Origin of the sequence: Arhodomonas sp. AD133, from assembly GCF_051195215.1 — a bacterium.
GTDB lineage: Bacteria > Pseudomonadota > Gammaproteobacteria > Nitrococcales > Nitrococcaceae > Arhodomonas.
On the sequence record NZ_JBNAZM010000031.1, the window covers coordinates 1 to 55,534 of the forward strand.

Annotated in this window: 50 protein-coding genes and 1 tRNA gene; 34 read left to right on the forward strand and 17 right to left on the reverse strand. The window is 66.2% G+C overall.

The genetic code is table 11. From position 1 onward, the window contains the following. Positions 1–59 precede the first annotated feature (59 nt). Entirely contained in the window at positions 60–1,277 is a 1,218-nt protein-coding gene (tyrS, locus tag ACPEES_RS15610) for a tyrosine--tRNA ligase (RefSeq protein WP_435104469.1), read from the reverse strand. Positions 1,278–1,494: 217 nt separating this feature from the next. On the opposite strand from tyrS, the gene ACPEES_RS15615 reads away from it, so the two are divergent. Then, entirely contained in the window at positions 1,495–3,081 is a 1,587-nt protein-coding gene (locus ACPEES_RS15615; protein WP_435104470.1) for an OapA family protein, read from the forward strand. Positions 3,082–3,084: 3 nt separating this feature from the next. After that, positions 3,085–4,188, forward strand: a complete 1,104-nt coding sequence (locus ACPEES_RS15620) for an anhydro-N-acetylmuramic acid kinase (RefSeq protein ID WP_435104471.1) — start codon at positions 3,085–3,087, stop codon at positions 4,186–4,188. 16 nt (positions 4,189–4,204) lie between these two features. Here the strand turns inward: ACPEES_RS15620 and erpA are convergent, their stop codons facing one another. Then, positions 4,205–4,555 carry an iron-sulfur cluster insertion protein ErpA gene (gene erpA, locus ACPEES_RS15625; protein ID WP_435104472.1) on the reverse strand — a complete coding sequence of 117 codons (351 nt, stop codon included), beginning with the start codon at positions 4,553–4,555 and terminating at the stop codon, positions 4,205–4,207. A 70-nt stretch (positions 4,556–4,625) separates the two neighbouring features. Then, positions 4,626–5,657, reverse strand: coding sequence for an N-acetyl-gamma-glutamyl-phosphate reductase (gene argC / locus ACPEES_RS15630; RefSeq protein WP_435104473.1), 1,032 nt, complete (start codon positions 5,655–5,657; stop codon positions 4,626–4,628). 171 nt (positions 5,658–5,828) lie between these two features. On the opposite strand from argC, the gene ACPEES_RS15635 reads away from it, so the two are divergent. After that, positions 5,829–7,625: a chloride channel protein gene (locus ACPEES_RS15635; protein ID WP_435104474.1), complete on the forward strand. Its 1,797-nt coding sequence runs from the start codon at positions 5,829–5,831 to the stop codon at positions 7,623–7,625. Between the two features lie 61 nt (positions 7,626–7,686). After that, the gene (hemJ, locus tag ACPEES_RS15640) at positions 7,687–8,109 is read left to right on the forward strand and encodes a protoporphyrinogen oxidase HemJ (protein ID WP_435104475.1); all 423 of its coding nucleotides are present in this window, start codon (positions 7,687–7,689) and stop codon (positions 8,107–8,109) included. A gap of 67 nt (positions 8,110–8,176) precedes the next feature. Here hemJ and bfr read toward each other — a convergent pair whose 3' ends face one another. The 4 genes from bfr to ACPEES_RS15660 form a co-directional block, all read right to left on the reverse strand. Further along, positions 8,177–8,647 (reverse strand): bacterioferritin, encoded by a 471-nt coding sequence (gene bfr / locus ACPEES_RS15645; RefSeq protein ID WP_435104476.1) that lies wholly within the window; start codon positions 8,645–8,647, stop codon positions 8,177–8,179. Between the two features lie 92 nt (positions 8,648–8,739). Then, on the reverse strand, positions 8,740–8,958 hold the full coding sequence (locus ACPEES_RS15650; RefSeq protein WP_435104477.1) for a bacterioferritin-associated ferredoxin: 219 nt from the start codon (positions 8,956–8,958) through the stop codon (positions 8,740–8,742). 103 nt (positions 8,959–9,061) lie between these two features. Continuing rightward, a complete protein-coding gene (gene ptsP, locus ACPEES_RS15655; RefSeq protein WP_435104478.1) occupies positions 9,062–11,329 on the reverse strand; it encodes a phosphoenolpyruvate--protein phosphotransferase in 2,268 nt (755 codons plus the stop codon). Continuing rightward, a complete protein-coding gene (locus tag ACPEES_RS15660) occupies positions 11,329–11,850 on the reverse strand; it encodes an RNA pyrophosphohydrolase (RefSeq protein ID WP_435104479.1) in 522 nt (173 codons plus the stop codon). The genes ptsP and ACPEES_RS15660 overlap by 1 nt, the downstream gene beginning before the upstream one ends. Positions 11,851–12,019: 169 nt before the next feature. Here ACPEES_RS15660 and ACPEES_RS15665 point away from each other — a divergent pair, with 169 nt between their 5' ends. After that, positions 12,020–12,700 (forward strand): HAD family hydrolase, encoded by a 681-nt coding sequence (locus ACPEES_RS15665; RefSeq protein WP_435104480.1) that lies wholly within the window; start codon positions 12,020–12,022, stop codon positions 12,698–12,700. 50 nt (positions 12,701–12,750) lie between these two features. Here ACPEES_RS15665 and ACPEES_RS15670 read toward each other — a convergent pair whose 3' ends face one another. Beyond that, a complete protein-coding gene (locus tag ACPEES_RS15670; RefSeq protein WP_435104481.1) occupies positions 12,751–13,590 on the reverse strand; it encodes a universal stress protein in 840 nt (279 codons plus the stop codon). Between the two features lie 139 nt (positions 13,591–13,729). Here ACPEES_RS15670 and ACPEES_RS15675 point away from each other — a divergent pair, with 139 nt between their 5' ends. From ACPEES_RS15675 to ACPEES_RS15720, 10 genes are all read left to right on the forward strand, one after another. Beyond that, entirely contained in the window at positions 13,730–14,179 is a 450-nt protein-coding gene (locus ACPEES_RS15675; RefSeq protein ID WP_435104482.1) for a MerR family transcriptional regulator, read from the forward strand. An 84-nt stretch (positions 14,180–14,263) separates the two neighbouring features. Then, on the forward strand, positions 14,264–15,427 hold the full coding sequence (locus tag ACPEES_RS15680; protein WP_435104484.1) for an isovaleryl-CoA dehydrogenase: 1,164 nt from the start codon (positions 14,264–14,266) through the stop codon (positions 15,425–15,427). Between the two features lie 114 nt (positions 15,428–15,541). After that, on the forward strand, positions 15,542–16,729 hold the full coding sequence (locus ACPEES_RS15685; protein ID WP_435104485.1) for an acetyl-CoA C-acyltransferase: 1,188 nt from the start codon (positions 15,542–15,544) through the stop codon (positions 16,727–16,729). A gap of 12 nt (positions 16,730–16,741) precedes the next feature. Beyond that, positions 16,742–18,349, forward strand: a complete 1,608-nt coding sequence (locus ACPEES_RS15690; RefSeq protein WP_435104486.1) for a carboxyl transferase domain-containing protein — start codon at positions 16,742–16,744, stop codon at positions 18,347–18,349. Between the two features lie 147 nt (positions 18,350–18,496). Further along, a complete protein-coding gene (locus ACPEES_RS15695) occupies positions 18,497–19,285 on the forward strand; it encodes an enoyl-CoA hydratase/isomerase family protein (protein ID WP_435104488.1) in 789 nt (262 codons plus the stop codon). Between the two features lie 46 nt (positions 19,286–19,331). Further along, a complete protein-coding gene (locus tag ACPEES_RS15700) occupies positions 19,332–21,332 on the forward strand; it encodes an acetyl-CoA carboxylase biotin carboxylase subunit (protein WP_435104489.1) in 2,001 nt (666 codons plus the stop codon). 166 nt (positions 21,333–21,498) lie between these two features. Beyond that, positions 21,499–22,407, forward strand: coding sequence for a hydroxymethylglutaryl-CoA lyase (locus tag ACPEES_RS15705; protein WP_435104490.1), 909 nt, complete (start codon positions 21,499–21,501; stop codon positions 22,405–22,407). A gap of 253 nt (positions 22,408–22,660) precedes the next feature. Beyond that, positions 22,661–24,295 carry an electron transfer flavoprotein-ubiquinone oxidoreductase gene (locus ACPEES_RS15710; RefSeq protein ID WP_435104491.1) on the forward strand — a complete coding sequence of 545 codons (1,635 nt, stop codon included), beginning with the start codon at positions 22,661–22,663 and terminating at the stop codon, positions 24,293–24,295. A 398-nt stretch (positions 24,296–24,693) separates the two neighbouring features. Beyond that, positions 24,694–25,800, forward strand: a complete 1,107-nt coding sequence (locus ACPEES_RS15715) for an efflux RND transporter periplasmic adaptor subunit (protein ID WP_435104492.1) — start codon at positions 24,694–24,696, stop codon at positions 25,798–25,800. Then, entirely contained in the window at positions 25,797–28,883 is a 3,087-nt protein-coding gene (locus tag ACPEES_RS15720) for an efflux RND transporter permease subunit (protein WP_435104493.1), read from the forward strand. Before ACPEES_RS15715 ends, ACPEES_RS15720 begins: the two co-directional genes overlap by 4 nt. A 209-nt stretch (positions 28,884–29,092) precedes the next feature. Here the strand turns inward: ACPEES_RS15720 and ACPEES_RS15725 are convergent, their stop codons facing one another. Then, positions 29,093–30,175, reverse strand: coding sequence for an AI-2E family transporter (locus ACPEES_RS15725; protein WP_435104494.1), 1,083 nt, complete (start codon positions 30,173–30,175; stop codon positions 29,093–29,095). A 249-nt stretch (positions 30,176–30,424) separates the two neighbouring features. Between ACPEES_RS15725 and ACPEES_RS15730 the strand changes: the two genes are divergently transcribed. From ACPEES_RS15730 to ACPEES_RS15740, 3 genes are read left to right on the forward strand one after another with little or no spacing between them, the layout of a single operon-like run. Next, complete coding sequence (locus ACPEES_RS15730) at positions 30,425–31,879, forward strand: M48 family metalloprotease (RefSeq protein ID WP_435104495.1); 1,455 nt, start codon at positions 30,425–30,427, stop codon at positions 31,877–31,879. Positions 31,880–31,939: 60 nt separating this feature from the next. Then, positions 31,940–32,668, forward strand: a complete 729-nt coding sequence (locus ACPEES_RS15735) for a poly(R)-hydroxyalkanoic acid synthase subunit PhaE (protein WP_435104496.1) — start codon at positions 31,940–31,942, stop codon at positions 32,666–32,668. A 2-nt stretch (positions 32,669–32,670) separates the two neighbouring features. Beyond that, positions 32,671–33,666, forward strand: coding sequence for an alpha/beta fold hydrolase (locus ACPEES_RS15740; protein ID WP_435104497.1), 996 nt, complete (start codon positions 32,671–32,673; stop codon positions 33,664–33,666). Between the two features lie 311 nt (positions 33,667–33,977). Here ACPEES_RS15740 and ACPEES_RS15745 read toward each other — a convergent pair whose 3' ends face one another. The 5 genes from ACPEES_RS15745 to pabB all read right to left on the reverse strand — a co-directional run bounded on the left by ACPEES_RS15745 (position 33,978) and on the right by pabB (position 38,894). Next, on the reverse strand, positions 33,978–34,367 hold the full coding sequence (locus ACPEES_RS15745; protein WP_435104498.1) for a hypothetical protein: 390 nt from the start codon (positions 34,365–34,367) through the stop codon (positions 33,978–33,980). A gap of 236 nt (positions 34,368–34,603) precedes the next feature. After that, positions 34,604–35,350 (reverse strand): acetoacetyl-CoA reductase, encoded by a 747-nt coding sequence (phbB, locus tag ACPEES_RS15750; protein WP_435104499.1) that lies wholly within the window; start codon positions 35,348–35,350, stop codon positions 34,604–34,606. Between the two features lie 140 nt (positions 35,351–35,490). Further along, positions 35,491–35,991 (reverse strand): polyhydroxyalkanoate synthesis repressor PhaR, encoded by a 501-nt coding sequence (phaR, locus tag ACPEES_RS15755; RefSeq protein WP_435104500.1) that lies wholly within the window; start codon positions 35,989–35,991, stop codon positions 35,491–35,493. Between the two features lie 65 nt (positions 35,992–36,056). Further along, positions 36,057–37,238, reverse strand: a complete 1,182-nt coding sequence (locus tag ACPEES_RS15760) for an acetyl-CoA C-acetyltransferase (protein WP_435104501.1) — start codon at positions 37,236–37,238, stop codon at positions 36,057–36,059. A gap of 339 nt (positions 37,239–37,577) precedes the next feature. Beyond that, positions 37,578–38,894, reverse strand: a complete 1,317-nt coding sequence (gene pabB, locus ACPEES_RS15765) for an aminodeoxychorismate synthase component I (RefSeq protein WP_435104502.1) — start codon at positions 38,892–38,894, stop codon at positions 37,578–37,580. A 192-nt stretch (positions 38,895–39,086) separates the two neighbouring features. Between pabB and ACPEES_RS15770 the strand changes: the two genes are divergently transcribed. Continuing rightward, positions 39,087–40,808 (forward strand): AMP-binding protein, encoded by a 1,722-nt coding sequence (locus tag ACPEES_RS15770; protein WP_435104504.1) that lies wholly within the window; start codon positions 39,087–39,089, stop codon positions 40,806–40,808. A 9-nt stretch (positions 40,809–40,817) separates the two neighbouring features. Here ACPEES_RS15770 and ACPEES_RS15775 read toward each other — a convergent pair whose 3' ends face one another. Next, a complete protein-coding gene (locus ACPEES_RS15775; RefSeq protein ID WP_435104505.1) occupies positions 40,818–42,062 on the reverse strand; it encodes an HDOD domain-containing protein in 1,245 nt (414 codons plus the stop codon). A 176-nt stretch (positions 42,063–42,238) separates the two neighbouring features. Here ACPEES_RS15775 and ACPEES_RS15780 point away from each other — a divergent pair, with 176 nt between their 5' ends. The 15 genes from ACPEES_RS15780 (at position 42,239) to ACPEES_RS15850 (ending at position 54,884) form a co-directional block, all read left to right on the forward strand. After that, entirely contained in the window at positions 42,239–42,982 is a 744-nt protein-coding gene (locus ACPEES_RS15780) for a YebC/PmpR family DNA-binding transcriptional regulator (RefSeq protein ID WP_435104506.1), read from the forward strand. 154 nt (positions 42,983–43,136) lie between these two features. Continuing rightward, the gene (gene ruvC / locus ACPEES_RS15785; RefSeq protein ID WP_435104507.1) at positions 43,137–43,658 is read left to right on the forward strand and encodes a crossover junction endodeoxyribonuclease RuvC; all 522 of its coding nucleotides are present in this window, start codon (positions 43,137–43,139) and stop codon (positions 43,656–43,658) included. Between the two features lie 7 nt (positions 43,659–43,665). Continuing rightward, complete coding sequence (ruvA, locus tag ACPEES_RS15790; RefSeq protein WP_435104508.1) at positions 43,666–44,277, forward strand: Holliday junction branch migration protein RuvA; 612 nt, start codon at positions 43,666–43,668, stop codon at positions 44,275–44,277. A gap of 27 nt (positions 44,278–44,304) precedes the next feature. Then, positions 44,305–45,345: a Holliday junction branch migration DNA helicase RuvB gene (gene ruvB / locus ACPEES_RS15795; RefSeq protein ID WP_435104509.1), complete on the forward strand. Its 1,041-nt coding sequence runs from the start codon at positions 44,305–44,307 to the stop codon at positions 45,343–45,345. Between the two features lie 9 nt (positions 45,346–45,354). Continuing rightward, on the forward strand, positions 45,355–46,845 hold the full coding sequence (locus ACPEES_RS15800; RefSeq protein ID WP_435104510.1) for an ATP-binding protein: 1,491 nt from the start codon (positions 45,355–45,357) through the stop codon (positions 46,843–46,845). 25 nt (positions 46,846–46,870) lie between these two features. Next, a complete protein-coding gene (locus ACPEES_RS15805; RefSeq protein WP_435104511.1) occupies positions 46,871–47,437 on the forward strand; it encodes a hypothetical protein in 567 nt (188 codons plus the stop codon). 1 nt (position 47,438) lies between these two features. After that, on the forward strand, positions 47,439–48,800 hold the full coding sequence (locus ACPEES_RS15810; protein ID WP_435104512.1) for a sigma 54-interacting transcriptional regulator: 1,362 nt from the start codon (positions 47,439–47,441) through the stop codon (positions 48,798–48,800). A gap of 480 nt (positions 48,801–49,280) precedes the next feature. Beyond that, a complete protein-coding gene (gene ybgC, locus ACPEES_RS15815) occupies positions 49,281–49,709 on the forward strand; it encodes a tol-pal system-associated acyl-CoA thioesterase (RefSeq protein ID WP_435104513.1) in 429 nt (142 codons plus the stop codon). Next, complete coding sequence (gene tolQ, locus ACPEES_RS15820; protein WP_435104514.1) at positions 49,699–50,406, forward strand: protein TolQ; 708 nt, start codon at positions 49,699–49,701, stop codon at positions 50,404–50,406. The genes ybgC and tolQ overlap by 11 nt, the downstream gene beginning before the upstream one ends. Positions 50,407–50,470: 64 nt before the next feature. Further along, positions 50,471–50,872, forward strand: a complete 402-nt coding sequence (gene tolR / locus ACPEES_RS15825; protein WP_435104522.1) for a protein TolR — start codon at positions 50,471–50,473, stop codon at positions 50,870–50,872. Continuing rightward, positions 50,872–51,888, forward strand: a complete 1,017-nt coding sequence (gene tolA, locus ACPEES_RS15830) for a cell envelope integrity protein TolA (protein ID WP_435104515.1) — start codon at positions 50,872–50,874, stop codon at positions 51,886–51,888. The genes tolR and tolA overlap by 1 nt, the downstream gene beginning before the upstream one ends. A gap of 11 nt (positions 51,889–51,899) precedes the next feature. Then, a complete protein-coding gene (gene tolB, locus ACPEES_RS15835) occupies positions 51,900–53,177 on the forward strand; it encodes a Tol-Pal system beta propeller repeat protein TolB (RefSeq protein ID WP_435104516.1) in 1,278 nt (425 codons plus the stop codon). 36 nt (positions 53,178–53,213) lie between these two features. Continuing rightward, positions 53,214–53,789, forward strand: coding sequence for a peptidoglycan-associated lipoprotein Pal (gene pal, locus ACPEES_RS15840; protein WP_435104517.1), 576 nt, complete (start codon positions 53,214–53,216; stop codon positions 53,787–53,789). Positions 53,790–53,795: 6 nt separating this feature from the next. Beyond that, positions 53,796–54,746 (forward strand): tol-pal system protein YbgF, encoded by a 951-nt coding sequence (gene ybgF / locus ACPEES_RS15845; RefSeq protein ID WP_435104519.1) that lies wholly within the window; start codon positions 53,796–53,798, stop codon positions 54,744–54,746. A 62-nt stretch (positions 54,747–54,808) separates the two neighbouring features. Continuing rightward, positions 54,809–54,884, forward strand: a tRNA-Lys gene (locus ACPEES_RS15850). Between the two features lie 161 nt (positions 54,885–55,045). Here the strand turns inward: ACPEES_RS15850 and ACPEES_RS15855 are convergent. Then, positions 55,046–55,276: a hypothetical protein gene (locus ACPEES_RS15855; RefSeq protein WP_435104520.1), complete on the reverse strand. Its 231-nt coding sequence runs from the start codon at positions 55,274–55,276 to the stop codon at positions 55,046–55,048. Further along, positions 55,273–55,534 (reverse strand): hypothetical protein (locus ACPEES_RS15860; protein ID WP_435104521.1); only part of this gene is annotated, 262 nt, incomplete at its 5' end. The genes ACPEES_RS15855 and ACPEES_RS15860, both read right to left, overlap by 4 nt.

The window sequence follows — 55,534 nt, forward strand, 5'->3', positions numbered from 1 at the left end:
GAGGCCCCTCGCGTCCGGCTGCGCCGTCACAAGAGAGCGCGCATTATAGGCACCTCAGACTACACGTCAACACCCCCCTTCAACGTCACTCGCGCAAAACGGCGCTTGCCCACCTGCAGCACGAGGACATCGCCCGCCGGCAGCGTGAGACCCCGGTCCTCGACGCGCTCGCCGTCGATGCGCACAGCGCCCTGCTTGATCATACGCATGGCCTCCGAGGTGCTCGGGGTGAGCCCTGCCTGCTTGAGGGCACTGGTCAACGGCAGCCCGTCTTCACCGTGGACCTCCAGTGTGAGCTCCGGCATGTCCTCGGGCATCGCACCCTTTTGGAACTGCGCGACGAATGCCTCGCGCGCGGCGCGCGCGCTCGCCTCGTCATGGAAACGCGCGACGAGCTCCTCGGCGAGCTCGAACTTCACGTCCCGGGGGTTACGCCCTTCATCGACCTCCCGGCGCATTTGCTCGATCTCGCCAAGGGGGCGGAAGCTCAACAGCTCGAAGTACCGCCACATCAGCTCGTCAGAGACCGACATGATCTTGCCGAACATCTCGCGCGCGGGCTCGCGGATGCCCACGTAGTTGTCCAGGGACTTGGACATCTTCTGGACACCGTCGAGGCCCTCGAGAATCGGCGTCGTAAGGATGATCTGGGCAGACTGCCCGTACTCCCGCTGAATCTCGCGCCCGACCAGCAGGTTGAACTTCTGGTCGGTCCCCCCGAGTTCCACGTCCGCCTCCAGGGCCACGGAATCGTAGGCCTGGACGAGTGGATAGAGGAATTCGTGGACGGCGATGGAGCGATTCTCCGTGTAGCGCTTGTGGAAGTCGTCGCGCTCGAGCATGCGGGCGACTGTATAGCGGGAGGCGAGCCGGATCATGTCCGCAGCCTTCATCGGCCCCATCCAGCGGGAGTTGAACTCCACACGGGTAAGCTCCGGGTCCAGAATCTTGAAGATCTGCTCCTCGTACGTGCGCGCGTTCTCACTGATCTCTTCAGGTGTCAGCGGGGGACGGGTGGCATTCTTACCGGAAGGATCACCGATCATCCCGGTGAAGTCCCCGATGAGGAATATGACCTCATGGCCGAGATCCTGGAACTGCCGCAGCTTGTTGATGAGCACGGTGTGCCCCAGGTGCAGATCCGGTGCCGTTGGGTCGAAACCCGCCTTGATCCGCAGGCGTCGCCCTTCGCGCAGGCGCTCGCGCAGATCCTCCTCCGGCAGGATTTCGTCCACGCCGCGACGCAGGATTTCCAGAGCTTCCTCGGTCGTGCTCATGCTCCTCTCCGAATGGTCAAGGTTTCGTGCGCCACAGATCGCAGCCCGGACTGGCGATGACAGCCCGTCCCGAGCAACAATGGCGGGTGGCCGCCCATATTAAGGAGCCGCCGAGCGATTCGCCACCGCCGCGCCGACCGCACCAACACGCCGCGCTGCGTTGACCGCCCCGGGCCTTCCCGCTAAGGTTCCGAGCCAATAAGCAGAGGTCGTGCCCATGAAAGGACACTCCCGCCGCAACAGCATCGACGGCCCGCCACGACGCAAACGCCTCGGCCGTACCCATCATGTGCTCGCGCTGACCGTCGCTGCCGCTACGGGTGCGTTCATGCTGTTCGGCACCAATGACGACGGTGCGAACGCCACGCTGTCCACGACGGACGCGGACGGTGAGAGCGTCAAGCGCCTAACGCTGCCCGATGCCAGCGGCGGCGCCACGCGCCCGCTCGGCCGCGAGCCGATTGCCGCGCTAAGCGCCGAGCAGGCGCCCGAGCTCGTCACGCCCGGAGAATCGCCGGGTGACGGGCCATCGCCCCCCAAGCGGAAAACGGCGGCCACCGATATCCCGTCACCGGTAATGCCACCAGTGGCGGTGGACATACCACCGGTACCGAAGAGCAAGGTTGCAGCGCAAACCAACGCCGAGACGCCAGCCGACAACGCCCAGCCTGCGCCTTGGCAGACGTTCGAGGTGCGCGACGGGGATTCCCTGGCTACCGTGTTCGCGCGTGCGGAGCTAACACCGCGTGACGTCTACGATGTGGTCAACGCGGGCGACCCGGCAAACGCTCTGACGCGGATTTTCCCGGGGGATGAGCTGGCCCTTCGCATGAGCAGCGACGGCGAGCTCCAGGCGGTTCGCTATGCGATTTCCGAGACGAAGACGCTGTTCGTACGCCGCGGGGAGGAAGGCTACGAGCCCGAGGTCATCACCAACCCGCTGGATACCCGGCGTGCGAGCACGCAAGGCACCATCACCAGCTCGCTTTACGGGGCGGCGCTCGGTGCCGGCCTCGACGACCGCCAGATCATGCAGCTCGCTCACATATTCGGCTGGGACATCGACTTTGCCCTCGACCTCCGCAAGGGTGACCAGTTCCGCGTGGTGTACGAAGAGCTTTACCGTAACGGCGAGAAAGTGCGCAATGGCGACATTCTTGCCGCAGAGTTCGTCAACCGGGGCGAACGCTTCCGCGCCGTGCGCTTCACGTTCCCGGACGGGGATGCCGAATATTTCACGCCCGAAGGCAAGAGCATGCGCAAGGCGTTCCTGCGTACGCCCGTGAACTTCACCCGGGTGAGCTCTGAATTCAATCCCGAGCGCCTCCACCCGGTGCTTGGATACAAGCGCCCGCACATGGGCACGGACTACGCGGCGCCACCAGGTACGCCGATCAAGGCGGCCGGGGACGGCAAAGTCATTCATGCCGGACGCAAGGGTGGTTACGGCAACGTCGTGATCATCCGGCACGGCAGCCGGTACTCGACCCTTTACGGGCACATGAAGGGCTTCCGCAGGGGAATATCCACCGGTGACCGCGTCAAGCAGGGCGAGGTCATCGGCTACGTGGGTAGCTCCGGACTCGCGACGGGGCCGCACCTGCACTACGAATTTCGCATCGACGGCAAGCATCGCAACCCGCGTACGGTCGAGCTGCCCGAGGCGGAGCCGATTCCGGCGGAGTACCGCCAGGCGTTCAGCCAACGGACATCGCCGTTGCTGGCGGCACTGGATGAATCGTCGGGTACGCAACTCGCGCGTAGCGACACCGCCAGCGACGATACCTCCGAAGCGGAGCGGTAGCCGGTGGCGCGGTATTTCGTCGGCCTGATGGCCGGCACGAGCCTGGATGCCGTGGACGCCGCGCTGGTAGCGCTTGCCGATGACGGCACAGTGGCTGTGGCACACATCTGCTCCCGCCCGATACCGCAAGCACTGCGCTCGGAGCTGGCGGATATCGGGCCTCGCACACACCTCGAAACGGTGGTCGAAGCAGACGAACGGGTCGCCGACCTGTTCGCCACGACGGTCGACGATCTGCTCGCGCGAGCCGACATGACGGCGGATTGCATCACGGCGATCGGCAGCCACGGTCAGACAGTGTGGCACCGGCCGGGCGCCCCCGCCGCCGCCACCGTCCAGATCGGCAACCCCAATCGCATCGCTGAAATCACCGGAATCCGGGTGATTGCCGACTTCCGCCGCCGGGACATTGCCGCCGGCGGTGAAGGTGCACCGCTCGCCCCGGCGTTTCACCTGGCACTGCTTCGCCAGCATGGCCAGACCGGGGCTGCCCTCAATCTCGGCGGCATCGCGAATCTCACCATCGCGACCGGGGCGTCGCCCCTCGGGTTCGACTGCGGCCCCGCCAATACACTGTTGGACGGCTGGGCCGCCAGACATCTCGGCGTGGCATACGACGACCGCGGCCAATGGGCTGCAACGGGACATGCCGATGACGCGTTGCTGACGGAGCTGCTTGCCGACGAATTCTTCGGCGCGCCGCCTCCGAAGAGTACAGGGCCGGAGCACTTCAACCTCGCCTGGCTCGAGGCTCGTCTGGCGCGCCACCGCACGCTTTCGCCGGAGGACGTGCAGGCCACGCTGACCGAACTGACCGCCCGCAGCGTCGCGGATGCGCTCAAGCGCACCAGCCCGGCGCCGAGCCGGCTCCTCGTATGCGGCGGCGGCGTGCACAACGATTACCTGATGGCGCGACTGGCCACCGTCCTGCCCGACTGGCGCGTAGAGACGACGGCCGCGCTGGGCGTCGATCCGGATTACGTGGAAGCCGCGGCCTTCGGTTGGCTGGCGGCACGCACACTCGATGGTCTGGCGGGCAACGTACCGTCGGTGACGGGCGCCGCCCAGCCCGTCGTGCTGGGCGGCGTGTATGCGGGTTCGTTATAGACGCTCGCGCACGCCGTTAAACGCCGAACGAGGAACCGCAGCCACAGGTGGTGGTCGCGTTGGGGTTACGGATCACGAACTGGGCACCTTCAATGCCTTCCACGTAATCGATCTCGGCCCCCTCGAGGTAGGCACCGCTCATCGGATCCACGAGCAGCGTAACGCCGTTTTTCTCGATCACCGTATCCCCGGCCTCTTCGTTCTCGTCGAACATGAAGCCGTACTGGAACCCGGAGCAGCCCCCCCCGCTGATGTACACGCGCAGCTTCAGCCCGGTGTTCTCCTCCTCGTCGAGAAGCTCCCGTACCTTGGCGGCCGCGCTGTCGGTGAAGTGGAGCAACGCCTCCTCTTCAACAATCTCGGTCATTGTCTGCAAGCCTCCATCGGCCTGATCCCACGGATACTGTGATGGTGGGGGCCCGCCCCCGCCGAGTCAATCACGGCAGCAGCGCCACATCGTTCAATCCGGCAGTCTCGTCGAGGCCGAACATCAGGTTCATATTCTGCACGGCTTGCCCCGCGGCGCCCTTGACCAGGTTGTCCTCCACCGCCAGCACCAGTGCCATGTCACTGTAGGGCTGGCGGTGCACGGCAATCCGGCAGGTATTGATTCCCCGCACGGTGCGGGTCTCCGGGTGACTGCCCGGCGGCAACACGTCGACGAACGGCTCGTCGGCGAAACGCGCCTCGTAAACCGCCTGCAGATCCACGCCGGTATCGAGCAGGCGACCGTAGAGCGTCGCGTGGATGCCGCGCACCATCGGAACGAGGTGCGGGGTAAAGGTCAGGCCCACCGGCCTGCCCGCTGCTTCCGTGAGCCCCTGACGGATCTCGGGCAGATGGCGATGCCCGGACGCCCCGTAGGCGCGGAAGTTCTCCGAGGCCTCCCCCAGCAGGGTGTGCTGCTTCGGTTGACGCCCGGCACCGCTGGCACCGGACTTGGCGTCGGCGATCAGGGTGTCGAGATCAACGAGCCCCTGCTCGACAAGCGGCAGGAAACCGAGCTGCACCGAGGTGGGATAGCACCCCGGATTGGCCACCAGGCGCGCTTGCCGAATCTCGGCACGATGGCGCTCCGGCAGACCGTAGACGGCCTCGGCGGCAATCTCCGGGCAGGCGTGCTCCATGCCGTACCACTGCGACCACAGCTCGAGGTCACGGATGCGGAAATCCGCGCCCAGGTCGACGATGCGGACACCGGCCTCGAGCAGTGCGGGCACGGCCTGCATTGCCGTACCGTTGGGCGTGGCGAAGAACACCACATCGCACGCGGCGAGCCGCTCCGGATCGGGCTCGCAGAAGCGCAGATCGAGATGGCCGCGGAGATTGGGGAAAAACTCGTCGACACGGCGCCCCGCCTCGCCCCGGGAGGTGATTACCGAGGAACGGGCGTGCGGATGCCGCGCGAGCAGCCGCAAAAGTTCGACCCCGGTGTAACCGGTGCCGCCGACGATCCCCACGTTCAACATCGGGCCAAACCCCGCTTACTGCTGCCTCATCAATCAATTATGGTACCGCCCGGGCCTGCCGCCGTCATCCGGCGCGGCCACCAGCGGTCAGTTTGCGCAATGCGCCACGATCACAAACAATGTGGCTCCGCGCATACACGCGAATGATTGGCATCCTAAGGATTCAACCAAATGGCAGCAGACGAGACCGAGGAGCATTCGTCGGCGAACTCACAGCCCCGGAGCCAAGCGCGACCGCTCCCGGATCTCGTCCTTTTCGTGCTGGCACTGGCGATCGGCGTAGTCGGCGGCGTCGGCGGGATTGCCTTCAGCGCCGCGATCAGCCTGATCCACAACCTGTTCTTCAACGTCCAGCTTTCCCTCGACTACGCAACCGACGCCCATATCGCCCCGAGCGTACTCGGGGCCGCGGTCATCCTCGTTCCGGTGGTCGGAAGCCTTATCGTGACCTGGATCGTGAACACGCTGGCGCCGGAAGCACGCGGCCACGGCGTCCCCGAAGTCCTCAACGCGATCTACTACCAGGGCGGGCGCATCCACCCCGTGGTGGCTCTCGCCAAGGCGGTTGCCTCGGCGGTTTCCATCGGCACCGGCGGCTCCGTCGGCCGCGAAGGGCCAATCGTTCAGATAGGCGCCACGTTTGGCTCGGTGCTCGGACAACTCGTGCGCATGCCGGCACGCCAGCGTGTGGTATTGATCGGCGCGGGTGCGGCGGCGGGCATCGCTGCGACCTTCAACGCGCCTATCGGGGGGCTGGCATTCGCCGTGGAGTTGCTGCTCGTCTCCATCAGTGCGCGCACGGTCGCCACCGTGGCGATGGCCACCGTCACTGCAACCTATATCGGACGCCTGTACGCCGGCGTCGGACCGTCATTCAACGTGCCGGAGCTCACCGTCTTCTCCGACCACGCGATGGGGCTGCTCGCGCTCGCGTTGTGCATACCTCTGGGGATCATCCTGGGCGTCGCATCCGCCGGGTTCATCCGATCGCTATACGCGATGGAGGACCTGTTCGACCGCTTCATCCCCAACACGTACCTGCGCCACGCAACGGGCATGCTCGGCGTCGGCCTCCTGCTCTATGCACTCTTGCTCTATACCGGACACTATTATGTCGCCGGCGTTGGCTACGCCACGGTCATCGACGCGCTCAGTGGCGCCCTGCAGGATCCGGCGTTTCTGGCGCTGCTGTTCGCGGCGAAGCTGCTGGCCACCGGCCTGACCATCGGGTCCGGCGCATCGGGCGGTATTTTCTCGCCCTCCCTGTTTCTGGGCGCCACCCTCGGGGCGGCATTCGGGCAACTCATGGCCATGCTGTTTCCGCAGGCCGCCATAAACCCGGCGATGTTCGCAGTCGCGGGGATGGCTGCCATGGTCGGTGGCACCACCGGCGCCGTCGTTACGGCGATCACCATGATTTTCGAGCAAACGCGCGATTACGGCGCCATGCTTCCCATCATCACCTGTGTATCGCTGGCCTACGTCGTGCGCATGCGCCTGACGCCCGAGAGCATTTACACCCTCAAACTCGCCCGCCGCGGCGTGAGCGTCCCGCAGGGCCTGCAGGCGGCGGTCGCAGCCGTGCATACCGCACGCACCATGATGAGCCGGGACTTCGAGATCGTCGACATCGACGACCTCGCCAACTGGCAGCGGCACTTCCACCCGGACGAGGCCGCCCGCTACACCGTCGTCACTCGCGGCGACGAAGTCCTCGGTCTCGCCCGCCCGGAGCTGCTCTACCTGCTCCCGGACCGCGACCCCGAGACGGTGGTCGACCGCAGCATCTTCCCGGTGGTCGCTCAAACGACGTGGCCGACGATCATGCGTGGTCTGAGAGCCAAAAACAGCGAGCTCGCTCTGGTTTTCTCCCGTCGCAACCGCTACGGCGCAAAGTCGTTGATCGGCGTCATCACCCACAGGGAGATCGCCCGGACGGCAGGCGCCAGCGCCGACCTGATGGATTGAGGTCCGATATGCCACGACCAACCGACGCGTTCCTGCTTCGAGCCGACCGCGAGGCGCTGTGATGTACCTCTGGATCAAAGCTTTGCACATCATCTTCGTGGTCACCTGGTTCGCGGCGGTGTTCTACCTGCCACGACTGTTCGTCTATCACGCCCAGACGGACGACACGCCCGGACGTGAGCGCTTTCAGGTAATGGAGCGCAAGCTCTACCGCGGCATCATGACGCCGAGCGCCGTTCTCACGGTGGCCTTCGGTGCGTGGCTGCTCTGGCTCAACCCGGCATGGCTGTCCCAGGGCTGGTTGCACGCGAAGCTCGCGCTGGTCGCCGCGCTCATCGCCTACCACCTTTGGTGCGGAAAGCTGCTCCGCGCGTTCGCAGCGGACGATAACCGCCACGGGCACGTCTGGTACCGGTGGTTCAATGAGCTGCCGGTGCTGATACTGGTAAGCGTGGTGATTCTGGTGGAGGTGAAGCCGTTCTAGTCTCCGGGAACAGGACACCAGGGCCGCGGGGCCGGGCGGCGCGAGCGCCGGCCCGGCGGCGGGCGCCTCAGGCGTCGATCTGGCTCTGCTGGTAGTTCTGCAGCCCCACGCGGTCGATGAGATCGATCTGGGTCTCGAGCCAGTCGATGTGCTCCTCTTCATCGTCGAGGATATTCTGCAGCAGGTCGCGGCTTACGTAGTCGCGCTGCGATTCGCAGTAGGCAATGCCCTCGCGCAGCAGCGGGCAGGCGTCCTGCTCCGCCTTGAGGTCGCATTCGAGAATCTCGCGCACGTCCTCGCCGATGGCGAGCTTGCCCAGGTCCTGCAGATTCGGCAGTCCCTCGAGGAACAGGATACGCTTGACGAGCTCATCGGCGTGCTTCATCTCGTCGATGGACTCCTCGTACTCCTTCTTGCCGAGCTTCTCCAGGCCCCAGTCCTGAAGCATACGCGCGTGGAGAAAGTACTGGTTGATGGCAGTGAGCTCGTTGGTCAGCGCGCGGTTGAGATATTCGATGACTTTCTTGTCGCCCTTCATCGGGGTAGCTCCTGGCGCCGTGAATTGAGACTCCCAAGTCTAGGTCAATTCACCCACCGGGCACAGAGCGGGCCGCGAAAGGCTAGTAACGTTCAGGCGGGATAAGCCAAACCAGCCGGTGCCCACTGCGGCTCGCAGGTCTCATCGTTAGCCTGGCCTTCGGCGAGCAGCGTGCGTGCGGCCGGACCGCACTTGCCACAGCAGCTGCACACGTCGAGCTGACGACGCAGGTCGCGCATGGTGCGGGCACCTTCGGCGACCGCCTTGCGAATCTGGCGATCCGTCACAGCATTACAAACGCATACGTACATGGGGCACCTGCCGTTTGACTAATGGCAGAGTACCCCCGGTCGGAAAAAGATGTCAATTACGAATCGTTCGTATTCTTGCGCCAGTCGACAAACCGTTCGTCGCTCATTTGCCGGCGCGGGTGAGCGTTCCCAGCCCCTTGGTTTCCAGCGCCTCGCGCACCAGGGCACGCACGTCCTGCGGATACTCCATCGTCAGCGCCCGCTCCAGCAGCTGCTCCGCCTCATCGTGCCGAAAACTGCGGATCACCCATTTCACGCGCAGCAAGCCGACACTGCTCATGGACAGCCCATCAATGCCCATGGCGAATAGCAGCAGGGCGGTAGCCGGATTCCCCGCCATTCCGCCGCAGACGCTCACCGGGATGCCTCCGCGATTGCACGCGCGCGCGACATCATGTACCGCGCGCAGCACCGCCGGGTGGAATTCGTCGTAGAGGCTGGCAACGCGCGGGTTGTTGCGGTCCACGGCGAGGAGATACTGCGCCAGGTCGTTGGACCCGATGGAAAGAAAATCGAGCCGGCGGGCGAGGCTCTCCGTCTGGTACACCGTCGCCGGAACCTCGACCATCGCTCCCAACCTCGGAGCCGGCAATTCCAGCCCTTCCTCGGCGAGCTCCTGCTGTGCGCGCCGCACCAGGGCCACGGACTGCTCGACCTCCTCCAGTCTGCTGATCATCGGAAACATGATCTGCAGGTTCCCCAACCCCTCGGAGGCGCGCAGCATCGCCCTGATCTGGGTGAGGAAGATCTCCGGATGGTCGAGGGTGACACGCACCCCGCGCCAACCTAGGAACGGGTTATCGTCGCTGATGCGGAAATACGGCAACATCTTATCGCCCCCGACATCCAGCGTACGCAATGTCACCGGATTGGGCGCAAAAGCCGAGAGCACCTCCCGGTAGAGCCGCATCTGCTCCTCTTCGCCGGGGAAACGCTCACGGATCATGAACGGGAACTCGGTGCGGTGCAGCCCTACGCCATCACAGCCAACCTCCTGGGAGGAAGTGATATCGGAAATGAGGCCGGTGTTGACATATAGCTTGACACGCACGCCGTCCGGACTCTCCGCCGGCAGCGACTGAAGCGCCTGCAACCCCTCGCTGAGCTCCTGCTCCTCGCGTTGCAACCGCCTGTACTCACGCCGAACACCACGGGTGGGCTCAACGTACAGCCGCCCCTGGTAGCCGTCGACGATGAGCTCGCGCCCCTCCAGCACGCTCACCCGCAAATCGCTGACACCCATTACCGCAGGCACGCCCAGCGCCCGCGCGAGGATCGCCACATGCGAGTTCGCCGAGCCCGTCGCCGAGACCACGCCGACCAGGCGCTGACGCGGCACCTCGGCGAGCTGCGATGCGCTCACCTCGTGGCCGACGAGCACCACCTGGCGCGGCAAGGCCCGCTGCCCGCCCGGACCGCTGGTCAGACGCGTAATCAGTCGCCGGCCGATGTCGCGGACATCACTGGCACGTTCGCGGAGGTAACCGTCGTCCATCTCCTCGAAGCGGCGAACCTGCTCCATGACCACGTCGCGCACCGCGCCGGCCGCCCACGTGCCTTCCTGGATGCGCCTCTCGACCCCGGCGATCAGCGTGTCGCCCTCGAGGATCCGGGTGTAGACCTCGAACAGCCTCCGCTCCTCCTCCGGCACGACCCCTTCGAGCCGCTCGGAGAACTCGGCGACATCCGCACGTACCGCCTGTAGCGCCGAGTGGAAAGCGGACAGCTCGGCCTCGGGGTTCTCCGCATCGCGCTCCGGCACCTCGTCCAGCTCGGCGCCGGTATAAAGGGTATAAGCGCGCCCCATGCCCACACCGGTGGCGCCGGCGACGCCCGCAAGGGGCCGGTTACGCGCGAGGCCCCGCCGCTTGACCAGCTCGCGCAGCCCGCCGCTGGCCCGCGCGTGAGCGATAACGCCCGCAAGCTGCGCGGCCATGGTGACCAGGAACGCCACCTCCTCGTCGTCGAACCGATTGCGGGCCTTGCGCTGAACCACCAGCACACCGAGAAGCTGGCGATAGTGGATGATGGGAACACCAAGAAAGGAGTGGAAGTCCTCCTCGCCGGTGTCAGGGAAGAAGCGGAAACGTGGATGGCGGTCCGCGCTATCCAGATTGATCGGTTCCTCGCGCTCCGCGACCAACCCCACGAGCCCCTCGTTGAGTCCCAGGCGCACCCGCCCGACCGCATCCGCGCGCAGGCCGCGAGTGGCCATCAGCGAAAGCGTCTCGCCCTGCTCGCCGACGAGATAGACAGAAGCGACGTCGGCCGCTGTCGCCACTGCCACGCGGTCGACGATCAGGTTCAGCGCATGCCCCAGATCCGGGGCCGCATTCACCTCTTGAACGATGCGGTGCAGTGTATCGAGCATCAGCGCGATCGTCCGTTCTGCCGCGGCGGCGGACGCTGGGGCGGGCCCTCGGGGAACACCAGCGGGGCCAGCTCGGTGAGGGCGCGGTCGTAGACGCGGCGCTTGAAGAAAACAACACGCCGCACGGGCTCCCAATAGTCGACCCAGCGCCAGTCGTCGAACTCCGGCTGTTCACAGGCATCCAGCCGCACGGCCTCCTCGGCACCGGTGAGCCGCAACATGAACCACACCTGTTTCTGTCCAATGCACAAGGGCCGCTGGCGCCGGCGCACCAAATGCCGAGGCAAGCGGTAACGCAACCAGCCCTCGGTGCAGCCGAGGATCTCAACATCCTGTTGCCCAAGCCCCACTTCCTCGCGAAGCTCGCGGAACAGCGCCGCCTCGGCGGACTCGTGGCGCTTGATCCCGCCCTGGGGGAATTGCCAGGCGTTCTGCCCGATACGCCGGGCCCAGAACAGTCGCCCTGCCCCGTCGGTCAGGATGATGCCCACATTGGGCCTAAATCCATCCGAATCAATCACTTGAAGAATCCCGACACGGTCTCCCGCAGATTACGGCTATTCTTCCACATCGCGCTAAATCGCGGCAAATCGCGACACACGCTGGCACGACCGCGGGCGAGCCGCTACCATCGCGTACGCTTGCCGCAGCGGCGACACGCGCCACGGCAGCGACGTAGCTTGGTGGGACATGACGCTTACGATATTCGATCTGGACAATACGCTCATCGCCGGCGACAGCGACCACCTGTGGGGCGAGTTCCTGGTGGAGCGCGGCATCGTCGACGGCGCTACCTATGCGGCCGAGAATCAGCGTTTCTTCGAGGACTACACCACCGGGCGCCTGGACATCGACGAATTCCTGGCCTTCTCTCTGCGACCGCTCGCCGACAATGCGCCCGCCGACCTGAGTCGCTGGCGCGCCGAGTTCGTCGCTGAGAAGATCGCCCCGATCATACTGCCCGCCGCCGTCGAGCTGATCGCCAGCCACCGAGCGCGCGGCGATCACCTGATGATCATTACCGCAACCAACCGCTTCGTCACCGCGCCCATCGCCGAGCACTTCGGTATCGACTGCTTGCTCGCGACCGAGCCCGAGTTCCGCGGCGGCCGTTACACGGGCAGATATGTCGGCACCCCGACCTTTCGCATGGGCAAGATCGACGCGCTCGAGACGTGGAAGCACGAACACGGCGAGTCCCCGGCAACCACGGTGTTCTACAGCGACTCCCACAACGACGTGCCACTGCTCGAGCGTGTCGACGAGCCCGTCGCCGTGGATCCCGACCCGACGCTCGCGGCCACGGCACGCGCCCGGGGATGGCGGCGCATCAGCCTGCGGCGCGGCGACACTCCCCAGCCCCTGGATTGACGCCGCGGCCACACGCCACGGCGTCGAGGCTTCGCCCGAACAGATCGACCCTAATGCGACAGAAGCACGGGCAGTGTCATGCTGCCGAGCACGCTACGGGTGGTGCCGCCGAGTATCATTTCGCGCAGCCGGGCACGCCCGTAAGCCCCCATTACCATCAGGTCCGCACTGTAGTCGCTCGCTGCGGACAGCAACGCCGAGGCCACATCCATGTCGCCCAGGCTCTGGTGCGAAGCCTCGACATTCACGCCATGGCGAGCGAGCAGCACAGCGATATCCGCCGCGGGCTGCTCTCCGTGCGCGGCCTCGTGACCACTCCCCGTGAGCGCCAGCACGCGCACCGCATCCGCCGACGCCAGCAACGGTATGGCATCGGCCACCGCGCGAGCGGACTCACGTCCACTGTCCCAGGCAACGAGCACCCGCCTTCCCACCGGTTGCTCACGCCAGGCGTACGGCACGGCCAGCACGGGTCGACCGCTTAGCAGCGCGAGCTGGCCAGGCAGGTCCGTGGGCACCGACGCGTGCACATCGCGGATATCCGGCTGCCCCACCACCGCGAGATCGGCATAACGGGACTCTGCCGCCAGCACATCCAGCGCCGTGCCGCCAGCAGTGACGGTATCGGTGGCGCGCCACTCGGTAACCAGCTCCCGCCCCCGGGTCAGCTCCTCGAAGCGCTCACGCAGCGCCGCATTGCGTTGCCTCGCGAGCTCCAGCTGCTTCTCGAATGTCTGCGTCGGCACGAATTCCGGCACCAGCATCACATCGGCCACGGCCACGCCGGTGAGATGGGCGCTCCACTGGGCGGCCAGCTCCGCGGCGGTACGCACCCGCACTGCGCAACTGGCGGCGTCGTCGACGTACACGAGTAGGCTACGCGGTACCATTGGTCGAACCCCCCTGGGCTTGTCATTGAGTCCGGAACGCGTCGCACACCGGCTGCTGTCGACATGATATCAAGCCTGTAACTCAACGGCGGACTGTTTTACTATTACGTTTACGTAAACGGAAATCAGGCGACCCGCCATGAAGCCGAAGCAGCACAATGCCGTCAACGGCACGACCTACACCATCTCCCAGCTCGCCCGGGAGTTCGGCGTCACTACGCGCGCGATCCGATTCTACGAGAATCGCGGACTACTGGCACCACGCCGTGAAGGTCAGAAGCGCATCTACAGCCGCCGCGACCGCACCCGGCTGAAGCTGACCCTGCGCGGCAAGCGCCTGGGCATGACCCTGGCCGAGATCAAGGAAGTCTTCGACCTCTACGATATGGCCCACGGCGAGGAGCGACAACTCGAGCGCTACCTCGAAATCCTGCAGGCCAAACGGGCAATGCTTCTCCAGCAACGCCAGGACCTCGAAGACGCCCTGGCCGAGCTGGAAGAATCCATGGGCCACTGCCGCGGTATTCTCGAGCAGAAGCGTGAACGCGAGGAGCAGGAGCACCGAGCATCGGGGCAGGCTCGAATTTGACGTTTACGTAAACGTAATCTAAGGTTGCCTTGCCCTGCCACCATTGACAGGGCGCCGTACCGAATAGCAGGGGGGAGAGTCGCCATGGAGTTGCCTGGCCTGAATTTCGCCCTAGGCGAGGACATCGACATGCTTCGCGCGGCCGTGCGCGACTTCGCGCAGGGCGAGATCGCCCCGCTGGCCGCGGAAATCGACGCCACGAACCGCTTTCCCAGAGCACTCTGGCCGCAACTCGGCGAACTCGGAGTCCTCGGCATAACGGTGGAAGAGGAGTTCGGCGGTAGCGCCATGGGGTATCTGGCCCACATGATCGCCATGGAAGAGATCAGCCGCGCCTCGGCCTCCATCGGCCTGTCCTACGGCGCGCATTCCAATCTCTGTGTCAACCAGATCCGCCTGAACGGCAGCGACGAGCAACGCCGCCGCTACCTGCCCAAGCTCGTCTCCGGCGAGCACGTGGGCGCGCTCGCCATGTCCGAACCCGGCGCAGGCTCGGATGTCGTCTCGATGCGGCTGCGTGCCGAGCGCAAGGACGACCACTACGTTCTCAACGGCAACAAGATGTGGATCACCAACGGCCCCGAGGCCGACACACTGGTGGTCTACGCGAAGACCGACCCCGCCGCCGGCTCGAAGGGGATCACCGCTTTCATCGTCGAGGGAGGCTCTCCCGGGTTCACCACCGCGCAGAAGCTCGACAAGCTCGGCATGCGCGGCTCGGACACGTGCGAGCTGGTATTCGACAATTGCGAGGTGCCCGTGGAAAACGTCCTCGGCGGCGAGAACGAAGGCGCGCGGGTACTCATGAGCGGACTCGACTACGAGCGCGCCGTGCTGGCGGCCGGCCCCCTCGGGATCATGCAGGCGTGCATGGACAGCGTGATGCCCTACATCCACGAGCGTCGGCAATTCGACAAGCCCATCGGCGAGTTTCAGCTTATCCAGGGCAAAGTCGCCGACATGTACACCACGCTGAATGCCTGCCGGGCCTACGTGTACGCGGTCGGCGGGGCCTGCGACCGCGGCGAGACCACGCGCAAGGACGCCGCAGGCGCCATTCTCTACGCCGCAGAGAAGGCTACCCAGGTAGCGCTCGAAGCGATTCAGATACTCGGCGGCAACGGCTATATCAACGAATACCCCACGGGACGGTTGCTGCGCGACGCCAAGCTCTACGAGATCGGCGCCGGCACCAGCGAGATCCGCCGGATGCTGATCGGCCGGGAGCTTTTCAAGGAAACCGGGTAAAGCGGGAGGCAACGCCACGGACTGCGGCCGTCACCTCTCGTTCATCGCAAGCACGGCGCCGGGCGTGCCCCAGGGCAGCCAGCGCCGGCGTTGCGACCAGCTGCGGAGGCATCCATGTCTTACGATCCCATTGTCATCGTCGGCTATGCGCGAACTCCCATGGGCGGCTTCCAGGGCCGGCTGACGAGCGCGCGCGCCCCGGATCTGGGTGCCGCGGCGATACGTGCGGCCCTGGAGCGAGCCGGTGTGGCCGCCGACGAACCGCAGGAAGTCTACATGGGCAACGTGCTGCCGGCCGGTGTCGGCCAGGCACCGGCACGCCAGGCCGCGATCGGTGCCGGCATGCCCGTCTCCGTGCCCGCTACCACCGTGAGCAAGGTCTGCGGGTCGGGCATGAAGGCGGTGATGCTCGGGCACGACGGCATCGCCGCCGGTAGCAACGACATGGTGGTCACCGGGGGCATGGAGAGCATGAGCAACGCCCCCTACCTGCTCGACCGCGCCCGCGCCGGTTACCGACTCGGTCACGGACGGGTCATCGATCACATGTTCTTCGACGGTCTGGAAGATGCCTACGATCACGGACGGCTCATGGGCACTTTCGCCGAGGACACCGCCGAGCATTACCGCTTCACTCGCGAAGCGCAGGATGCCTTCGCCATCGAGTCGCTGGAGCGCGCCAACAAGGCCATCGCCGAGGGCCGCTTCGAGCGTGAGATCACCCCGGTCGGCATACGCTCGCGTGGCGAGGAGCACCAGGTCAGCGTCGACGAGCAGCCCGGCAATGCGAAGATCGACCGCATTCCGAGCCTCAAGCCCGCATTCCGCAAGGACGGTACCGTTACCGCCGCTAATTCCAGCTCGATCTCCGACGGTGGTGCGGCGCTGGTGCTCATGCGCCATTCGGAGGCTGAGCGCCGGGGTGTCACACCGCTGGCGACCATCCGCGGGCACACCAGCCACGCCCGCGCCCCCGCCTGGTTCACCACGGCGCCGGTGGGTGCAATGGAGGCCCTGCTCGAACGAGTCGGCTGGCAGGTCGACGACGTCGACCTATTCGAGGTCAACGAGGCATTCGCAGTGGTCGCCATGGCTGCCATGCAGGACCTTGGCCTGCCCCGCGACAAACTCAACGTACACGGCGGCGCGTGCGCGCTGGGCCACCCCATCGGGTGCTCCGGAGCTCGCCTGATCGTCACCCTGCTCGCGGCGATGGAAGAGTACGACCTCCCCCGCGGCGTGGCGTCGCTGTGCATCGGCGGCGGCGAAGCAACCGCCGTCGCCATCGAACGCAACCGGTAGACGGGTGGCATCGTGAGCGTCATCAAGAGCAAGATCAGCCCGCGAAGCAACGAATTCATCGACAACCAGGCGGCGATGGACGCCCTGGTCGCGGATTTGCGGGAGAAGGTCCAGCGTGTAAAGCTCGGCGGCGGCGAAAAACCGCGTGAACGCCACGTCGCCCGGGGCAAGTTGCTCCCGCGCGACCGCATCCGCGTGCTCCTGGACACGGGCTCACCTTTTCTCGAGCTTTCCCAGCTCGCCGCGCACGAGGTCTATGACGATGACGTCCCCGCTGCCGGCATCATCACCGGCATCGGCCGCGTCGCCGGACGCGAATGCATGGTGGTGGCCAACGACGCCACCGTGAAAGGCGGCACTTACTACCCCCTGACAGTGAAGAAGCACCTTCGCGCCCAGGAGATCGCCGAGCAGAACCACCTGCCGTGCATCTACCTGGTGGACTCAGGCGGCGCCAATCTGCCCAACCAGGACGAGGTGTTCCCCGATCGCGACCACTTCGGCCGCATCTTCTTCAATCAGGCGAACATGTCGGCCCAGGGCATCCCCCAGATCGCAGTCGTGATGGGCTCGTGCACGGCCGGTGGCGCGTACGTGCCGGCGATGGCCGACGAAAGCATCATCGTGCGCGAGCAGGGCACCATTTTCCTCGGTGGACCGCCGCTGGTTAAAGCCGCCACCGGCGAGGTCGTGACCGCCGAAGAGCTCGGAGGCGCGGACGTTCACGCCCGCACCTCCGGCGTCACCGACCACTATGCCCTGAACGACGCCCACGCTCTGGGCACTACGCGCCACATCGTCGCCAACCTCAACCGCGTCAAGCGCCACGAGCTCGAGGTACACCAGCCGCGGGCACCCCTTCACGACCCCACCGAACTGCGCGGCGTCGTCCCCACCGACGCCAAGCACCCCTACGACGTGCGCGAGGTCATCGCACGGGTCGTCGACGGCAGCGAGCTGGATGAGTTCAAAGCGCTTTACGGAACCACACTGGTCTGTGGCTTCGCCCACATCCACGGCTACCCGGTGGGCATTCTCGCCAACAACGGCGTGCTCTTTTCCGAGTCCGCCCTCAAGGGGGCGCACTTCGTCGAGCTGTGCAGCCAGCGTGGCATTCCGCTGGTGTTCCTGCAGAACATCACCGGTTTCATGGTGGGCCGTAAATACGAGGCCGGCGGTATCGCCAAGGACGGCGCCAAGCTCGTCACCGCCGTAGCCACCACCGAAGTGCCGAAATTCACGGTGATCATCGGCGGCAGCTTCGGCGCCGGCAACTACGGCATGTGTGGTCGTGCCTACTCGCCGCGATTTCTGTGGATGTGGCCCAACGCCCGCATCTCGGTTATGGGCGGCGACCAGGCCGCCAACGTGCTCGCCCAGGTGCGCCGGGACAGCCTGGAGCGCCGCGGCGAAACCTGGAGCGAGACCGACGAGGAAGCCTTCAAGGCACCGGTACGCGAGCAGTACGAGCGTGAGGGCCACCCCTACTACGCCAGCGCCCGGCTGTGGGACGACGGCGTGATCGACCCGGCGGATACACGCATGGTGCTGGGACTCGGCCTTTCGGCGGCATTGAACGCGCCGGAAGAGCAGACGCGGTTCGGCGTGTTCAGGATGTAAGAAATCGCGAAAGAGGAAAGCAGAAAGTGAAACGCGGCAAGCGCGTTACCAACCAAGCGCCAACGCAACCACGCTCCCGCGGGAACACTTTCGACTTGCTTCTTATGGCTTAAGTAGGACTTTCGACTTGCAGCCCGGATTTGCGAGATGAGCGAAGACACGCTGACCGTGGAGCACGATGCCGGCATCGCCCGCATCACGATGAACCGCCCGGCGGTGCACAACGCCTTCGACGATGCGTTGATCGCCGAACTCACCGGCACGCTGCAACGGCTCGAGCGCGACGCGAGCGTCCGTGCGGTGGTACTGGCGGCGGCGGGCAGGAGCTTTTCCGCCGGTGCCGATCTCAACTGGATGCGGCGCATGGCCGGCTACGACTGGTCGGGGAACTACCGCGACTCCCAGGGCCTGGGCAAGCTAATGCACACCCTCTACCGGCTCGACCGCCCCACGATCGCCCGCGTTAACGGCGCAGCGATGGGTGGCGGCGTGGGGCTGGTGGCCTGCTGTGACGTCGCCGTAGCCGCGCAGAGCGCTGTATTCGCTCTCTCCGAGGTCAGACTCGGGCTCATTCCGGCAGTGATCAGCCCCTACGTCGTCAGCGCCATCGGCGAACGTGAAGCACGGCGGTATTTCGTTACCGGCGAGCGCTTCGACGCGCGCACGGCCCGCCGCATTGGTCTCGTACACGAGGTCGTGCCCCCGGAAGCGCTCGACGACGCCGTCGACCGGGTCACCACGGCCATGCGCGCCAATGGCCCGGAGGCGATGCGCGCCGCCAAAGCCCTCGCCCTGGACGTGAGCCGCGGACCGGTCGATACGGCCATGGTCTCCGAAACCGCCCGCCGCATCGCCGATCAGCGCGCGAGCGAGGAGGGCAAGGAAGGCGTTGCGGCGTTTCTGGAGAAGCGGCGCGCGAGCTGGGTCGAGCAGTGAACCGCGCCGTGAATCGGCATAACCATAACCCGGCCAGGAAAAGCTGATGTTCGACAAAGTCCTGATCGCCAACCGGGGGGAGATCGCCTGCCGGGTCGCTTTGACCTGCCGGCGACTCGGAATCCGCACGGTCGCTGTCTACTCGGAGGCGGACGCCCATGCCCGGCACGTCGACCTCTGCGACGAGGCCTGGCTGATCGGGCCGGCGCCCGCCCGCGAGAGCTACCTGCGTGGTGGCCGCATTATCGACGTCGCGCTCCACAGCGGCGCGCAGGCCATTCATCCGGGTTACGGATTCCTCTCGGAGAACGCCGGGTTCGCGCGCGCCTGCGAGGAAGCCGGCATCGTCTTCATCGGCCCCCCCGCCGCTGCCATCGAGGCCATGGGCTCCAAGAGCGCGGCCAAGGCCATCATGGCCGACGCCGGCGTGCCGTTGGTCCCGGGCTACCACGGTGCGGACCAAGAGGAATCACGGCTTGCCGCCGCCGCCGATGAAATCGGCTACCCGGTGCTGATCAAGGCCAGCGCCGGCGGCGGGGGCAAAGGCATGCGCCGGGTCGACCGGCCGGAGGACTTCGCCCGGGAGCTCGCCGCCGCTCGCCGCGAGGCCTCGGCGAGCTTCGGCGACGACCGGGTCCTCGTCGAAAAATATCTCCTCCATCCGCGCCACATCGAGGTACAGGTATTCGCCGACGGTGTCGGCAACGCCGTGCACTTGTTCGAGCGCGACTGCTCGGTGCAGCGGCGACACCAGAAAGTACTCGAAGAGGCGCCGGCACCCGGCATGACCGAGGCCCGTCGCAACGAGATGGGGCAGGCGGCGGTGCGAGCGGCCCAGGCCATCGGTTACGTGGGCGCGGGCACGGTGGAGTTCATCGCCGAGCCGGACGGGCGCTTCTACTTCATGGAAATGAACACGCGTTTGCAGGTCGAGCACCCGGTCACCGAGATGATCACCGGCGAAGACCTGGTGGAATGGCAACTGCGGGTCGCCGCCGGCGCTCCGCTGCCCCGTGAGCAGTCTGCGCTCGAACTGCAAGGCCATGCGTTCGAGGCCCGTATCTACGCGGAGGACCCGGACAACGACTTCCTCCCCGCGACGGGGCGCATCCGGCACCTGCGCACGCCCGAAACCGGCAGCGATGTTCGCATCGACACCGGTGTGCGCGAGGGTGACGAGGTCAGCGTCCACTACGATCCGATGATCGCGAAGCTCGTCGTCTGGGGCGACGACCGCAGCGCAGCCCTGCGACGGCTGCGCCACGCCCTCACCGACTTCGAAGTGGTGGGCCCCACCACGAACACCGCCTTCCTGAAAGCACTGGCGGCGCACCCCGCATTCGCGGCCGGTGAGGTGGAGACGGGCTTCATCGAGCAGCATCGCGACACATTGATCCCCGAGCGCGAGCCGGCTTCCGACCGGGTGCTTGCGCTGGCCTGCCTGGCGGAATTCCTGCGCATCGATGAGGAGGCCGCGGACCGCGCTGCCCGCTCCGGCGACCCCTACTCGCCGTGGCACCACACCACCGGCTGGGTGCTCAACGACGACAATCATCACACACTGCATTTCCGCGACGATGGCAGAGACGTCGCGGTGACCGCCCACTACCGCCCCGGCCACTACCTGCTGGAGCTGCCCGGCGGCGAGACACGTGCCCGCGGCACCCTGGGGCGGGAGGACCGGATCCAGGCGGACCTGGACGGCGTTCGCCTGACCGCCAGTGTGGTGCGCGACGGTCCCCATTTGACCATCCTCTGCGATGGCCACGTCCACGAGCTCGTCTGCCACGATCCGTTGACCGTGGGCATGGAGGACGAGGTGCGCGAAGGCAGCCTCACCGCCCCCATGCCGGGCACGGTGATCAGCGTCACCATTGCCGAGGGCGATACGGTGACCGAAGGCCAGGCGCTGATGGTCCTGGAGGCCATGAAGATGGAGTACACCATCAAGGCCACCACCGACGGCGTGATCGAGCACGTGAACTTCGCCGAGGGCGAGCAGGTAACCGAGGGGGCGGAGCTGCTCGCCATCCGCGCGGAGGACTGAGATTGGCGATTGATGAACAAGCAGGCGAACCAGCAAGACACGATGGACACCAAGGATTCACCAAGCGCGGGCCCTAAGGCAGGTGCGTCATTCATTCCCCTTGCGAACCTTGGTGCCCATCGCGTGTTGGTGGTTCGTCTCCCAGGCATAGCGCGGGAGGTACGGCATGTCGCTGCCCAAGCAGGTGAAAATCGTCGAAGTCGGGCCGCGGGACGGGCTGCAAAACGAATCCCGGACCATTCCAGCGACCGTGAAGATCGAGCTGGTGGAGCGACTCGCCGATGCGGGCCTGCCGGTAGTTGAGGCGGGTGCCTTCGTCTCACCCAAGTGGGTGCCACAGATGGCGGCAAGTGCCGAGGTCCTCGCCGGCGTCCGGCGCCGTGCGGACGTCTCCTATCCTGTACTGGTCCCGAATCTGAAGGGCCTGGAGGCAGCGCTGGCCGCTGGCGCCGAGGAGATCGCCGTCTTCGGGGCCGCGTCCGAGTCGTTCTCCCAGCGCAACATCAACTGCTCGATCGCCGAGAGCCTGGAGCGCTTCGCACCGGTGATCGAAGCCGCCAGAGCGCAGGGCGTGCGCGTTCGCGGCTACGTGTCCTGCGTGCTGGGGTGCCCCTACGAGGGAGACATCGCCCCCGCTGCCGTAGCCCGCGTGGCCGACGAGCTCGCCACTATGGGGTGTTACGAAATCTCGCTGGGCGACACCATCGGTGTCGGCACGCCGCTGAAAGCCCAGCGCATGGTCGAAACGGTCGCCGACCGGTTGCCCGTCGAGCGCCTCGCCGCCCACTTCCACGACACCTATGGCCAGGCACTGGCGAACCTGTTCGCGGTCTTGAATCTCGGCGTAGCGAGCGTGGACAGCGCTGTCGCCGGCCTTGGCGGCTGCCCGTATGCGAAAGGCGCTTCCGGCAATGTGGCCACCGAGGATGTCGTCTATCTTCTGGATGGCCTGGGCATCGACACGGGCGTGGACCTCGCCACCGTCGCTGCCACTGGCCGCTGGATCAGCGAGAGACTCGGTCGGACACCGGCGTCGAAGGTGGCCCAGGCGCTGGCGGCGAAGGCGGAGGACTGAACCGGGAACAAGGAGAAAGACCACCAGGCTGCAAAGCACACCAACAGGCCAGTCAAGCAGGCGCACTGGCAATTGTGCACGCTACATAAGGCGAATGCGGAACAGCTATAGCCAAAACCTCTCGCCGCCTCTGCGACTCTCGGGCGCAAGCGGCGCGAGGCCGATGCGGGCACACGGCTGAACACGACGCCTTTGCGTTGTGCCTCTCTGCGCCCTTGGTACCTTTGTGTCTGATGCGGATAAGGAGGCGTGCGTGGAACGCGAGAGCATGGACTACGACGTGGTGATCGTCGGCGGCGGGCCCTCGGGGCTGGCGGCAGCGATCCGGCTGATGCAACGTGCCGCCGAGGCCGAGCACGAACTGGCGGTGTGCGTGCTGGAGAAAGGCAGTGAGATCGGCGCGCACATTCTCTCCGGGGCGGTCATAGAGCCCCGGGCGCTCGACGAGCTGCTGCCCGACTGGCGCGAGCAGGGCGCACCGCTGAACACACCGGCCACCGAGGACCGCTTCCTCTACCTCACCGAGCACAAGGCCTACCGACTGCCCACGCCGCCACAGATGGGCAACCATGGCAACTACATCGCCAGCCTCGGCAATCTCTGCCGCTGGCTCGCCGAGCAGGCCGAAGCGCTCGGCGTTGAGATCTACCCGGGCTTCGCCGCCGCCGAGGTGCTCTACCACGACGACGGCTCGGTCAAGGGCGTGGCCACCGGCGACATGGGACTGAACCCGGACGGCACGCCGGGGCCCAATCACGAGCCGGGTGTCGAGCTCCACGCCCGCCAAACCATCTTCTCCGAGGGGTGCCGCGGCTCGCTCACCAAACGCCTGTTCGAACGTTTCGGCCTGCGCGAAGGCGCCGATCCACAGACCTACGGCATCGGCATCAAGGAGCTCTGGGAGGTGGATCCGTCGAAGCACCACCCCGGGCTGGCCGTCCACACCGTGGGCTGGCCCATGGACTCGAAAAACTACGGCGGCAGCTTTCTCTACCACCTGGAGGACAACCAGGTGGCCGTCGGGTTCGTCATCGGCCTCGACTACGACAACCCTTATCTATCGCCTTTCGACGAAATGCAGCGCTTCAAGACCCATCCGGCGATTCGCGGGACCTTCGAAGGCGGCCGGCGGATCAGCTACGGGGCGCGGGCACTGTCCGAGGGCGGCTACCAGTCCATCCCCCGGCTCACCTTCCCGGGCGGACTGCTGGTCGGTGACACCGCGGGCTTTCTCAACGTGCCCAAGATCAAGGGCACACACACCGCCATGAAATCCGGCATGACCGCCGCGGACGCCGTGTTCGACATCCTCGCCGAGGACGACGCCCACGGCCGCGAGATCTCCGCCTATCCAGAACGGCTCAGGCAAAGCTGGCTGTGGGACGAGCTTTACCAGGTGCGCAACATACGCCCCGCCTTCCGCTGGGGGCTGTGGCCCGCGATCGCCTACTCCGCGCTCGACACCTACGTACTTCGCGGCAAAGCGCCTTGGACCCTGCACCACCACGCCGACCACGAGCGCCTGAAACCCGCGGACCAGGCGCAGTCCATCGACTACCCCAAGCCGGACGGAGTGCTCACCTTCGACAAGCTCTCGTCGGTGTTCATCTCCAACACCAATCACGAGGAACACCAGCCCAGCCATCTCACGCTGCGTGACGAAACCGTGCCCGTGACGGTGAATCTCGAGCGCTACGCCGGGCCCGAAGCCCGCTACTGCCCCGCTGGGGTCTACGAGTTCGTGGAGAGCGAAGACGGCGGCATGCGACTGCAGATCAACGCGCAGAACTGCGTCCACTGCAAGACCTGCGACATCAAGGACCCCACCCAGAACATCGACTGGGTCGTCCCCGAAGGCGGCGGCGGACCGAACTACCCGAACATGTAAGGGAACGGGCTTTACACACCAAGAACACCAAGGCAGGGGCACGAAGCGAGAGAGGGCAGTCAACAGGCGATCCGGGGGCTTGTTCTCCAGGGGCCTCGGTAGCCTTTGTCTTCTCGCTTCGTGTCTTTGTGCTTTGCACTGTCTCCCCCGGCGCTTGCCTTCCTGGCGCTGCGTCCCCATGACTCATCGCTGATAGTCACAATGAGCCGTTTGTGCCGCGCGTGCGTCACGCGCGTGGCGGCGGCGCTATGCTATCCTGCCGATCATTTCATTCGAGATTGAACTTTTTACGGTGCTAATGTTCCGATGCCTGCCGGGTTCCGGCGCCCATCTTCCGCGCTATCCGCTGCCCCGGAACGACCGCCCAACGTGTATTCGCACCTCAGGGATGGAAGCCAATGAAAGTGTTCACGCGGCTGATACTGGTTCTGATCTTTCTCGCTGCTGTACTCGGCGGCATCTTCGGCTGGAAGTACTATCAGTTCCAGCAGATGTCGGCGCAGCTCTCGCAGCCACAGCCGCCGGCCACCGTCTCCGCCACCCGCGCACGCGAGGCGAGCTGGCAACCTAGCATCCGCGCCGTGGGCAGCCTGACCGCGGTGAACGGCATCGATATCACCACCGAAGTGGCCGGCAAAGTCCGCGCTCTGGAGTTCGACTCCGGCGCCCGGGTCTCCGCCGGTGACACGCTGGTACGCCTGGACGACAGCATCGACCGGGCGGCACTGGACGGGCTCGTGGCCGATCGCGAGCTCGCCCGCGTGCAGTTCGAGCGCTCTTCGAACCTGCTGCCGAAACGCGCGGTTTCGCAGTCGCAATTCGACGAGGCCAAAGCGAAGTACCAGGCCGCGCAAGCGCAGGTGGCCGAGCAACAGGCGCGCCTTGCGAAGATGACCATCACCGCGCCGTTCGACGGCCTGCTCGGCATCAGCCGGGTGGACGCGGGGGAATACCTCTCCCCCGGGCAGAAGATCGTCACGCTGACCACCCTCGACCCGATCTACGTGGACTACTCGGTGCCGGAGAGGCGGTTCAGCGAGCTGTCCGTGGGCCAAGCGGTCGAGGTGCATGTCGACGCCTATCCCGACCGCACCTTCAGCGGCGAGATCTCGGCCATCGACTCCGGCGTCGACGAGGGCACGCGCACCGTCGACGTCCGCGCCACCCTGCGTAACGAGAACCGGACGCTGCGCCCTGGCATGTTCGCCTCAGTCGCGACCCTCGAACCACAGAAACGCAACGTGGTTACGGTGCCGCGTACAGCGGTGTCCACGAATACCTACGGGAACTTTGTGTTCGCCATCACCGAGAATGGGGCCGGAGACCTCGTCGCCGAGCGTCGCTCGGTTACCACCGGCATCACCCGCAATGGACACATCGAAGTCACCGAGGGGCTCGTCAGCGGTGACCGGGTGGTGAGCGCCGGCCTGGTCAAACTACGCGACGGCCAGCGCGTGACAGTCGACAACGGCGTCTCGCTCGACGGGGAGGTCGCCGAGCAATGAGGTTCACGGATATCTTCGTGCGCCGCCCCGTCCTGGCGACGGTGGTGAGCCTGCTGATCCTGCTGATCGGCGCACGCTCGCTCGGCCTGCTGGAGGTCCGTCAGTACCCGGAGCTCGAGAATACGGTAGTGACGGTGACCACCGCCTATCCCGGGGCGAGCTCGGAGCTCGTCAAAGGCTTCGTCACCACGCCGCTGCAACAGGCCATCGCCGAAGCGGACGGCATCGACTACCTGACCGCCACCAGCGCCCAGGGCTCCTCCACCATCGAGGCCCACATGGAGCTCAACTACGACCCCAACGCGGCCGTGGCGGAGATCCAGGCGAAGGTGGCCAGTCAGCGCAACGTGCTCCCCGAAGCCGCCGAGGATCCGGTCATCGAGTCGTCCACGGGCGACTCCACGGCACTGATCTACCTCGCCTTCTACAGCGACAGCATGAGCGTGCCCCAGGTCACCGACTACCTGATCCGTGTGACACAACCGCAGCTCCAGGCCCTGCCCGGTGTCGCCAAAGCACGGCTTTTCGGCAAGCCCTTCGCCATGCGGATCTGGCTCGATCCCCAACGTATGGCCTCGCTGGGGGTAACGGCCAGTGACGTGGCGGGTGTCCTGCGCGCGAACAACTATCTCGCCGGCGTCGGCCAGACCAAGGGGCAATACACCGCGATCACCCTCACCGCCACCACGGACGTAAGCGAGCCCGGGAACTTCCGCGACCTGGTGGTACGCAGTGACGGCGGCACCCTCGTCCGCCTCGACGACATCGCCCGCACCGAGCTGGACGCGGAGAACTACGACACCGAAGCCTGGTACAAGGGCCGCCCTGCGGTATTCATGGCCATCGAGCAGGCACCGGGCGCCAACCCGCTGGACACCGCCAAGGCCGTACAGGACAAAGTCGAGGACATCCGCTCGCAGCTCCCGGAGGGCATGAACGTCGTCCTGCCCTACGACGCCTCGGAGTTTATCGAGGACTCCATCGACGAGGTCTACAAGACCATTGCCGAGGCGGTAGTCATCGTGCTGCTGGTGATCTACCTGAGCCTGGGCTCCATGCGCGCGGCGATCGTTCCCGCCATCGCGGTGCCGCTGTCGCTCATCGGTGCGGGCTTTCTCATGCTCGCGATGGGCTTCTCGCTGAACCTGCTCACGCTGCTATCGATGGTGCTCGCCATCGGCCTGGTCGTGGACGACGCCATCATCGTGGTGGAGAACGTCCACCGCCACATCGAGGCGGGAGAAGACCGCTTCCGCGCTGCACTTCAGGGCGCACGCGAGCTCGCCCTGCCAATCATCGCCATGACGACGACGCTGGTAGCGGTCTACGCACCGATCGGCTTCATGGGCGGACTGGTGGGGACGCTATTCACCGAGTTCGCCTTCACGCTGGCCGGCGCGGTACTCGTCTCCGGCGTGGTGGCACTGACGCTCTCCCCGATGCTCTCGGGCAAGGTGCTCAAGTCCCACGGCCAGCCCGGGCGCTTCGAGCGCCTCGTCGAGCGGGTATTCAACGGCCTCGCCCGCGGCTACCGGGCGTTGCTCGCGCGGTCGCTGGAGACGGTCTCGGTGACCGTGGTCTTCGCGGTGGCGATCCTCGGCTCGATCTACTTCATGTTCATGATGTCGCAGCAAGAGCTCGCCCCCACCGAGGACCAGGGCATTCTCTTCTTCCAGGCGACCGCGCCGCGCACGGCCACCATCGACTACCTGACCACGTACTCCAAGGACGTGCAGGCGAAGATGGAGACCGTGCCCGGGTACCACGAGAGCTTCATGATCCTCGGCGGCGCAGAAGCGAACACCGTCTTCGGCGGCTTCAAGATGAAGAGCTTCGGCAACCGCGAGATCTCGCAGTTCGAGGCGAAGGACCAGCTCCAACAGGCGCTGAACAAGGTGTCCGGCTTCCAGATCAGCGCGTTTCCGCCCCCGGCGCTGCCCGGCGCCAGTGGCGGCCTGCCCGTGCAGTTCGTGATGACCTCCGGTGCGAGCTACGAGGAGATGAACCAGATCGCCGACGAGCTCCTCGGGCGCGCGATGGGCAGCGGCAACTTCATGTTCCTGCAGAAATCGGTGGATTTCGACCGGCCGACCACGTCGGTGGTCGTCAACCGCAACCGCGCCGGCGATCTGGGCATCAGCATGCAGGAAATCGGGCAGAATCTCGGTGGCATGTTGAGCGGAAGCTATGTCAACCGCTTCAGCATGGACGGCCGGAGCTACAAGGTGATCCCGCAGGTGGAACGCAGCCACCGTCTGAACGAGGAGATGCTCGCCGACTACTACATCCGCGCGGATACCGGCGATCTGGTGCCGCTGTCCACACTGGTGTCGTTCGAACAGAGCGTGGAACCGTCCAAGCGAACACAGTTCCAGCAGCTCAACTCCATCACGCTACAGGGCGTCATGACACCGGGCGTGACCATGGGCAGTGCGCTCGGCTACCTGGAAGAACAGGCCGCGGAGCTGTTCCCGCGCGGCTACGGCTATGACTACACGGGACAGTCACGGCAGTTCAAGCAGCAGGGCTCGGCGCTCGTCATTACTTTCTTCATGTCACTGCTGGTGATCTATCTGGTGCTGGCCGCGCAGTTCGAGAGCTGGCGGGATCCGCTGATCATCCTGGTGTCCGTGCCCATGTCCATCGCCGGGGCAATGGCGTTCATCACCCTCGGCTTCGCGACCATGAACATCTATACGCAGGTCGGACTGATTACGCTGATCGGCGTGGTCGCGAAAAACGGCATCCTGATCGTGGAGTTCGCCAACCAGCAGCAGATCGAGAAAGGGCTATCCAAGCTGGATGCGGTGCTGGAGGCGGGGGCGATTCGCCTGCGGCCGATCATCATGACGTCCGTGGCGCTCATCGTCGCCATGGTTCCGCTGCTCACCGCCAGCGGACCTGGCGCGGTCAGCCGGTTCGCCATCGGCCTGACCATCGCCACCGGCCTCGGTATCGGCACGCTGTTCACCCTGTTCGTACTGCCGGCGTTCTACCTGCTGCTGGCACGCGATCACAGCAAAACGAAGGTCACCGAGGAGGAGCGCCCGGACGATCCGGAGGCGGTGGAAGCCGGGGTCTGAACGGCCCGTCGGGCCCAGCACGGACAGCGCCCGCCAACCCGGCGGGCGTTGTTCGTTTCAGGGGGCAAGCGGCAAGCGGCAAGCGGCAAGCGGCAAGCGGCAAGCGGCAAGCGGCAAGCAGAGGCTACGGGGGTTCCCCGAGTGACGCTACTACACCCGCAGCCCTTTCAAATCGCCACCTGCAACCATCCACCCGCGGCAGCGCCGCCTCACTCCTCCCCCGCGACATGCTCCTCCAGCGCCTCTCCCGCCGAGCGCGGCCAGGCCTTGATGGTCGCCTTGATCAGCGTGGCGAGGGGGATGGCGAAGAAAATGCCCCAGAAGCCCCAAATACCGCCGAAAACCAGAATCGCGACGATGATCGCCACCGGGTGAAGATTCACGACCTCGGAGAACAACAGGGGTACCAGGACATTGCCGTCCAGCGCCTGGATCACGCCGTATGCCGCCATTACCCAGACGAACTCGCCACTCGGGCCGAACTGGAAGTACGCGACCACGGCGATGGGCACGGTGACCACCGTGGCACCGATGTACGGGATGATCACCGACAGGCCTACGACCACCGCGAGCAGCGCGGCGAAGTCCAGGCCCAGCACCAGGAACGTGATGTACGAGACACTGCCGACGATGAAGATCTCCACGAACTTGCCGCGCACGTAATTGCCGATCTGCGCATCCACCTCCTGCCACACGGTGTGCGCGAGGCTACGGTGGCGGGGAAGATACTGACCGAGCCAGTGCAGCAACTGCGCCTTGTCCTTGAGAAAGAAGAACACCAGCAATGGCACGAGGATCGCGTACACCACAAGGGTGAACAGCCGGACCACCGAGGCGACGGAGATCGAGGAGACCACCGCGCGCCCGAGGCCGACGGACTCCTGGCGAATGGCGGCCAGGATGGAGATCACCTGGTCCCGCGAGAAGAAATCGGGGTAACGCTCCGGCAGCTGGAGCAACGCCGCCTGCCCACGGTCGAGCATGTCGGGCAGGTTTTCCACGAGCTGAACCACCTGCTGCGTGAGCGTTGGCACCAGGGCAAAGAGCACCAGCACGAAACCGGCAATGAACAACGCGAAGACCACGAATACCGCCAAGCCTCGCGGCAACCAGCGTTCGAGTTTCTGGACCACCCCTTCGAGCAGGTAGGCGACGACGAGACTCGCGAACACCGGCGCCAGCATGTCGCCGAAAAACACGACAACGCCCAAGCCGGTCAGGAGCACGAGCGTCAGCGCCACCACCTGGGGATCGTTGAGATGACGCTGTAGCCAGGCGCGAATGATCTGCATACCCTCGAATCCGTGGTGATGTACACACAGCCGTTGGCGGGACGAACGGCGGCCGCGGCGGCACGCACCCGGGCCGTCACCGGTCTGCCCCCGCTACCGGTCACGTTCGGCGATGATAGCCCGCGTAGGGGAGAGCCTGCACAGGTATACTGGAAGCTGACCGCCAGACAGGCGGCAGGAACGCACGATCGCGGAACGCTGCGCGTTCTCGCGAGGTCACAGGATCACACACAACAGCCGACCGGCGCCATGTCACGATTGATCGCAACGGGTCTGATACTTGTCTTCGCTTTCACTCCCATCGGCCCGGCGACCGCAGCGATACTCGACCTCAGCCTCCCGGAGATGGGCGATCCGGCCGACCGGGTCATGACCCCGAGCGAAGAGCAGCGCATCGGCGAGCGAATGATGCGCGAGGTGCGCCGGGAAGCCGACCTGGTCGACGATCCGGCGGTCATCGCCTACCTGCACGATCTGGGTACCCGGCTCGCCGGCTACTCCGAGCTCCCGGCGAACGCCTTCCGGTTCTTTCTGATCAACAACGAGCGTCTCAACGCATTCGCGATGCCCGGCGGCTACATCGGCGTGCACAGCGGACTCGTCCTTGCCGCGCGCAGCGAGAGCGAGCTCGCGTCGGTACTCGCCCACGAGATGGTCCATGTCAGTCAGCGCCACCTCGCCCGTCGTGTCCTTGCCGCGAAGCAGACGTCGGTGCGCACGGTCGCGTTGATTCTCGCCGGCATCCTCCTGAGCACGCAGGCGCCCGAGGCGGGCAGCGCTGCGGCCATGTCGGGCATGGCGAGCGGAGCGCAGAGCCAGCTCGCGTACTCCCGCGACCATGAGCGCGAAGCCGACAACCTCGGACTTAAATTGCTCAGCGAGGCGGGTTTCGATCCCATGGGTATGCCGGCATTTTTCACGCGCCTGCTCGAGGCGAGTCGCTACTCCGCGGAACCACCGCCATTCCTCAGCACCCACCCGTTGACCGAGGCGCGTATCGCCGACAGCCGCAGCCGCGCGGAGACATTCACCGGCAGCGGCGAGGTGTTCGAAAGCCCCGGATTCGCGCTCATGCGCGCACGGCTCGCCGCGCTCACCGCTCCCACCGGCGAAGCCGCCGTACGGCGTCTCGCGGGCTGGATTGAAGACGAGAATGCGGGCGCCGCCGCCCGTTACGGCCTGGCGGTGGCACTTACGCGCCAGGGACGGCTGGACGACGCCCGTGAAGCACTCGAGCGGGTCCGCGCCAACGACGAGGCGCGTGCCGCCTACTACGCCGCGGCGGCGGAGCTGGCACTCGCGGCAGACCGTGCCGATCAGGCCGTGGCGACGGTTAAGGAAGGGCTCTCGCTTTTCCCCGACGATTACGCCCTGCAGTACCGTTACGTGGAAGCGCTTACTGCCGCCGGCGACCACCAGGCTGCCGTCCACGCCGTGGAACGAGCGACCGAGACTCACCCCTGGTCGGCCCCGCTGTTGCATCTTCAGGCCCGCACGGATGATGCCGCGGGCGATCAAGCCGGCGCGGCGATCGCCATGGGGCGATTCTATGCTGCCCGAGGGGATCTTCGCGGCGCGCTGCGACAACTCGACCAGGTGCTCTACGGGGCGGTGGCGGACGGCTACCAGCGCTCCCGGGCGCAGGCCCTGCGGGAGCGCTGGCGCGCCGAGCTCGAAGCGCAGCGGGATGCCGAAAGTAATTAGGAGACAAGTGTCCCGATGATACACTGACGCCCTAGCCATGAGGTGAGGCGAATCACGCGCATGCAGGCCGGAGCAGATCAGTGGCAGACCGAAATCGAGCGCTGGCTCGATACGCTCTCACGCTTGTGGGGGCTCGGCGATGCCGATGGCACTTCGCCGCTGGCCACGCTCCGGGACTATCTTCAACACCCTGTCGCGGAATCCCCTGCCGCCGCACGCGAAAGCGCTGCCGCCGTGCGCCGCTGGCGCGAACAGTTGCCCGAAACGCTGCCCGACCCGGGGGCTTGGCGCCAGGTTCTGTCGCAACTCGCCCCCTTGGGCGCCCTGCTCGGCGATGGCAGTGAGGGAGGCATCGGCCCGGCCGGGGACTGGCAGGCACGCGGCGCGGCACTGGAAACCGCATTGCACCACTGGCAACAGGCGGGGCTGGGCCTTGCCGCCGCGCTCGCCGATGTGCTCGCCGACGGCCTCGAGGACCTGGCCGACAAGCTGACACACCAGGACGAGCCGGCCGATGGCAAAGACTGGCTTCCGCTGTGGTCCGCCTGCGTCGAGGCCCGCTACGAGGCAGCCCTGACCGAGGGCGACCTCGCCGAGCACCTCGGGGGCTTTCTGGCGGGTGTCGCCGAAGTGCGTACGGCACTCACGCGGATGGTCGACGAGCTGGCCCCCGCTCTGGGCCTGCCCAGCCGCGCCGAGCTCAGCGACGCCCAGGATCGCCTGGCCGCGATGGAGCGCCGCCAGCGAGCTCTCGAGGCCCGCATGGCCACTATTCCAACCGGAGAGTGAACGTGGCCCCTCGCTCTCCGGCGCAAATCCTGGCTGACGCACGCGAACGGGGGCTCGACACCACCCTGGCCCAGCCCTACGAAGTCGTCGCCGACACGCCCCTGTACCGTCTCCGTCGCTACGCCGGCGGCGACGGCCGGCCCCTGCTCATCATCTATTCGCTGGTCAACCGGCCGGAACTGCTCGATCTGTCACCAAGACGCTCGGTCATCACCGCCTTGCGCGACAGCCGCCCGGTATACCTGCTCGACTGGCGCGATCCCACGCCCATGGATCGCTTTCGCGGCCTGGCGGACTACGTGTTCGAGGGAGTCGGCGACGCCCTCGCCCGGGTTCACCGGCACAGCGGGCAGACAGCTCACGTCGCGGGGGTCTGCCAGGGCGGGTATCTGGCGCTTTGCTATCTGGGCATGTATCCGGACGCCGCAGCGAGCTTCATTGCGCTCGCCACCCCGGTGGACGGTGCCACCGCCGATGACGCCCTCAGCCGGATCGCCGCCCGCGTGAACTTGGCCGCTGTAGAGGCAGGTGAGCGCAACGTGCGCGCCAGCGAGCTCAACTGGGCCTTTGCGTCGCTACGCCCGTTCCCGCTGCTGCTCGATCGCTACCGCCAGCTGCCACAGCTCGAGGGCAATGACACTGCGCTGGGGGAATTCCTGCGCATGGAACGCTGGATGTACGGCGGCCCCGATCAGGCCCTGGTGGCTTTCGTCGAATTCATTCGGGCGCTGTATCGGGACAATGCCCTGATCCACGGCACGCTGAACCTGCGTGAGCACCGCGCGCGCCTGGACCGACTGAATTTGCCGGTTTTCAACGTCGCTGCCGAAGCCGATCACCTGGTACCGCCGGCGGCCGCCCGCGCTCTCCGCGGCCATGTGCGCGGCGCCTACCAGGAGCACATCCTCCCCGGCGGCCACCTGGGCGTTTTCGTCAGCCGGAGTGCCCATAGCATGCTCTACCCCACGATGACACAGTGGCTCAACGCGCAGGATTGACACGGCGCCCTTGCCATACGCAGGCAAGCCGCTACAATGGCGAGCAATCCGATCGTCGTGATGACGACTCGAATACAAGACGCTCCGGCCCGCTGAGGGTTCGCCCCAAGCAAAAACAGCGAAGTTGAAAGGAGTGTCTTGGTACCTGAAAGGGAGGCTGCGGTCTCCCGTTTTTTTCTCCATACCCCCCGCAGTCAGCCGGCAACGGATCATCTGGCCCCGCGTCGCAGCGGTGATGCAACGATGATCGACCGCCCGCGGCAGCCGATCATCGTCCCGGGCTGAATTGGCCGGACTCGTGTTCGGAGACGCTAGAACGCACTGCCTGTCTCGTTGAACTCCAGGCCTCGGCGCGCGCGCTCGAAACCAGCGTTCGCGGGACTTACCGCCATACGAGCAAACTCGGCCTCGGCGGGAGTCGCCGTCGCCTCGATGTCGCTGCCGCCAAGTATTACGCGCTCGGTCACGGCCTCGTTCCGATCCAGGCCGGCGATCAGGGCTGCATAAGCGCCCTTGCCCTCCGTGGCGGCGATACGCTCAACCGTCGGCGCCCCGGAACCACCAGGACTGGCATGGTAAACGAGCTCATTGCGCTCGGTGCCGTCACGCAGCATCTCGAAAGTCCCGGGTCCGCCGGCAACCGCGCTGCCGGCAATCCCGAGGCCGGTGATCACACTGATGAGAAGGTACCTGGTCCGCATGGCTTTATCTCCCGTCGCGCTTGTACTGTGAGTGGCCGACCCTTTGGTCTTGGGTGCCACTGTGCGCGCATCGATCAGTGGGAGATATCCGCGCCACCAGCCATTCGGATAGGGAGTTGCACTTACTGTGCCTGTCGACAAGTATTGTCGACAGGTCAGTGCTGCAATACGGTGCCGGGACAGCTGACGTCAGGCCTCGTGCACGCGCCGAGGAGGCGCGCGCACGAACCGTTTGCCTAGAAACTGCAGAATAACGCGCCGTTGACCGGTATGTTGGCGCCGTTGATGTAGGCGGACTCGTCGGCAGCCAGGAACGCCACCACGCGGGCAATCTCCTCGGGTTCTGCCATACGCCCGGCGGGTACCTGATCGATGATGCCCTGGCGGATCTCCTCGGGAATGGCCGCCGTCATGGAAGTACGCACGTAGCCCGGCGACACCGTATTCACGGTCACGCCCTTGGGCGCGCTCTCCTTTGCAAGCGCCATCGTGAATCCGTGGATGCCCGCCTTCGCTGCGGAGTAGTTGGTCTGTCCGAACTGCCCGGTCTGCCCATTGACGGAGGCGATGTTCACTACCCGCCCGAAACCGCGGTCACGCATGGACGGAATGAACTGCCGGGAGACGTTGAACACGCTGTCGAGGTTGACTCGCAGCACCGAGGACCAATCCTCCGGAGCCATCTTGTGCAGAAATGTGTCCCGCGTTATGCCCGCGGCGTTGACAAGCACATCGACGGCACCGAGTTCTTCGACCACCTGCGCGGCCATGGTCGCGCACGCCTCGAAATCGGAAACATCGCAAGCGACCCAGTCCACCTCATAACCTGACTCACGCAGGCTCGCCTGCCAGCCGCCGATATCCTCCGCTTCCGGGTCGACGCAAGTGGTCACGACGCGATAGCCGGTGGAAACCAGCGCCTTGCAGATCTCCGTACCGATACCGCCGTTGCCGCCGGTGACGAGCGCCAGGCGATCATTCATGGTGGAGCCCCCTTCACGCGATAGCTGAATGCCGAGCGGCTGCCGCGCGGGCAATGTTGTGCGCCGCAGCATCGGCTGTTGCTGAGATTAGGGGGGCTACCGTGGGGTGTCAAGAACGACGGCCCGGAACTGCGACCGCTTCAACGATCACCGCCGTCTTCCTTGCCACCGTCACCGTCGTCGCCCTTGTCATTGCGACTGCGGCCACGGCGCTCGCTCAATCCGCTCATCGCCTGCCACATCGCGAGATTGCGCTCGGTGATCTGGTTGAACATCTCCATGGGATCACCGCCCATGAAGTCACGGGTGCGCTCCTGGAACACACGCTGCTGCTCGCCCCACATCTCCATGCTCTTCTCGAGATAGCTGGTGAGCAGGTTCTGCATGTTGCCGCCGTAGGAGCGGATGATCTGGGCAAGCAGATCGCTCGAGAAAATGGGCTCGCCGCCCTCCTCCTCCTCACTGATGATCTGCAGCAGAATGCTGCGGGTGAGGTCCGCCTTCGTCTTGGCGTCCACCACTTCGAAATCCACGCCGTCGAGCACTAGACGTTTGACGTCGGCGAGCGTGATGTAGCTGCTGATCGCCGTGTCATAGAGCCGACGGTTCGGATATTTCTTGATGATCCGGGTCTCGGACATTGGCCCTCTCTCAACGCTGTCGTATGCCGCACCCATCAGCGGGTGCGGCAACCTGAATGTCGCGCCTACGCGCGCTCTACCGCCAACGCCACGCCCTGGCCACCACCGATGCACAGGGTCGCGAGCCCTTTGCGGGCATCACGGCGCTGCATCTCGTAGAGCAGCGAGACCAGGATGCGAGCGCCGGACGCCCCGATGGGATGGCCCAGCGCGATAGCCCCACCATTGACGTTCACCCGGTCCATATCCCAACCGAGCTCGCGGCTGACCGCAAGCGCCTGTGATGCGAATGCCTCGTTCGCCTCGACGAGCTCGAGCTCGTCGACCGACCAGCCGGCCCGTTCGAGGCAACGGCGAGTCGCCGGCACGGGGCCCGAGCCCATTACTGCCGGGTCGACGCCGGCATTGGCATACGCACGCACCCGCGCGAGCGGAGTGAGGCCGAGCTCGCGGGCACGGGCATCAGACATCATCAGCACCGCCGCGGCGCCGTCGTTGATGCCGGATGCGTTACCCGCGGTTACGCTACCGTCGCCTTTGAAGGCCGGGCGGAGCTTACCAAGGCCCTCGGCAGTGGTACCGTGCTTGGGAAACTCGTCCTCCTCGAAACGCACGGGGTCGCCCTTGCGCTGCGGCACCTCCACGGGAATGATTTCGTCACGAAAACGTCCGGCCTTCTGCGCGGCTTCGGCGCGCTGCTGCGAGCGCGCCGCGAATTCGTCCTGCTCAGCACGGGAGATGCCGTACTTGTCGGCGAGGTTCTCCGCGGTAACGCCCATGTGGTATTCGTTGAAGGCATCCCAGAGACCGTCCTTGATCATCGTATCTTCGAGCTTCCAGTCACCCATGCGCTGACCAGTGCGCGAGCGTGGCAACGCGTGCGGGGCCGTGCTCATGCTCTCCTGGCCACCGGCGAGAATCGCACTCGCGTCTTCCAGACGGATCGCCTGGGAAGCCAGATGGGTCGCCTTCAACCCGCTGCCGCAGACCTTGTTGATGGTCATTGCCGGACAGGTCACCGGTAGCCCCGCGCGAATGGCGGATTGCCGTGCCGGATTCTGTCCGGCGGCCGCCGTGAGCACCTGCCCGAAAATCACCTCGTCAATCTGCTCGGCATCGACGCCGGCACGCTCGAGCACTCCTCGCAGCACCTGCGCGCCCAGGTCCACGGCCGAGAGCTGTGCCAACGCCCCCCCGAAGGAACCGACGGCGCTGCGCCCTGCTGCTACGATCACCACATCTTGCATCGCTAACCCCTCCGTATCGGGTTGCCCGTGTTCCTCGCCATCCAGGGAAACGCTGAACAATTCCCGTGTGCCTCTGCGCTTCATAGCAGGGCGCCGGCTCAGCCCGGGCCTCGGTTGGAGCGGAGCCGGTTCCGTTCAAGCCGAGTACACAGTTGCTGCGCTCAGGGGCCGATCAGCGCGCTTTTCAGCTGCAAACGCATTGACCGACCCGAGGCTCGCGCGAATTGTTCAGCGCTTCCCTAGCGATCATAACAGCCGCATGCGTGCGATGCCGCCCTGCACAAAAGCCCGGCGACAGACGTGCTCACACACGTGCCAAGTACCGCGCCAGCGCGCCGGTCAACCACCGACGAGCCGGAAGAACGCTGCGGCCTTTGCCTCGGTCTCTTCGCGCTCGGCGATTTCCTCGGAATCCGCCACCAGCCCGCCGCCGGCGCGGTACTCGATAACCCCGTCACGCACCACCGCAGTGCGAATGGCGATATTCGTGTCCATAGCACCGTCATCACCGAGGTAGCCGATCGCCCCACAGTAGACGCCGCGGGCACTGGGCTCGAGCTCGTCGATGATCTGCATCGCTCGGTACTTGGGAGCGCCGGTGATCGACCCCCCCGGCAGGCACGCGGCGACGAGATCCACGGCGTCACGCCCGGGCGGAAGCTCGCCGGTCACCGTACTGACGAGGTGGTGTACGGTGGCGAATCGCTCCACCGTGAAGAGATCCGGCACGCGCACGCTACCGATCCGGCACACGCGGCCGAGGTCGTTGCGCAGAAGATCGACGATCATCAGATTCTCCGCGCGGTCCTTGGGGCTCGATGCGAGCGCCTCGGCAACCGCGCGGTCACGCACGGGGTCCGCCTCCCGCGCCCGTGTCCCCTTGATTGGCCGGGTACTGACACGCCCCTCGCGCAGCCACAGGAAACGCTCGGGCGAGACGCTGAGCACCGGCCGCCCGGGCAGGTCCAGGTAGGCACCGTATCCGCCGGGACTGTGACGGCGAAGCGCGAGCCACGCTCCCAGCGGATCGCCTTCAAAAGGTGCCGCGAACCGCCGGGCGAGATTGATCTGGTAGCAATCACCGGCGTGCAGATAATCCTGCACACGACGGAAGGCCTCGCCGTAATCACCGGCCGCAAGATCGACTTCGATCGGGCCCACCCGCCAGTGCCGCACCGGAGCCGGCGTCCCCATCACTGCGGCGATATCCGCGGCCAGCGCGGGTTCCGCCTGCGGTCCGGCCAGCCAGGCGGCACGCTCGACGTGATCGAGCACGATGGCCCAGTCGTACCGGGCGAGCACGGCTTCGGGCTCGTCCTCAGGAGCGGACAGACCCGCCAGGCGCCGCCCCAGATCATAGCCGAAATAGCCGATAAGCCCGCTCGCGAACGGCGCCGGGCCGCACGGCGCCTTGTCGAGGGCGGAGCGCACCGCCGCCATCGGGGTCTCGGGCAGGCGCCACGCAACGCCACCCGCCGGCCGCCACCAGGCCTCGCCGGCAGTCAGGGTCAGCCAGCCCCGCGGTGCCCCCGCGACGATGTCGTAGCGCGTTCCCGCGACACCGCCACTGTCCAACCACACCGCGCCGGGCCAGTATGCTGCGAAGGCGGAGAAGAATTGTGCCGGGTCGTTAGGATACGGTAGCGTATGGTGCATGAATTCCGAGGACGTGTCGGCCTGCCATCAAGCGTCATGAGGATACGCGGCGCGTCGGCCACGGGCGACCACTGTCCATCACCGGTGACGTCCCCGGGGGCATAGCGACCGGCAACAGGCACGGGCCGGTAACACGGGCGCGAGACCCGAACGCCCCGCGGGGGCAGCTCGTTTCCAAGGGGGAGAGGATCGATGAGCCTGCACACGCAACCCGACGCTCAGCCGTGGCGGAACGAATACGGCGAAGGTGTTCCCACGACCTTCCAACCACTGCCCGACGCCAACCTCGCCGGCCTGGTACGCCGCAGCGCCCGGGAGCACGGCAATGCCACTGCGTTCACCGTGTGTCTCGACAACGGCATGAGTGCCGACCTGAGCTATGACGAGGTGGATCAGGCCTCGGACGCCTTCGCCGCCTGGCTGCGGGATGAGGCCGGTATCCGCGACGGCGACCGCGTGGCTCTGCAGACGCCCAATTGCCTTGCGTTTCCGGTGTGCGCCTTCGGCATATTCAAAGCCGCAGCGGTGCTGGTCAACGTCAACCCGCTATACACCGCCCATGAAATGAATCACCAGCTCCGTGACTCCGGCGCCCGGGTACTGGTGATCATCGACATGTTCGCGGACAAGCTCACCGAGGCGCTCACGCAGACCGGCGTCGAGCGGGTGGTGACGCTGAGCGTCGCCGATTTCTTCCCATGGGTGAAGGGAACCCTCGTTCGCACTGTGCTCAAACACCTGCGTCGCGAGATCCCCACGCCGCCGATGACCGTGACCCCGCTGGCGGAGGCCGTCGCCCGCGGGCGCCGTAGCGGCCGCGCGCTGCGGCTTGCCGGCGATCCGGCCCGCAGTAGCGACGATACCGCGGTGCTGCAGTACACCGGCGGCACCACCGGCGTGGCCAAGGGCGCGGAGCTCACCCACGGGAACCTGATGGCGAATGTCTCGCAGATCCTGGCTCTCGCCGGCCCTGTGCTCAACCCCGGGCGAGACGTGGTCCTGACCGCTCTACCCCTTTATCACATCTTCGCCTTCACCTTTAACATGATGGCCTTCTACGCCACCGGCTGCCGCAACATCCTCTGTCCCTCGCCGCGGCCGCCGTCGAACCTGCGAAAGGCGTTCGAGCGCTTCGAGGTGACCAAGTTCTCCGCCGTCAACGCGCTATTCCAGGGGCTGCTGCGCGAGGAGTGGTTCCGCGCACGGCCGCCGCGTTCCATCGACATGAGCATCTCCGGCGGCACAGCCCTTCATCGCAGCGTCGCCGAAGAGTGGCGGCAGGTCGTGGGTAGCCCCATCTGCGAAGGTTACGGCCTGTCGGAGACTTCACCGGTGGTGTCGGTGAACCCGCCGGCGGGCGAGGTCCGCCTGGGTACGATCGGCATCCCCGTACCAGGTACCGAAATCCGCCTGGTCGACGAGGAAGACAACGACGTGGCCCCGGGCGAGGCTGGGGAGCTGGCCGTCCGCGGCCCGCAGGTGATGCGTGGCTACTGGAACCGACCGGAGGAAACCGCCGAGGCAATGCGCGGCGGCTGGTTCCACACCGGGGACGTGGCACGCATGGACGAACGCGGCTATCTCGCGATCGTCGACCGCAAGAAAGACATGATCGACGTCAGCGGCTTCAACGTGTATCCGAACGAGGTGGAAGACGTCCTCAACACGCACCCGGACGTCAACGAGGTCGCCGTGGTGGGCATCGCCGACGCGGAAGGCAACGAGCGCGTGCGCGCCTATGTGGTCAGCCGCGACCCGGCGCTCACCGAAGAGGCCGTCATCGAGTGGGCGCGGCGAGAGCTCACCGGCTACAAGGTGCCCAAGGAGGTGATCTTCCGCGAGGAGCTGCCGAAATCGCCCGTGGGCAAGATCCTGCGCAAGGATCTCCGACGCGAGGCGGCAGGCAGCCAATAAGGCTGCCACTCACCCCATGAGCAGGCGCTGAACCTCGGCGATTTCGCCCCGCGCCTCCTCCAGCAGCGTCTCCTCGGACCCGGCGCCGAGCCGGTCAAGGCCGAGGCGCGCGAATACCGGCAGCTCGGCGAGCGTCGGCAGGCCCTCGGACTCGGCGCTGCCGGCGAGGCACTGAAGCTGTGCGGCGACGACGAGGTCGGCATAGTCCGCGGGACCGTCGTGGTCTCGCGACCACTGCTCCGCCGCCAGTACCACGTCGATCATCTCGTCGGAAAAGTTCCAGCGCCGCAGGATCATGCTGCCGACATCCGCACGGTGCGCCGCAATGGCGGCCTCCAGGCGTTGCGGGTCGTTGGCGAGGCCAGCGTAGTCGGCAGCGTGCGCGAGCATGGGCACCACGCCAATATCGTGCACCAGCCCGGCGAGCAGCGCCCGGTCGGCGTCGAACCCGCCGAGACGCCGGGCCAGCACCGCCGCTGTCGCCGCCACCAGCGTGCTGTGCATCCACAGCTCCACCATGCGCTTGTTGAGCAGCGGATTGGGGCAGCGGAAAACCTCGCGCATGGTCACCGCGGTGACGATCTCTCGCACATTGCGCAGCCCCAGGCGGACCACCGCCACGTTGAGGCTGTCCACCGTGTTCTGCCCGCCGTAGAGCGCGCTGTTGGCCACCTGCAGCACTTTCGCGGCCACCGCCGGATCGGCCTGGATGATACGGGCCACTTCCGGCGCCCCCACGTCGGGATCGGCCACGGCGGAACGCACTTTCACGGCGATATCGGGCATGCTCGGCAGGCTCAAGCGATCCTGGAGGAGATCGCTGATCAGGCCCGTGTAGAGCTGCTCGGATTCGTCCGTGCCGCCGAGCTCCCCCACCTCGTAGTCCGGTGGCTGATCGGCAGCGGCCAGCAGTTCTTCGATGCGCGCGGTGGCCAGGCGGATCAGGCGCACCTCCGTGCGCGCAAGGGCATTGAGCGTATGGGTACCCCCCATACCCAGGGGCTCCTCGGCTACGCCGGCATCGCCCAAACCGACGACACTCCGCCCGGACTCGCCCGGTGCCTCCACCAGCACCACCTCGCCGGAGAGCACGTAGCGTGTCCACTCATCGCGCTCGCCGCGCCGGAAGATCAGCGTTCGCGGCGGATAAGTCTCGATCTCCGCCTCGGCGGCAAGCGCTTCCAGCTTGCCACGGTCGAGCTCGCGCAGCGGCGCCACCCCCTCAAGCCAATCGGCTGATACCTCAGTGCTCATAGCGTCCTTATCCGGTTTCCGTTGCCGCCTCTCACCACCACTGACACGTACCCGAGCCCCACGGGCGGCAGTGGGCAGCCTGCCGGGACGGCATGCTAATCTATGGCGATTATGCCAGCCGCCGGCGCGCGGCGGCCGGTATCATGTCACAGCGATCAACCATTCCGGGGAGGATCATGGCAGGACACAGCAAGTGGGCCAATATCCAGCACCGCAAAAAGGCACAGGACGCCAAGCGCGGCAAGATCTTCACCAAGGCGATTCGTGAGATCACCGTCGCGGCGCGCATGGGCGGCCCCGATCCGGACACCAACCCCCGGCTGCGCCTGGCGGTCGACCGTGCGCTTGCGGTCAACATGCCCAAGGACAACATCGAGCGCGCGATCAAGCGCGGCGCCGGCACCGACGAGACCGCCAACTACGAAGAGCCGCGATTCGAGGGCTACGGCCCCGCGGGCGTGGCCATCATGGTCGACTGCATGACCGACAACCGCAACCGCACGGTCAGCGAGGTCCGCCATGCCTTCTCCAAGCACGGCGGCAACCTGGGCACCGACGGCTGCGTGGCCTATCTCTTCCAGCAGCGTGGCGTCATCCTCTTCCCGCCGGAGAGTGATGAAGACCGCATCATCGAGGTCGCCCTGGAGTCCGGTGCGGAGGACATCGTCAACAACGAGGACGGCTCCCTCGAAGTGCTGACCACGCCCGAGGACTATCACAACGTCAAGGACGCGCTCGTCGCCGCCGACCTGGAGCCGGCGGATGCCGAGGTCACCATGCGCCCGGAAACCACCGTCGAGGTCGGCGACGAGGACGGCCGCAAGACCCTGCGGCTGATCGAGCGGCTGGAAGATCTCGACGACGTGCAGCACGTCTACACCAACGCCGACATTCAGGAATCGGCTTACGAAGAGGCCTGAGTTGGCGACCAGCCCGCATATCTCAGCGAATCGCTCCGAGATCGGCGGATCGTGGTGCGTCGCGCCCGCTCCGGTGCAGGCCAGCGTGCCAGGCTGTGTGTTCGGCCACGCTACCCGGCCCGGCGGCGGTCGCCGGACCGGGTGTCGGTGACATATGCGGGCTAACGACCCGGCACCGCGCCGGGTGCTGGGCATCGACCCGGGATCGCGCGTCACCGGCTTCGGCGTGGTGGACACCGACACGCGCCGGCTCGCCTACGTGGCGAGCGGCGTTATCCGGGTTGAGGGACGAAGTTTCCCGGAACGGCTGCGCGCGATCTTCGAGCAGCTCGGTGAGGTGGTGGAAAGCTACGGACCGGCGGAGTGCGCCATCGAACAGGTGTTCGTACGGCACAATCCGGACTCCGCGCTCAAGCTGGGCCAGGCGCGCGGCGCGGCGATCTGCGCGTGCGTCGGCCGAGGGCTACCGCTCGCCGAATACACCGCCTCCATGGTCAAGCAGGCGATCACCGGGAACGGCGCGGCCGGCAAGGAGCAGGTACAGTATATGGTGCGCACGCTGCTGGGCCTCAAAGGCCGCCTGCGCGAGGACGCCTCCGACGCCCTCGGCGTGGCGCTGTGCCACATTCATCGCGACCGCCTCGCCGGCCGCCTCACCGGCGGCGGCTGGGAGTAACGAAGGCATGATCGGACGCCTGCAGGGCACCATTGTCGAAAAACAGCCACCCACGCTGCTTGTTGACGTACACGGCGTGGGTTACGAGCTCGAAGCACCCATGTCGGTTTTCTACGAGCTGCCGCCGGTGGGCGAGGACGTGGTGCTGCGCACCCATCTGGCCGTGCGCGAGGACGCACACGTGCTCTACGCCTTTCGCACCGAGTCCGAGCGGCGACTGTTCCGCAACCTCATCCGTGTCTCCGGCGTTGGCCCCAAACTCGCCCTCGCGCTGCTCTCCGGCATGCCCGCCGAAGATTTCGTACGCTGTGTGGAGGGGCGGGACATCAACGCCCTCACCCGTCTGCCCGGCGTCGGCAAGAAGACCGCCGAGCGACTGGTCATGGAAATGGCCGACCGCCTCGGCGAGCTCGGCGCTGCGACGTCGGCGCCCGCGCCCGTCAACGGCGGTGACACGGCGCCACCGGCAGACGCCAGCGGCGAGGCCGTGAGTGCGCTGATCGCGCTTGGCTACAAGCCCGCCGAGGCAAGCCGTCTGATCAAAGGTATCGACACCGACGGGCGCGACAGCGAGGCGCTCATCCGTGAAGCGCTGCGCCGCGCGGTACGCTCGGGATAGGACAACAGGCCCCAGGCAGACGACCCCATGATTGAGGCCGACCGCGTCATCAGCTCCACTGCATCCGCCGAGGACGAGGCCGTCGATCGCGCGATTCGCCCGCGCCGGCTCGCCGACTACGCCGGCCAGCCCAAGGTGCGCGAGCAGATGGAGATCTTCGTCTGCGCCGCACGCGGCCGCGCCGAAGCCCTGGACCATACCCTCATATTCGGCCCGCCCGGGCTCGGCAAGACCACGCTCGCGCACATTCTCGCCCACGAACTCGGCGTGAACCTGCGCCAGACCTCCGGCCCGGTTCTGGACAAGCCCGGGGACCTGGCAGCGCTGCTCACCAACCTCGAACCCCACGACGTGCTGTTCGTCGACGAGATCCACCGTCTCGCGCCAGTGGTCGAAGAGGTGCTCTATCCGGCGATGGAGGATTTCAAGATCGACATCCTCATCGGCGAGGGACCGGCGGCGCGCTCGATCAAGCTGGACCTGCCACCATTCACCCTGGTGGGCGCCACCACCCGTGCGGGGCTGCTCACCTCGCCACTGCGCGACCGCTTCGGCATCGTCCAGCGCCTGGAGTACTACAGTGTCGAGGATCTCACTGCCATCGTGCACCGCTCCGCCGAGCTGCTGGCGCTCGCCATCGATCCGGCCGGCGCCACGGAAATCGCGCGACGCTCCCGCGGCACGCCACGCATCGCCAACCGTCTGCTTCGCCGGGTCCGCGACTACGCCGAGGTCAAGGCCGACGGCCGCATCACCGGCGAGGTCGCCGAGGCGGCGCTGTCATTGCTCGAGGTGGACACCAACGGCTTCGACGTCCAGGACCGCCGGCTGCTCGCCGCCATCATCGAGAAATTCGACGGTGGCCCGGTGGGACTCGACAACCTGGCCGCGGCCATCGGCGAGGAACGCGGCACCATCGAGGACGTGATCGAGCCCTACCTCATCCAGCAGGGCTTTCTCCAGCGCACCCCCCGCGGCCGCATGGCCACACGCAGCGCCTGGCGCCACTGCGGCTTCAACCCGCCGCCCCGGGGGGAGCTGCCCGGCGACCTCTTCGACGAATCGTAGGGGGCCACCGTGCGCCCGCTTCGCCCACGCTCGCTGCTCTCTCTCATACTCTTCGGCTTCGGCGTGGTGATCCTGCCGCTGTTCGTCGCCTTGGGCTACGCCGGTGTCTATGTGGACCGGCTTTCCGAGCAGGCGCAGACGACGGTCTACGACGCCGCGCGCGCGATCCAGCTCTCCAGCAACCTGGACGACGTGCTCACCCGCCTGGAACGGGCCGCACGGCAGTACCTGGTCCTCGATGATGCCGGCCTGCTCGACGTCTACCGGGATGCCCACGAACAACTCCAGGACAATGTGCTGCGCCTGCGCCAGATCGCCGCCACCGTGGACCAGCAGCGCCTGCTGGAGACCCTCGAGACCGAGGAGGCAGAGCTGTTCGAATCACTCACCGCCGAGCAGCCCGCCGAAGGCCTGGACCAGGAAGCCGTCGCGGAGCGCTTCATCGGCCTCGGCGAGCTCGCCGACGGGGTGCGCGCACGCAGCAACGACGTCATTGACCGCGAGGTCGCCCGCATGCAGCGCCTCGGCGCCATGGCGCAACGCTGGCTGTTCTGGATGGGCGCCGCCCTGCTGCCGCTAACGCTGATCTCGGCGGGCATCTTCACGGTGCTCATCTCCCGTCCCATCCGCGAGGTCGAAGGCGCCATTCGCCGGCTCGGCGACGAGCAGTTCGACGCCCCAGTGCAGGTATCCGGCCCCCGGGATCTGGAGGTTCTGGGCGAGCGACTGGACTGGCTGCGCCAGCGTCTGGTGGAACTCGAGAATCAGAAGACGCGCTTCCTCCGCCACGTCTCCCACGAGCTCAAGACGCCGTTGACCTCGATCCGGGAATCGAGTCAGCTGCTGAGTGACGAGATCGTCGGCCCGCTCAACGACGAGCAGCGCGAGATCTCAGCGATTCTCCACGACAGCGGTCGCCGCCTGCAGGACCTCATCGAGGACCTTCTCGACTTCTCCCGCACACAAAATCGCACGCCGCAGCTCAATGTCCGCACCGTTTCCCTGGAGCAGATCGTCACCGCCGTTCTCGCACGCCACAAGGCCGCGATTCGCGCACGGAGGGTGAAACTCCGACGCGACCTGCAACGCGGCCGCCTGGAGGGCGACGCCGAGAAACTGGAAACGGTAGTCGACAATTTGATATCCAATTCCGTGAAATTCTCTCCGAAGGGCGGCACCCTTAGCGTCCGCGTCGAAGAACGGAACGAAGCCGTGGTGCTCGAGGTCGCAGATGAGGGGCCCGGCATCCCGGCGGGCGAACGGGCCAAGATCTTCGACGCATTCTTCCAGGGTGATCGCCAGCCCGAGGGCTACGTAAAAGGCTCCGGTCTGGGGCTTTCCATCACCCGGGAGTACGTGCTCGCCCATCACGGCGATATCGAGCTGCTCACGGACGAGGACAGCCACGGTGCACACTTCCGCATCACGCTGCCGCGTCGCCACGACGAGGTGCGACCCCGTGAGAGCGTCACCACGACACCAACGACGCGATCCGCCTGAGGACCGCGCCAACGACGGCACGAACATGCGCAGACTGACACTGGTCACACTCGCCCTCGCTGCCGCGCTCGCCGGCTGCGAGGCGCTGCGCCTGCCCCAGGGATCAACCACCGGGGAGGCGCCACATACCACGATACCCACGCCGGACCCGGAAGCCCGGCGGGTACGGAAGCTGGTCGACTACTATCACACCGTCGAGCGGCTGGAACCGAGCGTCGTCTTGGACCGATTCGAAGCCATGGCAGCGGCTCGGCAAACGCCGGGCTGCACCGTGGCGCGCGTGCGCTCTGCTATGCTCATGACACGTATGCCAACGGCAGACCGGGCCAGTGATGCCGAGGCCATACTCGCCCCCTGCCTGGACTCCCCCGCCGTGCGAGCTTCCACGCGTGGCGCCCTCGCTGCGCTGGTCGCACGGGCACTGGAGTGGCGCGCACGGAATGCACAAGCCAACCACGGCGCCGCTGCCAGGCAGCAGGAGCTGGAGAAACTGCGCGCGGAGAACGCGGAGCTGCGCAAGCAGCTCGAAGGGCTCAAGGCCATCGAGGAAAGCCTGCAACGCCGCGACCGCCGAAACAACGCCGAGGAATAGCATGGCAAACGCATACCGCATCCTGGTGGTGGACGATGACCCGGGTGTCCTTCGTCTGCTCTCCATTCGCCTCAAGTCTCAGGGCTACGAGGTCGCCACGGCACAGAGCGGCGAAGAGGCACTGTCCAACTTCACCGGTGTCCGCCCCCACCTCGTAATCACCGACCTGCGCATGGACGGCATGGACGGCATGACGCTGTTCCAGCACCTGCGCGACCAGCACCCGACGCTGCCGGTGATCATCCTCACCGCCCACGGCTCCATTCCCGAGGCGGTGCAGGCGACCAAGAACGGCGTGTTCGGCTTCATCACCAAGCCGTTCGAGGCCCCCTATCTGCTCCAGCAGGTGGAAAGCGCGCTTCGGCTATCCGGCGCCATCCCCACCGACGAGGACGCCACCGTCGACAACGCCTGGCGGGAGCACATCATCACCCGCAGCCCGGAGATGGAGGACGTCCTCGAGCGCGCCCGCATGGTCGCGCCCAGCGAGGCGAGTGTGTTCATCCACGGCGAAAGCGGCTCGGGCAAGGAACTGCTCGCGCGCGCCGTTCACAACGCCAGCCGCCGCGCCTCGGGCGCGTTCGTGGCCGTCAACTGCGGCGCGATCCCGGAAAACCTGCTGGAATCCGAGCTCTTCGGTCACAAGAAAGGTAGCTTCACCGGCGCCACCAGCGACCACGAAGGGCTCTTTCATGCCGCCGACGGGGGCACGCTGTTCCTCGACGAGATCGGCGACATGCCGCTGTCGCTGCAGGTGAAGCTATTGCGCGTGCTCCAGGAGCAGCAGATCCGGCCTGTCGGCTCCACGAACCCGGTGCCGGTGGACGTGCGCATCATTTCGGCCACGCACCGGGATCTCGAGCACGAGATGGGCGAAGGCCGCTTCCGCGAGGATCTCTACTACCGGCTCAACGTGGTCTCGCTGGCGCTGCCCTCGCTCGCCGACCGCCGCGAGGACATCCCGCTGCTCGCCAACCACTTCCTCCAGCAGCTCGCGCAGAAGTACGACAAACCCCTGCGCGGATTCGCACAGGAAGCGCTGGAGCGGCTCGTCAGCGCTCCCTGGCCGGGCAACGTGCGCCAGCTCTACAACGTGGTCGAGCAGGTCGCGATCCTCTCCACTACCCCCATTGTCGCCGACGAGCTGGTCCGCAAGGCGCTGCGCGACGACACGCCGGGGTTACCCGCGTTCGCCGACGCCCGGCGCGACTTCGAGCGGGATTACCTGGTGAAGTTGCTCCAGATCACCCAGGGCAACGTGACTCAAGCGGCGCGGCTCGCCAAACGCAACCGCACCGAGTTCTACAAGCTGCTCAACCGTCACGAGCTCAACCCGGGCATGTTCAAGCACGCCCGAACATAGGGCGTGGCAGCTTGCACAGCCGACGTCGCCGCCGGACTACGCTGGCGGCGACGTCCGGCCCATTCGCCGCGTCACGACGCCGCAACAGAGCTGTCGCCGGGCAACGACATTGCCGGAAGCGATCGAATTTAAAAAGAAAAAACAGCCATTTATCAAAACCGCCACACAGTCGATCCGGATCGAATCGACCCGTCCGTGGTCACCGCCGGTGTCTCTGCTAGTATCTCTTCCAACGCAAGGCGGCAAACGCCCGCATGCAGCAACAACGGTTTTCGCGCCTGCAGACTCCAAGAAGCCCCGTCACCCCCTCATTCCGGTCTGCAGGTGCTTTCTCTTCACGCCCCCGGCCATCCGCCGGGGGTTTTTTGTTTGCAGCCACATCCCGACGCAACGCACACGGTCACACCCTGCGGTGATCCGCGCTTGCCGCAAACGGGAGGGATGGCTACATTGGCCGCCACTCGGACAGCGGAGGCAGCGGTGACCGGACCCACCGACAAGGCGACGGCGTTCTCCTGGCCGGTGCGTGTCTACTACGAGGACACCGACTGTGGCGGGATCGTCTACCACACCGCCTACCTGCGCTACATGGAACGTGCCCGCACCGAATGGCTGCGCCAGCTCGGATTCGGCCAGGAGTCGCTACGGCGGGAACTCGACCGTGTCTTCGCGGTCCGCTCCCTGGACATCAACTACGAGCGCCCGGCGCGCCTCGACGATGCGCTGACCGTGATCACCCGCGTCAGCCGCCCACGGCGTACCGCGCTGTACTTCGATCAGCGCATCGTCAACGAAGCCGAGCAGGCGCTCTGCCTGGCCGGCGTCACGGTGGTGTGCCTCGACGCCGCAGGTCTGCGACCGCGCCCGCTGCCACAAATACTTGCTGCGGAGATTGCCGATGTCGGTTGATCTGACCTTAAGCCACCTCATTCTAGAGGCAAGCCTCGTCGTCCAGCTCGTGATGCTGACGCTGCTGGCCGCCTCGATCGCCTCCTGGGCGCTCATTTTCCGCAAGCGCCGCGCGCTCAAGCAGGCGCACAACGGCGCCGAGGCGTTCGAGGACCGCTTCTGGTCCGGCGGCAACCTGGCCGAGATCTACGCCCAGGTACAAACGCCCCACGAAGAGACCGGCGGCATGGAACGCATCTTCCGCGCCGGCTTCCGTGAATTCTCACGCATGCGCAAGCACGGCGCCGGTGGCGAGCCGACCGTGGAGGCCGCACACCGCGCCATGCGCGTCGCGCTCTCGCGGGAGAGCGATGCACTGGAAGCCTACGTGCCGTTTCTCGCCACGGTGGGCTCCACCAGCCCTTACGTGGGACTCTTCGGCACCGTCTGGGGCATCATGAACGCCTTCATGGCCCTGGGGCAGATGCAGCAGGCCACCCTCACCACCGTGGCACCCGGCATCGCCGAAGCGCTGATCGCCACGGCCATGGGCCTGTTCGCAGCGATTCCGGCTGTGGTGGCGTACAACCGCTACGCGAGCCAGATCGAGCGGTTGATCAACCGCTACGAGATTTTCGTCGAGGAGTTCACCAGCATCCTCCAGCGCCACGTGCAGAGCCAGCCCGCAGGCGCCGCCGCCCGCGGCGCCGCGGAATGACCGCGAGGAGAGCGCCGTGCCGAGCACTCTGACCCCGCGTACCCGACGCATCCGCCGCCGCCCGATGGCGGAGATCAACGTCGTGCCCTACATCGACGTCATGCTCGTGCTGCTGGTCATCTTCATGGTCACCGCCCCTCTGCTTTACCAGGGCGTGGAGATCGACCTGCCCCAGCAAAGTGCGGAGCCGATGGCCCAGCAGGACCAGGAGCCGGTGATCGTCGAAGTCGACCGCGAGGGCAAGACCTACCTCAACCTCGGCGAGAATCCCGGCGAGCCCGTCACCACCGAGAAGCTCGTCGCCACGATCACCGCCGTGATGCGCCAGCGCCCCGACGCCCCGGTAATGGTACGCGGTGACCGGGGTGTGGCCTATGGCCGGGTGATCGAAGTGATGGCCCGGCTCAAACAGGCCGGCGTGCCCCAGGTGGGACTGATGACCCAACCCGCGCCGGAGGAAGGCTGATGCGCGGCCGTGTCACACGCGACATACTGCTGGCCATCGCGCTGCACGTGGTTGTAGTGCTCGCTCTGGGGCTGAGCTTCAAGTTCAGTCCATCCAGCGGCGGCCCGAAACAGCCCGAGGCGATTCAGGCCGTGGCCGTGGACGAAGCCCAGGTCCAGCAGGCCATGGAAGAGATCGAGACCAACCGCGAGCAGGCCGAGCGCAAACGCCGTGAAAAGCTCGAAGCGCTGGAGGCCGAGCGTAAGGCGGAGCAGGAACGGCTCGAGAAGCTACGCGAGGAACGCGAAGCCGAGGCGCAAAGGCAGAAGGAGCTCGCCGAACAGCGTAAGGCCGAGCAGGAGCGCCTGGAGAAACTCCGCAAGGAGCAGGAAGCCGAGGCACAGCGCCAGAAAGAGCTCGCCGAGCAGCGCAAGGCCGAGCAGGAGCGCCTGGAGGAACTTCGCAAGGAGAAGGAAGCCGAGGCACAGCGCCAGAAAGAGCTCGCCGAGCAACGCAAGGCCGAGCAGGAACGCCTGGAGAAGCTTCGCAAGGAGCAGGAAGCCGAGGCACAGCGCCAGAAGAAGCTCGCCGAAAAGCGCAAAAAGGAACAGGAGCGCCGGGAACAGGAACGCCGGAAGCAGGAGCGCGAAGCACGGGAAGCCGCGAGGCAACGCGCCGAAGAGGCGCGCAAGGCCGAACGCCAGCGCGAGCTCAAGGAGCGACTCGACATGGAGCGCCAGCAACGCGCATTCAGTTCGGCCAAGAGCCAGTATATCCCGCTGTGGCAACAACAGATCGGACAGGCATGGATCCGCCCCCCCGGCGTCGGCGACGGGTTATCCTGCGTGATCCAGGTTCGCCTCGGCGCGAGCGGCGAGGTCATGAGCGCCCGTGTGGTGGAATCCAGCGGCAACGACGCCTTCGACCGCTCCGCCGCCGCTGCTGTACAACGCGTCGGCACACTGCCGATGCCCCAGGATCCCCAGGTGGCGGCCCAATTCCGCCAGCTTCGTTTCCGCTTCACGCCTCAATCGTGAGACCACACGCCATGAGACGACTGCATCGCCTGCTAGCCGCCCTGATCCTCAGCCTGAGCGCGACCGGTGCCGGCGCCCAGATCACCGTGGACATCACCGGTGGTGCTGTCGGCGCCCTGCCCCTGGCCGTAGTCCCCTTCCAGGGCAGTAACGCGCCGGAGGACCTCGCCGCCATCATCCGTGACGACCTGCGGCGCACCGGGTTGTTCAAGCCGCTGCCGAGCGAGGACTTCCTCGCCCGCCCGGCGAGCATAGACGAAGTACAGTTCCAGAACTGGCGCGCCCTCGGCGCGGACAACCTCGTCGTCGGCAGCATCCAGGAAAGCGGCGGCAAGTACCAGGTCCGCTTCGAGCTGCTGGACGTCTACGGCAGCTCTCGCCTGGTCGGCAAGCGCTACACCGCCGGTGGCAACAGCCTGCGCACCCTCGCGCACACCATCAGCAACGAAATCTTCCAGGCACTGGCGGGCCGCCCCGGTGGCTTCAACTCGCGCATCGCCTATGTCCAGGCCGAGGGCGAAGGCGACAGCCGCCGCCACCGGCTCATCGTCGCCCAGGCAGACGGCCGGCAGCCACAGACCATCCTCACCTCGCAGGAGCCGCTCATGTCCCCGGCATGGGACCCATCGGGGGATCGACTGGCCTACGTGTCGTTCGAGGACCGCCGCTCCGAGATCTTCGTGCAGAACGTTGCCACCGGCAAGCGCCGCAGCGTCGCCAGCTTCAAGGGCATCAACGGCGCCCCCGCCTGGTCGCCGGACGGCCAGAGCCTGGCCATCACCCTGTCTCGCGGCGGCAACGCGGAGATCTACATACTCAACGTACGCTCCGGCGAGACCCGCCAGCTCACGCGACACTGGGCCATCGACACCGAGCCGGTCTGGGCGCCGGACGGCGAATCGGTGCTATTCACCTCCGACCGCGCCGGCGGCCCGCAGATCTTCCGCAAGGCCATCACCGGCGGCGAGGCCGAGCGCCTCACCTGGGAAGGCGACTACAATGCCTCCCCCGACATATCGCCGGACGGGCGCCTGCTCGCCATGGTGCACCGACGTGACGGCCAGTTCCGGATTGCCGTGCGCGACATGGAGACCGGGCTCGTGAACATACTCACGCGCGGACCGCTCGACGAAAGCCCGACCTTCTCCCCCAACGGCGTCATGCTCGGCTACACGCGGACCGCCGCCGGCACCCCGGCAATCGCCACCATCTCGGTGCATGGCCGCGCGGAGGACACCCTGATCGAGGCCAATGCCGACGTGCAGGAACCGGCCTGGTCACCGAAATAACCGACTCACGCAACCATTCGTAACGGAGGACATACCATGCAACCCGCATTTCGCTGGATTGCCATCGCTCTGCTCGCACTCGCTGTCACCGGCTGTGCCACCACGGACAAGACCGAAGGCGATGCTGCCACCATGGACGACACGAACGGCGAAGCCGTCACCGGCACGGGAGCCGATGATGGCACCATGACCGGCGAGGAGATGGATGGCGCAGAAGCTAGCGGTGCCGGCGCCGAGGGCGGCTTCACCAGCGCCGACCTGGAAGACCCGGCGAGCCCGCTTTCCACGCGGGTATTCTACTTCCCGTTCGACAGCAGCCAGCTCAGCGACGGGGACACCGAAACCCTGACCGCGCACGCCGAGTACCTCGCCACACACCCCGAGGTCAGCGTGATCGTCGAGGGTCATACCGACGAGCGCGGCGCCCGGGAGTACAACCTGGCCCTCGGCGAGCGCCGCGCCCAGAGCGTCTCCGACATCCTTACGCTCAACGGCGCCGCGGGTGATCAGGTCACCATCGTGAGCTACGGTGAGGAGAAACCGGCGGTCAACGGTCACGATGAACAGGCCTGGTCCAAGAACCGTCGCGCGGAACTCGTCTACGAGCGTTAAACGGCCATGAAGGCAATGACCTTAACCCGGCAACTGACCGGCAGCGCCCTGGCGGCACTGCTACTCGCCAGCGCCCTGCCCGCGACCGCCCAGAGCCAGGAGTCGCTCGAACGCCGCCTGACGGTGCTGGAACGCAAGCTCGATAGCGGCACGCTGACCCGCATGCTCAACCAGTTCAGCACCCTGCAGCAGGAAGTGCAGCGGCTGAACGGCCGCATCGGCGAGCTTCAGCGTCGCATCGAGGAGCTCGAGAAACGCCAGCGCAGCATGTACTCCGACCTGGACAACCGCCTCCTGCAGCTCGAACAGGGCGGCGCGACCGCGGGCGGTAGCATGGGCGGTGGTACCATGAGCGGCAGCAGCTCGAGTTCCGGCGGTACGATACCGGGCACCACGACGCCCGGCGCGACCCCACCGGGCGACATGCCGGATACCGGCACGACGCCCCCCGACGCACCGGCCTCGGGCGGCACCGGCGCCAGCGGCTCCACGCCCAGCGATACCGCACGCGCCGACAACGGCACGGACACGACTCAGTCCCCGGGGACCGGGTCGCAGACCGGTAGCACGGCAGGCCGCGGCAACGTGTATGCGGAGTACCAGTCGGCCTTCGACACCCTGAGCGCCGGCCGCTATCAGGAAGCCGCGCAGGCGTTCCGCAACTTCCTCGACCGCCACCCACGCGGCGAGTACGCCGACAATGCCCGCTACTGGCTGGGCGAAACACACTACGTCGTGCGCGAATTCGACCAGGCGCTGGACCAGTTCAACCGCGTGCTCAACGACTACCCCAACAGCGCCAAGCGTCCCGACGCCTTGCTCAAGATCGGCTACATCCACTACGAGAACGGCCAGCTCGGCCAGGCCCGGCAGAGCCTGCGGAAAGTGGTGGACCAGTATCCCGACTCCTCCGCCGCCAGCCTCGCGCGCCAGCGTCTCGAACAGATCGGCGGCTAACCGGAATCGGCGGCGGAAGGATTGCCCGACCGCCGCCGATTCGCTATTATTGCGCGCCTCGCGGGCCCTTAGCTCAGTTGGTAGAGCATCGGACTTTTAATCCGCTGGTCGCTGGTTCGAGTCCAGCAGGGCCCACCAGAACATTTAGGTACTTGGCTGAAGCCCGCCCTTCAAAGGCGGGCTTTTTTGTGCGCAGGTGTCAACCAAGTGTCACCACGAGTGTGGGAAACACTCACGCCGCTTTCTCAGCTCGTTCCTGGTCTCCCCAAGTCCGTCCTCACCGACACCCTGCCCTGGCGCTACGCAGCGCCGGCATGTGGCCGTGACTGTCGACCGACCAAGAAGCGGCTGACATGGCATCGCGCACGCTTCGGCCCGCCGTGGCAGAATTGCTTGACGCGGCCCTTGTGGTCCCCGCCGTAGAAGGTTTTGCGGCAGACCCACTGCCCGGTCTGGACGCGGAGCGTGCCCGATTCCAGGGCCTCTTCAATATCGTCGGTGACCTCGAAGGCCGGGAGGTAGGCGGTCATTCCCATTCCTCCGATTCGAGGCAGTCTTGCGTGACGAGGGCGAGATTGATCATCCGGTGCTTGCCCACCTTCTTGGAGGGCAGGTAAGACCTGACCGAGGGGGAAGCCCCGTTAGCTCCGCAAAGCGCTCCCTGGTGACCAGCAGCCAGATGATGAGTTGCCGGGCTTGGTGGTCTTCCATGAGTTACTGTCGAAAGTGGTGTACAGGCGGGATTGAGAAAGGCGGCGTATCCGGCTGGAATGGAAGTGCCAGCAACC

Excerpts from the sequence above, each read along its gene's own strand:
- tyrS (WP_435104469.1), bottom strand. The coding sequence starts at position 1,277 with ATGAGCACGACCGAGGAAGCTCTGGAAATCCTGCGTCGCGGCGTGGAC.
- ACPEES_RS15615 (WP_435104470.1), top strand. The coding sequence starts at position 1,495 with ATGAAAGGACACTCCCGCCGCAACAGCATCGACGGCCCGCCACGACGC.
- erpA (WP_435104472.1), bottom strand. The coding sequence starts at position 4,555 with ATGACCGAGATTGTTGAAGAGGAGGCGTTGCTCCACTTCACCGACAGC.
- argC (WP_435104473.1), bottom strand. The coding sequence starts at position 5,657 with ATGTTGAACGTGGGGATCGTCGGCGGCACCGGTTACACCGGGGTCGAA.
- ACPEES_RS15635 (WP_435104474.1), top strand. The coding sequence starts at position 5,829 with ATGGCAGCAGACGAGACCGAGGAGCATTCGTCGGCGAACTCACAGCCC.
- hemJ (WP_435104475.1), top strand. The coding sequence starts at position 7,687 with ATGTACCTCTGGATCAAAGCTTTGCACATCATCTTCGTGGTCACCTGG.
- bfr (WP_435104476.1), bottom strand. The coding sequence starts at position 8,647 with ATGAAGGGCGACAAGAAAGTCATCGAATATCTCAACCGCGCGCTGACC.
- ACPEES_RS15650 (WP_435104477.1), bottom strand. The coding sequence starts at position 8,958 with ATGTACGTATGCGTTTGTAATGCTGTGACGGATCGCCAGATTCGCAAG.
- ptsP (WP_435104478.1), bottom strand. The coding sequence starts at position 11,329 with ATGCTCGATACACTGCACCGCATCGTTCAAGAGGTGAATGCGGCCCCG.
- ACPEES_RS15665 (WP_435104480.1), top strand. The coding sequence starts at position 12,020 with ATGACGCTTACGATATTCGATCTGGACAATACGCTCATCGCCGGCGAC.
- ACPEES_RS15670 (WP_435104481.1), bottom strand. The coding sequence starts at position 13,590 with ATGGTACCGCGTAGCCTACTCGTGTACGTCGACGACGCCGCCAGTTGC.
- ACPEES_RS15675 (WP_435104482.1), top strand. The coding sequence starts at position 13,730 with ATGAAGCCGAAGCAGCACAATGCCGTCAACGGCACGACCTACACCATC.
- ACPEES_RS15680 (WP_435104484.1), top strand. The coding sequence starts at position 14,264 with ATGGAGTTGCCTGGCCTGAATTTCGCCCTAGGCGAGGACATCGACATG.
- ACPEES_RS15685 (WP_435104485.1), top strand. The coding sequence starts at position 15,542 with ATGTCTTACGATCCCATTGTCATCGTCGGCTATGCGCGAACTCCCATG.
- ACPEES_RS15695 (WP_435104488.1), top strand. The coding sequence starts at position 18,497 with ATGAGCGAAGACACGCTGACCGTGGAGCACGATGCCGGCATCGCCCGC.
- ACPEES_RS15700 (WP_435104489.1), top strand. The coding sequence starts at position 19,332 with ATGTTCGACAAAGTCCTGATCGCCAACCGGGGGGAGATCGCCTGCCGG.
- ACPEES_RS15705 (WP_435104490.1), top strand. The coding sequence starts at position 21,499 with ATGTCGCTGCCCAAGCAGGTGAAAATCGTCGAAGTCGGGCCGCGGGAC.
- ACPEES_RS15715 (WP_435104492.1), top strand. The coding sequence starts at position 24,694 with ATGAAAGTGTTCACGCGGCTGATACTGGTTCTGATCTTTCTCGCTGCT.
- ACPEES_RS15720 (WP_435104493.1), top strand. The coding sequence starts at position 25,797 with ATGAGGTTCACGGATATCTTCGTGCGCCGCCCCGTCCTGGCGACGGTG.
- ACPEES_RS15725 (WP_435104494.1), bottom strand. The coding sequence starts at position 30,175 with ATGCAGATCATTCGCGCCTGGCTACAGCGTCATCTCAACGATCCCCAG.
- ACPEES_RS15730 (WP_435104495.1), top strand. The coding sequence starts at position 30,425 with ATGTCACGATTGATCGCAACGGGTCTGATACTTGTCTTCGCTTTCACT.
- ACPEES_RS15735 (WP_435104496.1), top strand. The coding sequence starts at position 31,940 with ATGCAGGCCGGAGCAGATCAGTGGCAGACCGAAATCGAGCGCTGGCTC.
- ACPEES_RS15745 (WP_435104498.1), bottom strand. The coding sequence starts at position 34,367 with ATGCGGACCAGGTACCTTCTCATCAGTGTGATCACCGGCCTCGGGATT.
- phbB (WP_435104499.1), bottom strand. The coding sequence starts at position 35,350 with ATGAATGATCGCCTGGCGCTCGTCACCGGCGGCAACGGCGGTATCGGT.
- phaR (WP_435104500.1), bottom strand. The coding sequence starts at position 35,991 with ATGTCCGAGACCCGGATCATCAAGAAATATCCGAACCGTCGGCTCTAT.
- ACPEES_RS15760 (WP_435104501.1), bottom strand. The coding sequence starts at position 37,238 with ATGCAAGATGTGGTGATCGTAGCAGCAGGGCGCAGCGCCGTCGGTTCC.
- pabB (WP_435104502.1), bottom strand. The coding sequence starts at position 38,894 with ATGCACCATACGCTACCGTATCCTAACGACCCGGCACAATTCTTCTCC.
- ACPEES_RS15770 (WP_435104504.1), top strand. The coding sequence starts at position 39,087 with ATGAGCCTGCACACGCAACCCGACGCTCAGCCGTGGCGGAACGAATAC.
- ACPEES_RS15775 (WP_435104505.1), bottom strand. The coding sequence starts at position 42,062 with ATGAGCACTGAGGTATCAGCCGATTGGCTTGAGGGGGTGGCGCCGCTG.
- ACPEES_RS15780 (WP_435104506.1), top strand. The coding sequence starts at position 42,239 with ATGGCAGGACACAGCAAGTGGGCCAATATCCAGCACCGCAAAAAGGCA.
- ruvC (WP_435104507.1), top strand. The coding sequence starts at position 43,137 with ATGCGGGCTAACGACCCGGCACCGCGCCGGGTGCTGGGCATCGACCCG.
- ruvA (WP_435104508.1), top strand. The coding sequence starts at position 43,666 with ATGATCGGACGCCTGCAGGGCACCATTGTCGAAAAACAGCCACCCACG.
- ruvB (WP_435104509.1), top strand. The coding sequence starts at position 44,305 with ATGATTGAGGCCGACCGCGTCATCAGCTCCACTGCATCCGCCGAGGAC.
- ACPEES_RS15805 (WP_435104511.1), top strand. The coding sequence starts at position 46,871 with ATGCGCAGACTGACACTGGTCACACTCGCCCTCGCTGCCGCGCTCGCC.
- ACPEES_RS15810 (WP_435104512.1), top strand. The coding sequence starts at position 47,439 with ATGGCAAACGCATACCGCATCCTGGTGGTGGACGATGACCCGGGTGTC.
- tolQ (WP_435104514.1), top strand. The coding sequence starts at position 49,699 with ATGTCGGTTGATCTGACCTTAAGCCACCTCATTCTAGAGGCAAGCCTC.
- tolR (WP_435104522.1), top strand. The coding sequence starts at position 50,471 with ATGGCGGAGATCAACGTCGTGCCCTACATCGACGTCATGCTCGTGCTG.
- tolA (WP_435104515.1), top strand. The coding sequence starts at position 50,872 with ATGCGCGGCCGTGTCACACGCGACATACTGCTGGCCATCGCGCTGCAC.
- tolB (WP_435104516.1), top strand. The coding sequence starts at position 51,900 with ATGAGACGACTGCATCGCCTGCTAGCCGCCCTGATCCTCAGCCTGAGC.
- pal (WP_435104517.1), top strand. The coding sequence starts at position 53,214 with ATGCAACCCGCATTTCGCTGGATTGCCATCGCTCTGCTCGCACTCGCT.
- ybgF (WP_435104519.1), top strand. The coding sequence starts at position 53,796 with ATGAAGGCAATGACCTTAACCCGGCAACTGACCGGCAGCGCCCTGGCG.
- ACPEES_RS15855 (WP_435104520.1), bottom strand. The coding sequence starts at position 55,276 with ATGACCGCCTACCTCCCGGCCTTCGAGGTCACCGACGATATTGAAGAG.